Here is a 56920-nt window from a genome sequence, read left to right on the forward strand (position 1 = left end):
AGAGTCCGACCCGCGACGAGGCGAGGTCGAACACCGCCGCGACGAGAATCCCGAACCCGAGGCCGGTGAGTGCCGCGTCTTCGGCGGTCCGAACCGCCGCCGTCGCGACCGACGCCTCCGGATGGTACGTCCAGCCGAGGAGCGCGGCGAGCGAGGCGTCGAATCCGACCGCAAAGAGGACGCTCGCCGCGATGACGGCGAGCGCGGGAGCGAGAGCCGTCGCCGCCGCGTCGCCGAGTCGGGAGCGCTCGGGAGGCCCGAACGAGAGCGAAACGCCGCGGTAGCGCGCGTAGACGAGCGTCGGAACCGCGAGGCCGGCGACGTTCGGCGACGCGAGCGTGCCGACTATCGGGACGCCGCGGAGCCTGAGCGCGACCCAGTAGCTGGCCGCGCTCGCCACCGTGAGACAGGCGAGAAAGAGCCCGAGTCGACCGAGTTCGGTCGCTTCGCTCGGGAGCGAATCGTCGGGGCGGAGTTCGCGGACGACGGTCGTGACTCTCGACACGGGTGGAGCGACCGGTCGGCGGGACAAATCGCTGTCGGCCTCTCGGCTCGGACGGGGGCGGAAACGGCGTACCCGTCGGTCACGGGTGCGACGCGTCGAAAGAAATGTTCGGGATAGCGCCTTAGATGACGCGGTTCTGCAGGTAGTCGAGGTGCTTCGCGTTGTAGACGATCTTGACCTCGTCCTCGACCGGCGAACCGATGCAGGTGAGACGGACGTTCTTGTCGTTGACTTCCTCGTCGGAGAGGATCTGCTGCATGTCCATCTCGATTTCGCCCTCCTTCAGGATGGACGCACAGTTCGCACAGGCACCTGCGCGGCAGCTGAAGGGCCAGTCGTAGCCCTGGGCCTCGGCGGCTTCCAGGATGTACTCGCCCTGGTTGACTTCCATCTCACCGTAGTCTTCGGCGTCGAGACCGGCGTCAGCGGCCTGCTCGAAGAGGTCGTCGTCGTCGAGGTCCCAGCCGTTGTCGTCGAGAACTTCGTAGTTGAGGTAGGTTACCGTGGGCATCGACAGAGGATTCGAAGGCCACCCCATTAGACTTTGCTGTTCCGTGCGCCGAATTCGACCCGCGCCGCGGCGGCGGCCGCCCGTTTGTCACATTGTTGACCGTGATAGTTCCGGGTTGACAGATGCGGCGATTGAACGCTTCAGATAACGCCAGCGGAGAACAGCGCGTACGACGCGAGGGCCGAAAGCGAGGGCGTGAGCATCCAGAAGAAGATGACCCGCCCGGTCGTGCCGGGGTCGAACAGATCCTGCGCGGAGAGTTCGTCGGGGGCTTCCTCGCCCATCTTCGGCACCTCGTCCTCGCGTTCGACGGTGAGGGCATTGACCGATACCTGCGGGGCCTCGCCGCCGCTCAGGGCCTCGCCGAGAGTGACGGTTCGGGTCGCCCGTCCCCAGCCGAGGCCGACGATGCACATCGTCGCGCTCACGGCGAGGCTGGCGGGGATACCGATGGCCGACAGGAAGGAGATGAGCGACGCGCTCACCGTCTCGACGATGAGCGCCGCGAGGATGGGCAACTGCGTGAGGTCGTTGCCGACGGTGTCGAGCGTCCGACGGGCGATGGTGAACGCGCCGAGACCGATGGCGCCGCCGGCGATGAGGATGCCCGTGTTCATCTCGACCGCGCCGTTGCCGACGAGCGGGGCGACCGCGTTGGCGACGTTCGACGCGCCCGCGGAGAACGCCATGTAACAGGCGACGACGACGACGAGGACGGTGCTCCCGAACTCGCGGTACGTCGTGTTCGGCCCGAGTCGCGGTCGCGGAACGCCGCCGTCGCGGTCGAGCCTGACGAGGGCACCGGGGCTCTGGTCGAGTTTGAGCCACGCATCGAGGTAAGGGTAGATGTACCGACCGATGACCGCGCAGATCCAGAAGGCGATGACGGGCGCGACGATCCACCACGAGATGATTTCGAGCATCACGCGGGAGTCGAGCGACCCGTTGGCGAGGCCGAGACCCGCGATGGCCCCGACCGCCGTCATCGACGTGGAGGCGGGGACGCCGAAGGGGTTAGAGACCAACAGCGCGAGGCCGACGAAAAAGAGGACGGCGACGCTCGCCGCGAGGGTGAACTCGCTTTGCGGGACGATTTCGCCGCCCATCTTGGCGACGACCTCCCTCCCGAGCGTCCACCCACCGAGGAGCGCGAACCCCGTCATCAGGGCCGCTGCGGCGAGTTTCCCGAGTACACCGCTCCCGACCGCGGGACCGAAGGCGACCCCCGTGGACGAGCCGCCGATGTTGAACCCGACGAACACTGCCACCAGGAGACCGACGAAGAGGAGTGCTTCTACCACGGAGCTACCTACTGGCGCGGGAATAAAAGGAACGGCGGTCGGTGGCCGGTCAGTCCGCCGACGCGGCGGCCGGGAACGACTCGCCCGAGGCGAGCGCGCTCAGTTCAGTTCGACGCGGCGCGAATGGCCTGGTCGAGGTCGTCGATGATGTCGTCGACGTCCTCGATGCCGACCGACAGGCGGACCATGTCGGGCGTGACGCCCGCGGCGGCCTGTTCGTCTTCCGTGAGCTGCTGGTGCGTCGTGGACGACGGGTGGATGACGAGCGTCTTCGCGTCGCCGACGTTGGCGAGGAGCGACGCGAGTTCGACGTTGTTGACGGTGCCCTTGGCGGCCTCGTAGCCGTCGGTGAGGCCGAAGGTAATCATGCCGCCGTAGCCGCCTTCCAGGTACTTCGAGGCCTCCTCGTGGGTCTCGTGGGATTCGAGGCCGGGGTAGTTCACCCACGACACCTTCTCGTGGTCGTCGAGGAACTCCGCGACGGCCTGCGCGTTCTCGCAGTGCGCGCGCATCCGAAGCGGGAGCGATTCGAGCTTTTCGAGCGTCTGCCACGCGTCGAACGGCGACTGGGCGTTGCCGAGGTCGCGCAGGCCGCGGGCGATGCCGGCGTAGGTGAAGCCGGCGGGACCGAACGTCTCGTCGAAGTTGACGCCGTGGTACGCCGGGTTCGGCTTCGCGATTTCGGGGTAGTCGTCGGCGTACTCGTCCCACGGGAAGGTGCCGCCGTCGATGAGGATGCCGCCGATGGTCGTGCCGGCCCCGTGAATCCACTTCGTCGTGGACTGCCAGACGAGGTCCGCGCCGTGCTCGATGGGGTTACAGAGGTACGGCGTGGCGAACGTGTTGTCCACGAACAGCGGCGTCCCGTGGTCGTGGGCGACCTCGGCGATGGCCTCGATGTCCGGCGTCACGAGCGCCGGGTTGCCGATGGTTTCGAGGTGGACGAACGCGGTGTCGTCGTCGATGGCTTCCTCGTAGGCGTCAACGTCGAGCGTGTCCACGAACCGGGTCGTGACGCCGCGGCGCTCGACGGTGTGGGTGAGGTAGGTGTAGGTCCCGCCGTACAGCGACGACGCGGAGACGATGTTGTCGCCGGCCGAGGCGAGCAGGAAGGTAGCGAGGTCGAACGCGGCCATCCCGGACGAGGTCGCGACCGCGCCCACGCCGCCTTCGAGCGACGCGAGGCGCTCCTGCAGCATCCCGACGGTGGGGTTCATCAGCCGCGAGTAGATGTGCCCCGGTTTTTCGAGGGCGAACTGCGCGGCGGCGTCGGCGGCGTCTTCGAAGACGTACGAGGTGGTCTGGTACAGCGGCGGGGCGCGCGCGCCCGTCGCGGAATCGGGACTCTGTCCGGCGTGGAGGCTCCGAGTGTGGAAGCCCGGGCTGTCGTCGTCGCTCATACCCGAACGTCGAATCGAACGGGGGTAAAGCGGGGTGTCGGTCGCAATTCCCGCCGGCTTCTGCGACGTGGGACCGACGCGAAAGAGGAAAACCGCCGGGGAGAAGCAGGAACGACGGAGAGACCGTCAGCGCGAGAACAGCGAGGAGTGGACCGGTGCGAAGTCCTCCTCCTCGTCGGGTTCACCGCCGTCGGTCGCGGTGTCGGTCACGGCGCGGCCCGCGACGCCCTCGTCGACGAAGTCGCCGAGCGGCGGCCCGACCTTCTCTGGTTCGACGAGGAAGGCGTCGTGGCCGTGGTCGGACTCGACGACGTGGTGGGCGACCGGCACGTCGACGCGGCGGAACGCGCCCGCCAGCGACTCCGACTGCTCGGTCGTGAAGTGCCAGTCGCCGGTGAAGGAGACGAGGAGCGACTCGCCCTCGAAGGCGGCGAGGGCAGCCGCGTCGGACTCGTAGCCCTCCGAGAGGTCGAAGTCGTCCATGGCGCGCGTGAGGTACAGGTACGAGTTGGCGTCGAAGCGCTCGGCGAACTTCTCGGCCTGGTAGTCGAGGTAGGACTCGACCTCGCGGTACGGGAAGAACGCGGCCGCGGGGTCCGACGGGAAGGCGTCGCCGCGGTCCCCGCGGCCCGCGGAGCGCCGGCCGAACTTGCGCTCCATCGAGTCCTTCGAGAGGTACATCAGGTGGCCGAGTTGGCGGGCGAGTCCGAGGCCCGCGTCGGGCGTGGCGCGATCCTCGCCGTAGTAGTCGCCGCCGTTCCAGTTCGGGTCCGAGGTGATGGCGCGGCGAGCGACGGCGTCGATGCCGAGACACTGCGAATCGAGGCGGGCCGCCGAGGCGACGACGGCGAGGCGCTCCACGTCGTCGGGGAACTGCACGGCCCAGTCGAGGGCGTTCATGCCGCCGACGGAGCCGCCGACGACGGCGTGGAGGCGGCCGACGCCGAGGTGGTCGAGCAGGCGGCGCTGGGCGCGGGTCCAGTCGTGGACGGTGACCGGCGGGAAGTCGGTCCCCCACGGCTCGCCGTCGGGTCCCTCGCTCGCCGGGCCGCTCGTGCCGTAACACGACCCCGGGACGTTCACGCAGATGACGTAGTAGTCGTTCGTATCGAGCGCCTTGCCCGGCCCGACGATGTCGCCCCACCACGCGCGGGCCTGCCCGGAGACGCCCGACTCGGTGCCGTGGCCGGCGACGTGCTGGCTCCCGGTGAGACCGTGACAGACGAGGACCGCGTTCTGTCCGTCGAACTCGCCGTAGGCCTCGTAGGCGACCTTCAGGTCGGGCAGTATCTCGCCCGACTCGAACTCGTGTTCGCCGATGTCGACCACGTCGGATTCGACCCGGCGACCGGGCGTGGTTCGCGTGCGGCTCATGGCTCCTCCGGGCCCCCGTCGGCCTGCTGACGCAGGGCGTGTTCGATTGCCTGGTCGAGGTCGGCGATGATGTCGTCGGCGTCCTCGATGCCGACAGACAGTCGAAGCATGTCGGGCGCGACGCCCGCGGCGCGCTGTTCGTCCATCGAGAGTTGGGCGTGCGTGGTCGACGCGGGGTGGATGAGGAGCGTCTTCGCGTCGCCGATGTTGGCGAGGAAGCTCACGAGGTCGACCGACTCGCAGACGGTCTTGGCGGCCCCGTAGGCCGCCTCGTCGTCCGCGCCGTCGAGGCCGAAGGTGACCATGCCGGCGTAGCCGCCCTGCAGGTACTCCGAGGCGAGGTCGTGGGTCTCGTGGTCCTCGAAGCCGGGGTAGGTGACCCACGCGACGCCGTCGCGGTCGCGGAGGAACTCGGCGACCTGCCGGGCGTTCTCGCAGTGGGCGCGCATCCGGAGCGCGAGCGTCTCGACGCCCTGAAGCGTCTGCCAGGCGTCGAACGGCGACTGGCAACTGCCGGTGCTCCTGACGGCGCGCTGGCGGACGGCCTCGGCGAAGGCGCGCTCGCCGAACCGCTCGACGAAATCGACGCCGAAGGCGGGGTTCTCGCCGGAGAGTTCGTCGTAGTCGGCCGCGTCCCACGGGAAGGTGCCGCCGTCGACGACGACCCCGCCGACGGTCGTGCCGGAGCCGTGGAGCCACTTCGTCGTGGACTCCCAGACGATGTCCGCGCCGTGTTCGATGGGCCGACAGAGTGCTGGTGTGGCGAACGTGTTGTCCACGACGAGCGGGACGCGGTTCTCGTGGGCGACCTCGGCGATGGCCTCGAAGTCCGGCGTCTTCAGCGAGGGGTTCGCCACCGTCTCGACGTGGACGAAGGCGGTGTCCTCGTCGATGGCGTCCTCGTAAGCGTCCACGTCGAGCGTCTCGACGGTCCGGGATTCGATACCGCGCCTGACGGCGGTCTTCGAGAAGTACGAGGCCGTGCCGCCGTACATATCCTCCGAGAGGACGACGTTGTCGCCGACCGACGCGAGAACGGTCGTGAGCGCGTCGAGCGCGCCCATCCCGGAGGCGGTGGCAACCGCGTCGACGCCCGATTCGAGGGCGGCGAGGCGGCGTTCGAGGATGCGGGTCGTCGGGTTGGAGATGCGGGAGTAGACGTCGCCGTCGGCTTCGAGGGCGTACAGGTCCGCGGCGTGGTCCGCGTCGTCGAAGACGTACGACGTGGTCTGATAGAGTGGCGGGGCGCGGGCCCCTGTCGCCGGGTCCGGGTCCTGTCCGGCGTGGAGGCCGAGCGTGCGGAAGCCTCGGTTCATGTATGAGGTGCATAATCTTCGACAGAGGAATAACCGTCAGTTACGGCAAGCGTTGCCCGTGGTTAGGGGTGAAAAGCGGCGGCCAGTTCGGAGGGGAGCCCGGGAGAAACGAGACGCCCCGCGCCGGAGAGTAACTTGCATACCTCGGCGGCGCGAGGGAGGATATAACGCATGAAGTGTCTCCGGGCCCACTTCGACGCCGACGAGAACCCGTTCGGGAGCCCGTACGACGTGTTCGCGGTCGACGGCCGACACCCGTGCGGGGAGCTTCGCGACCTACGGCTCCGGCCCGACGGAACCGTGGTCGAACTCTGCGTCCTCGAAGACGCGCCGCCGGACGTCGAGGCGCGGCTGGCCGACCACCCCGATATCGTCGATTTCGACGCGGGCGAGACGGCCGACGGCGGTGTCGTCTGCCACGTTCATCTCGTCCCCGACGACGACGTGCGCCGCCTCCTCGAACTCGTGGACGAACACGACCTGCTTCTCGACACGCCGATTCGGCTCACCCGCGAGGGCGTCGTCGTCAACGTCCTCGGGAGCCACGCGCAGCTCTCGGGCGCGGTCACGTCGCTGCCCGACTCGCTCACCGACGCGTTCTGCGTGGACGGCCTCTCGGACTACGAACCGGTCCGCGGCGGCGTCCGCGCGGACCTCACCGCCCGCCAGCGCGAAGTCCTCGACACCGCCGTCGAGCGCGGCTACTACGACATCCCGCGTCGGGTGTCGGTCGAGGAACTCGCCGGCGAACTCGGCTGCTCGCAGAGCACCGTCTCGGAACACCTCCGGAAGGTCGAATCGCGCGTGATGAATCGACTCGGGTGACGGCCGCCGGCGTCGCGTCGCCGACTTGGTGGACCACCATATAAAGGGCCGGCCGGCATCGGCAGTAGCGCCATCCCGGTTCCGCCCGTAGCTTCATCCATGTCAGAAGCGACGCAAGGCGGTCGAGAACGACCGCCGAGTCCCCCGTCGAAGCCCGTGGTCCACCACACCCTTCGGTACGCGGACGACCCGCTCGCGTTCGTCACCGGGGTCGCCCGCGAGTACGGTCCGGTCGCCGAGTACGACATCGGCGGCATCTCGTTTTACCAGCTGAGCGACCCCGAACTCGTCGAGCACGTCCTCGTACAGGAGAACCAGCGGTATATCAAAGGCGAGCTGTTTCAGGAATCGCTCGGGACGGTCCTCGGTGACGGCCTGCTCACGAGCGAAGGCGAGTTCTGGCGACAGCAGCGCCACCTGATGCAGCCTGCGTTCCTCCCGCAGATGCTCCGGCGCTACAGCGAGGTAATGGTCGACTACACGGAGCGCATGCTGTCGTCGTGGGAAGACGGCGAGACGCGCGACATCCACGAAGACATGATGAGCCTCACCGTCGAAATCGCCGCGAAGACGCTGTTCGACGTGGACATCCGCGAGGAGGAGTCCGCCGTCGGCGACGCCCTCGAAACCGTCATGGACTACTCGTCGACCTCGCTGAAGCGCCCGGTGGACGTGCCCCGGTGGGTCCCCACCCCGCGCAACCGTCGGTATCAGCAGGCGCTGGACGACCTCACCGAGGTCGTCGGCCGAATCGTGACCGAGCACCGCGACGACGACCCCGACCCCGAGGCCAACGACGTCGTCTCACTCCTGTTGACGTTCCGCGACGACGACGGCGAACCCCTGCCGGACGAGCAGATACGCGACGAACTCGTGACCATCCTCCTCGCCGGCCACGAGACGACCGCGCTGGCGCTCACCTACACGCTCCACCTCCTCGGGACGAACCCCGAGCAGGCGGCGACGCTCCGCGAGGAACTCGACACTGTCCTCGACGGCGAGCGCCCCGGCTTCGGCGACCTCGACGACCTGACCTACACCGAGCAGGTCGTCAAGGAGGGGATGCGGGTCTACCCGCCGGTGTGGGAACTCATCCGCGAGGCCGCCGAACTCGACACAGTCGGCGGCTATCGCGTCGAACCCGGCCAGACCGTCTCGGTCCAGCAGTGGGTGCTCCACCGCGACCCGCGGTTCTACGACGACCCCCTCGACTTCCGGCCGAGTCGGTGGACGAAGGCGTTCGAACGCGACCTCCCGAAGTACGCCTACTTCCCGTTCGGCGGCGGCCCGCGGCGGTGTATCGGCGACCGCTTCGCCATGCTGGAAGCGCGTCTCGCGCTGGCAACGATTGCCCGGTCGTGGACGGTCGACCCGACCCACGACCTGTCGTTCGACCCCTCGATTACGCTCCGACCCGAGGGGTCGGTCGAGATGGTCGTGAACCGCAGGTGAGCGGTCGGCGGGAGTCGAGTCGTCGGCGCACAGTCTCATCCCCGGCTTCGCCCGCCGTCGTCGCCAACACGCTTATTCCCCGAGACCGAAGACCGGTTTCATGGCCGGAGACTTCCTCCTCGTCGCCGCCGTCTTTCTCGCAGTCGGCCTCCCGGCGGCGGCGTTCCCCTCCCGCGTGTCGAAACTCGGCGAGCGGGTCGACGCCATCGGGAGCAAGACTTCCAAAGACGAGGTCGAACCCGCCGAGTGGAACGTGACGCTCACGCGGTTCGTCGGCGTCTTCACGTCCGCGCTCGGAGTCGCCTACCTGTTCGCGTGACGCGGCGCGGTTCGGGCGGGAGTCGTCGCGGCCGGAACGTCGCCGTTCGCCGCCACCCCGGAGCGTTTACCCGCCGTCCGGCCGACACCCGAACCAATGAGCGACGCCGACGTCAACGCCGAGTCGAACCCGTACCTCCGCGACCCGCCGACCGAGTTCGAACCCGCCGAGTCGCTCTCGCGCGAAGCGGCCGAAGAACAGGCCGCGCTCCTCCGCGAAGCCGTCCGCGAACACGACCACCGGTACTACGTCGAGGCCGACCCGCTCGTCTCCGACGCGGCCTACGACGCGCTGTTCTCCCGACTCGTCGCGCTCGAAGGCGCGTTCGACCTCGACACGACCAACAGCCCGACGAACCGCGTCGGCGGCGAGCCAATCGACGCGCTGGAGACGGTCGAACACGTCGCGCCCATGCTCTCTATCGACCAGAGCACCGACGCCGACGACCTCCGGGAGTTCGACGAGCGCGTCCGCCGCGAGGTCGGTGAGGTCGACTACGTCTGCGAACCCAAGTTCGACGGCCTCTCGGTCGAAGTCGTCTACGAGGGCGGCGAGTTCGCCCGCGCGGCCACCCGCGGTGACGGCCGACGCGGCGACGACGTGAGCGCGCAGGTGAAGACGATTCCGACCGTGCCGCTGTCGCTCCGCGGCGACCACCCCGACCGACTGGCCGTCCGCGGCGAGATTCACATGCCGAAGTCCGACTTCAGCGACCTCAACGCCCGGCGCGTCGAGGCCGGCGAGGACGCCTTCGCCAACCCCCGGAACGCGGCCGCCGGGACGCTCCGCAACCTCGACCCCTCGGTCGTCGCCGACAGACCGCTCGCGGTCTTCTTCTACGACATCCTCGACGCGAGCGCGCGACCCGACAGCCAGTGGGCGGCGCTGGACCGCCTACGCGAGTGGGGCCTCCGCGTCGCCGACCGGGTCGAGCGCGCCGAGGACGTAGCGGGGGCCATCGAATACCGGAACCGGATGCAGGCGGCCCGCGACGACCTCGACTACGAAATCGACGGGACGGTCATCAAGGTGGACTCGCGGGAGGCCCGCGAGCGCTTGGGCGAAAAGAGTCGCTCGGTCCGCTGGGCGTTCGCCTACAAGTTCCCCGCCCGCCACGAGGTGACGACCGTCCGCGACATCGTCGTGCAGGTCGGGCGGACAGGCCGGCTCACGCCGGTCGCCATCCTCGACCCCGTCGACGTGGGCGGCGTCACCGTCTCGCGGGCGACGCTCCACAACCCCGACGAGATAGCCGCCCTCGGCGTCGCGGTCGGCGACCGCGTCCGCGTCAAACGCGCCGGCGACGTGATTCCGCAGGTTGTCGAAGTCACGGAGGACGGCGGCGGAAGCTACGAGTTCCCCGACGAGTGCCCGGTCTGCGGGAGCGCGGTTGACCGCGACGGCCCGCTGGCGTTCTGCTCGGGCGGGCTTTCGTGTCCGGCCCAGCGGGAGGCCTCTATCGGCCACTTCGCGGTCAAGGGCGCGATGGACATCGACGGCCTCGGCGGGGAGCGCGTCTCCCAGCTCGTTGACGCCGGCCTCGTCGAGACGGTCGCCGACCTGTACGGCCTGACGGTCGACGACCTCGCCGAGTTAGAAGGGTGGGGCGAGACGAGCGCCGAGAACCTCGTGACCGCCGTCGAGAACTCGACGAACCCCTCTCTCGACTCGTTCCTCGTCGGCCTGAGCATCCCCGAGGTCGGAGAAGCGACCGCCCGCGGTCTCGCCCGCGAGTTCGGGTCGATCGAGGCGTTTCCCATCGAATCCGACGCCGACGAAAGCGAGTTCGACGCGTTCGAAGAACGTCTGACGACGGTGCCCGACGTGGGCGAGACGGTCGCGCGCCGCGTCCGCGACTTCTTCGAGAACGCGGACAACCGCGCCGTGATTCGCGCGCTCCTCGACCGCGGCGTCGACCCCGACCCCGTCGAATCGGGCGGCGACGAACTCGACGGCCTGACGTTCGTCGTGACCGGGACGCTCGCCGCGAGCCGGGGCGACGTGAAGGACCTCGTCGAATCTCACGGTGGCAGCGTTACCGGCTCCGTCTCGGGCAACACCGACTACCTCGTCGTCGGCGAGAACCCCGGCCAGTCGAAGCGCGACGACGCCGAGGCGAACGACGTGCCGACGCTCACGGAAGCCGACTTCGAAGAACTGCTCGCGGAGCGCGGCGTGGCGTACCCGCCAGAATAGTCGGCAGTCGGTGGGGAGTCGCGAAAGCGGTCGTTACCGCCTCGGCGGTCCGCGTCTCCGCTTCAGAGGTCCGCCTTCTGGAACGCGCGGTAGCCGAGCAGCGGCGGGACGACGATCCACGCGAGGAGGATAGCGAGGATGAACGGCCCGGTGAAGTAGAACGGAAGCGCCTCGCTGAAGGTCGCCTCGATGGCGAGTCGCTCGCCGAGTCCGGCCTTGAACAGGCGGGCGGCGACCGCGGGGCCGTACAGCTCCGCGACAAGCGTCTCGTAGGCCCGAAGCGGGTTCAGGTACTTGATGAAAAGGCGCATCTGGACGACTTGGGGCGCGGTCAGCGCGGTGAGACCGAGCTGCTCGATGACCCAGTTGACGAGCCGCGGGACGCCCGTCGCGACCGTCGACCAGAGGACGGCGAAGATGAAGTACAGCCCGACAGTGCCGAACAGCGCCTGTCGCTGGGACGCCGAGGTCGCGGAGAGCCAGACGCCGATGGAGACGAACGCCGTGGCGAGAAGTCCCGAGAGTGCGACCTGTCCCGCGTAGGAGACGAACATGACCTGCCCACCGGTGAACAGCATCGCGAAGAGGGCGACGACGAAGCCGACGAGCATCGAGATGATGACGACGAGCGTGCGGCCGACGAGCTTTCCGAACACCACGTCGCGCCGGGAGTTCGGCAGCGACAGCAGGAGCTTGATGGTGCCCGACTCGCGCTCGTCGATGAGCGAGCCGTGGGCCGTTACGAGCGCGATAAGCGCGAGGACGAACCCGAGCATGCCCGCGTAGGAGAAGTTGAACAGCCCGCCCGGCGCGGTGGTGAGGCCGAACAGCGTCTCGGAGTTCGCGCCCGCGCCAGAGAGCAGGACGCCGTAGAACAGCGCCGTCGACCCGCCGATGAGGAGGGCGAAAAACAGCGTCAGGCCGAGGAGCCACCGCGACCGGAGGGCGTCGCGGAAGTCCTTGCGCGCGACCGATTCGAGCGTCATGCTGTCACCTCCGGTTCGCCGGCCGAGTCGTCACCCTCGGTGTACGCGAGGAAGATGTCCTCCAGCGACGCGGAGTCAGTCTCGAAGTCGGCCACCNCCTCCGGTTCGCCGGCCGAGTCGTCACCCTCGGTGTACGCGAGGAAGATGTCCTCCAGCGACGCGGAGTCAGTCTCGAAGTCGGCCACCGTGGCACCGTTCGATTCAACCGCTTCGATGACGCGCGTCTTCGCGTCGTCGGTACAGCCGACGACGAGGCGGTCGCCGTCCGATTCGACCGACGAGACGCCGTCGAGGGCGCGGACAGCGTCGAGGTCTGCGTCGCCGTCGACGTCGAGTCGGAGAACCGAGTCGGTCTCGATTCGGCTACGGAGCCCCTCGATGGTGTCCTCGGCGATGAGCTCGCCGTCGCGCATGATGCCGACGCGGTCGCAGACCGCCTCGACCTGTCCGAGGACGTGGCTGGAGAAGAACACCGTCGCGCCGCGGTCGGCCTCGGTGCGGACGATTTCGCGCATCTCGCGTGCGCCTGCGGGGTCGAGACCGGAGGATGGCTCGTCGAGGACGAGGAGGTCGGGACTTCCGGCGAGCGCCATCGCGAGCGCGAGGCGCTGGGACATCCCCTTGGAGTAGCCGCCGGCGCGGCGGTCCGCCTCGTCGGGGTCGAGGCCGACGCGGGAGAGCAGTTCGTCGGGGTCGTCGTCGGCTTCCTTGGACTCGATGGCGAACTCGACGTGTTCGCGCCCGGTCAGCCGGTCGTACACCTCGTAACCTTCGGGGAGCACGCCGGTCCGACGCCGGACGGCCACGCTCTCGGCCTGCGCGTCGTGTCCGAGCACGCGGACGGACCCGCTCGTCGGGCGCACGAAGTCGAGAAGCATGTTGATAGTCGTCGATTTTCCGGCACCGTTGGGACCGAGGAACCCGAAGACCTCACCCTCCGCGACGGAAAACGTGAGGTCGTCGACGGCGGTGACGCCGTCGGCGTCGGACGACGGGAGGAGAGAATCGAACAGTCCCTCGTCGTCTTCGAACCGTTTCGTCACCCCGTTCAGTTCGATGGCGGCCATGGGCGGGCCTGCGTCGTACTGGGTTAAAGGGTTTTAGGTGCAAAAATCACGGGCGATAACATTCCCGCGCGGAGCGGGGGGTCAGACGGAGGGGGTTACATCGCCGCAGTCGTGCGATTCGGTCGGCTTCGACGGCCGGTATCGACGGTCGATGTCGACGGTCGGCGGGGCCGCCTCAGACCTCTTCGTCGGGTTCGTGGGAGTCAGCCATCTTCGTGGCCTCCGTCGCGTACCGCTCGCGCAGGTCGTCGTCACTTACTGGTTCGAGGTTCTCGGTCGGCGCGTCGATGGCGGCGGTCACGGTCATCCGGCGCTGGTGCATCACGGCCGCGGCGAGCTCCTTCCGGAGTTCGTACTCGCCGTCCGGCGTCGCGTAGATGAGGATGATGAGGTCCCGGTCGTCGTAGGACCGCTCGACCAACCAGAGCCGCGTCGTGTCGTCGTCGCTCATGGCCCGTGGTTCGGACGGGGTTCCCTTACGCGTGCCGGCATCGACGCCGGCCGTTCGGAACCCGACTCAGGAGCTATTGCCCGTCAGCTCCTCGACTTCCATGGCGAGCGACGACAGCGCCTGCGTGCTCTCGTCGGTCGCGCTGACGATGCTGTCGACCGCGCCCTCGGTCTCGACGGTCCGGTCGCGCACGTCCTCGATGGTCGCGGTCAGTTCCTCGACCGCCTCGGCCTGCTCGTCGGTCGCGCGGGAGACCTCCGCGACGCCGTCGGCGGCGGTGTCGATGGAGGTGGCGATTTCCTCGAACGCCGCCAGCATCTCGGAGATGCGGTCGTCGGCGTGCTCGATGCGGTCGTTCGACTCCGTCGCCGCGTGGACCGCCTCGCCGGTCTGCGACTGGATGTCCTCTATCTGCGCGGTGATGTCTTCGGTGTGCTGGCGCGTCTCGTCGGCGAGCGACTTGACCTCCTCCGCGACGACGGCGAACCCGTCGCCGTCCTCGCCGGCGCGAGCGGCCTCGATGTTCGCGTTGAGCGCGAGCAGGTTCGTCTGTTCGGCCACCTCGGAGATGACCTCAACGACCGCCTCGATGTCGTCCATGCGGCCGCCGAGTTCGGTCACGCGGTCGACGAGTTCGTCGCCCATCGTGACGACGCTCTCGGTCGCCTCTCGCGCCTCGCTGTTGGCCTCGCGGCCCTCGGCGGTCGCCTGCCGCGCCTCCGTAGCCGCCGTGTCGACCTCGTCGGCGGTCGCGGCGACCTCCTCCATCGTCGCGCTGAACTGCTGCATCTGGGTCGCGCCCTCGTCGAGGAGGTCGCGCTGTTCCTCGACGTTGTCGACGATGGCGTCGGCCGCCGAGGCGGCCCGCGTGACCGCCGCGGTCGCCGTCTCCGTCTCGTCTTCGACGTTCGACGCCAGCGTCGAGAGATTGCGCGCCGTCTCGTTGACCGCGTCGACGACGAGGTAGAGCTGGTCGTCGACGGCCCCGCTCTCGTCTATCGTCGCCCGCGCGTCCAGGTTGCCCCCGCTCAACTGGGTCAGCGTCGATTCGACCTCGGAGACGAGCGCGGCAACCTCGCGGTGGCGCTCGACTTCCGTCGTCCGGTTGCGGACGGTCTGGAGGACGCCGACGAGCTCGTCGTCCTCGTAGAGCGGCATCGCCGTGTGCCGGGCGTGGCAGTCGTCGCCGTTCACGTCCGCAAACGTCTCCTCTACGGCGTAGAGCAGGCGGTCGGGGTCGTCGAGTTCCACGCCGTCGAGCGCCGCCGCGTCGCGGGGGTTGTCGAGGACCTGCCCCGCGAGCACGCTGGCCGCGGAGTCGCCGTAGAAGGCATCACCGAGGTCGCGTCGGCCCAGCGCGGCGTCCGCGGACGTGCCGGTCAACGACTCGACGCCGGCGTTCCACGCCGCGATGCGACCCTGCTCGTCGAGGACGAACGCCGGGAGGCCGACGCCGTCGAGCAGTACGTCGTCGTCGACGTTCAAGTCCGGCGCGTCCGTGGCGGAACCGGCGACGATTCCGCCGTCCGGTAACGGAGTCTCCTCACCGAACCACGAGCGGACGCGTGAGAGTATACCAAGTGACATTAGAGGCCACGTTTCAGAGCATCACAGGAGTATCTTTCGAGCATATTATCAAATTAGATAACTTCCGAGGCGGCGAGACGACCGAATCGACCGTCCCGCTCGCTCGACGCGTCAGCCTCAAGCCCTTCGCGCGGTAAGCCACCCCAGATGGACCCTGCCGCGGTCAGCGAACGAGCCAGCGCGCTTCCGTCGGACCCCGGCGTGTACCAGTTCATCGCCGGCGACGCGGTGCTCTACGTCGGGAAAGCGGTCGACATCCGCGCCCGCGTCCGGTCGTACGCCGACCCGCGGTCGGAGCGCATCTCCCGGATGGTCGACCGCGCGGAGCACATCGACTTCGCCGTTACCGACACTGAAACGCAGGCGCTCCTCCTCGAAGCCAACCTCATCAAGCGCCACCAGCCGCGCTACAACGTCCGCCTGAAGGACGACAAGTCCTACCCGCTCGTCCAACTGACGGCCCACGCGGTCCCGCGCATCGAGGTCACTCGCGACCCCGAGGACTCCGCGACCGTCTTCGGACCGTACACCGACAAGGGCCGCGTCGAGACGGTCGTGAAGGCGATTCGGGAGACCTACGGCCTTCGCGGCTGTTCGGACCACAAGTACTCGAATCGCTCGCGGCCGTGTCTCGACTACGAGATGGGCCTGTGTACGGCTCCCTGTACCGGCGAAATCGCAGAGCGCGACTACCGCGAGGACGTGGAGTCGGCAGTTCGATTCTTCGAGGGCGAGACGGGCGCCCTCGCCGACCCGCTCCGGCGAGAGATGGAAGCCGCCGCACAGGACGCGGAGTTCGAGCGCGCCGCCAACCTCCGCGACCGGTTGGAAGTCGTCGAGTCGTTCCACGGCGCGGGCGAAGACGCCGTCTCGGCGCAGACCGACGAGCGCGCCATCGACGTGCTCGGCGTCTCGCTCCGCGGCGACTCGGCGACGGTCGCGCGACTCCACGCCGAGCGCGGCCAGTTGGTCGACCGGACCCGCCACCACCTCGACGCGCCCGAGGGCGAAGACCGCACGGCCGCCGTCCTCTCGGCGTTCCTCGCGCAGTTCTACGCCGAGCGCGAACTCCCCGACGCGGTCGTCCTCTCGGAGCATCCGGACGACGAGGACGTGGTCGCGTGGCTCGAATCGGAGGGCGTGGGCGTCCGCGTCCCCGGCGCGGGCCGCGAGGCGAAACTGGTCGAACTCGCCCTGAAGAACGCCCGCCGACGCGCCGGCCGCGACGATGGACTCGCCACGCTCGCCCGCGAACTCGACCTCGACGTGCGCCGCGCCTCCCGCATCGAGGGCTTCGACGTGAGCCACGCGCAGGGCAAGGCCGTCGTCGGCAGCGACGTGTGCTTCGTCGAGGGGAGCGCCGAAACCTCGGACTACCGCCGGCGGCGACTCCCCGAGCGCAACGACGACTACGCGAACATGCGAGAACTCGTCCGCTGGCGGGCGACCCGCGCGCTGGAGGGCCGCGACGACCGCCCGGACCCCGACTTACTCCTCATCGACGGCGGGAAGGGACAGTTGAACGCCGCGCTCGACGCCCTCGACGAGACCGGCTGGGACGTGCCCGCCGTCGGCATCGCCAAGGACCGCGAACTGGTGGTCACGCCCGACCGGACGTTCGACTGGCCGGACGACGCGCCGCACCTGCACGTCCTCCAGCGCGTCCGCGACGAGGCCCACCGCTTCGCCGTCCAGTACCACCAGACGCTCCGCGACGAGGTGAAGACCGTCCTCGACGACGTACCCGGCGTCGGCGAGAAGACCCGCCGGGCGCTGCTCACGCGGTTCGGCAGCGTCGAAGGCGTCCGCGAGGCGTCGCTCGAGGACCTGACGGACGTGCCCGGCGTCGGCGAGAAGACGGCCGATGAACTGAAGCGACGGCTCTGAGGGGAGTCGAGCGCGTCGGGTGAAAAAGACGGATTGGATTCGTCGCGCGAGCGAGCCGGAGCGGCTTACGCGATTTTGTTGTACTGGTCGCGGAGCTTCTCGGCCGCGTCGTCCATGAGGTCGGCCTCGTAGTCGTCGAGGTCCCACTCGACGACTTCCTCGATGCCGTTCGAGCCGAGCTTGACGGGGACGCCGAAGGCGGTGTCCTCGTAGCCGAACTCGCCGTCGAGGACGAGCGAGCCAGGGAGCACTTCGCCGGTGTCGTGCAGGACGGCCTCGACCATGTGGGCGACGCCGGTCGCCGGGCCCCACTGGGTCGCGCCCTTGCGCTCGATGACGTCCATGGCGGACTCCTGGAGGTCGCCGAGAATCTCGTCTTTCTCGTCGCCGGAGAAGGCAGGGTCGTTGCCGTCGACGCGGACCTTCGAGAAGACGGGCACCTGTGCGTCGCCGTGCTCGCCGAGGATGGTCGCTTCGACGTTCTTGACCGGCACGTCGAAGCGCTGGCTCAGCACGTAACGGAAGCGGGCGGAGTCGAGGCGGCCGCCGAAGCCGATGACTTTGTGGCGGTCGCGGTCGCCCGTCTCGTAGAGGTGGCGGTTGAGCAGGTCGACGGGGTTCGACGTGGTGATGGAAACGAAGTCGTCGTTGTGCTCCGCGAGCGAGGAGCCGATGTCGTCCATGATGGGGGCGTTGTCGCCCGCGAGGTCGATGCGGGTCTGTCCCGGCTGCCGCGGGATGCCCGCCGTGATGACGACCACGTCGGAGCCGGCGGTGTCCTCGTAGCCGCCCTGCGTCACGACCGTGTTGGAGTCGTACGCGATACCGTGGTTCGTGTCCGCCGCCTGTCCGACCGTCTTGTCTTCCATCTTCGGGATGTCGACGAACACGAGTTCGTCACAGACATCGCGAAGCGCGAGGTTGTACCCAGCCGCGGCGCCGACCGTCCCGGCCGCACCAATCACGCTAACTTTCGTCATACCACATTAACCAGGCTGTGGATTCCGAGTAAACGTTTCGAAACGGGCACCGAAGCGCCGTCTGTCGATTATCTGTTCGTCAGTCGTCGAATTTCGACCGACAGCGGCGGGGTGTGGTCGGCCGCGAGAGCCGGTGAGACCGTCGGTGACGGACCCACCCGAGCGACGCCGTGGGGTTTTTCGACGCACGTCGCGTCCACACGCACATGAGCGACTTCGATAAGGAAGCAGAGCGGCAGCGACTTCGGGAGAAGTACGAACGAGACGAAAAGAAGCGCCGTTCGACCCAGCGCATGAGCGAGTTGCTCCTCAAGGGCGCGACGATGACGAACAAGCACTGCGACAACTGCGGCGACCCGCTGTTCCGCTACGAGGGACAGGTGTTCTGTCCGACCTGTCAGGCCGAGGGGCAGGTCGCGGCGGACGCGGACCAAGACGCGGAGCGGGCCGCCGAGGCGGCCGTCGAAGCCGACGTGTCCGAGGCTGGGGTCGAGGCCTCGTCCGGCGGAGCGACCGAGTCCGTAGAGAGCGCCGATGCGGCGGCCGACTCTGCGGCGGTCACCTCCGAGGCGTCGGACTCCGAGCGACCACAGGCCGGAACGCGACAGCCGGCGCAGGGCCAAGGAACCCGCGTCGCCGACGAGGCGCGCCGCGACCCCACCGGCGTGAACGGGCGTGCTGCGACCCCGCCGGCGCGAACCGCAGGCGACCAGAGGGCGACCGGGCAGCGTGCACGCCGCGAGGTCGCCGGCGACGTCACCGACGCGCGCGAGTCGCTCGTGCGGACGCTGACGTGGGCCGCCGAGCGCGCCGAGTCGACCGACGACCCGCGGCGGGCGACCGAGTACCTGGCCGCCGCGCGCGAGGCCGCCGAGGCCATCTCCGCGCTCGACCGATAACCGACCCGCGAACCGCGATCTCTCTCGGCGGTTGAAATCAACACACTGCGGTCCCTCTGTTTCGGAGAAGCACACTCATCCACACCGGCGGCACCGACGCGAGCAAACGCGCTCGACGTCGCCATTGAGACGGCGGTCGGGCTGGCGGGAACGTTCACCTCGTGGCGGCAACGAAGACCGAGTCGTCGAACGAGCCGACTTCGAAAGCGCCACCGAACGGTGCTTCGGACCGAGCCCGTCCCGGTGACCCTCGTCTCCTGACGCGCCTACGGGCAGGAAAACCGCTCAGCGATACTCCGCCCCGACGACCTCGCGGATTCGCTCGGCGGTAACTTGGCCGACGCCACGGACCTCTTTGAGGTCGTCCTCGTTGGCGGTCATGACCGCCTCGACGCTCCCGAACGCTTCGAGCAGCGTCCGCGCCGTGACCGGGCCGATGTCGGCGATGGCGGAGACGACGTACTCCTGTTGCTCGTCGAGCGTCTTCGCGCTCTTGCCGCCGTGGACGCTCACGGTGCGCTCGCGGTCCGTCTGCTCGCGGGTGGCGATGGTCGCCAGCATCTCCGCGGTGTCGTCTTCGTCCTCCGTGAACAGCACGCTCACGTTGAAGTCGACCGCGACCGACGACAGCGCCCCCCGAATCGCGCCGGGGTGGATGTTCCGCTCCTCGTAGAGACCACGACCCTCGATGATGAGAAGTGGCCGGGCGTAGTGACGCGTGAGGTCCGCTATCTGTTCGAATATCGAGCGGTCGCCGCCAGTGAGCGTGTCGAGGAAGTCCGAGACGCTCTTTCGTTCGACCGCGACGCGGTCCGAGAGGACGTAATCGCCGACCGCGAGCGTCTCCAACCGGGTCGTCAGGTCCTCGCGCTTCGAGAGAGTGCGGGCGATGTTGGAGTCGAGTTCGCGCTGGTCAACGACGATTTCGACGGTCTCCTCGTCGTCCGTTCCTGCCGCGGCGACGGTGGCCAGTTCGCCCGACTCGTCGCCTTCGGTCTCTGACGACGGGTTGGCATTGGAATCGTTCGAGTCCTCGTCTCGGACGGGCGCGTCGTCGCTGTCGTCGCCGTCATCACCATCTTCCGCCCGCGCCAGTTCCTCGTCGGAGGGACCGAAGTCGGCGAGGCCGGACTGTCCGTCCGAGTCGGTCGCCGCGGCGGCCGCGGTCTGTCCGTTCGAGGCGGTCGGTGCGGCGTCCGACGCTCCGTTTGCACCGTTCTCGGTCGCGGCGTCAACCCCCCCGTTTCCGGTGGAACCCTCCGAATTCTGGGTGGATTTTCCGTCGTCTCCCGCGAACGCCGAGAGGTCGCGCTGGGAGGGGTCGAGTTCGGCTTCGAGGTCGTCGGCCGCACCCTTGAGGTCGCGAAGCTCGTTTTGCATCGTCTTCTCGCGACGGCGCGATATCCAGAAGTACGCCTCGTCGCGGGTGTCCTCGGCGAGGAGGACGACCACGCGACCGTCGGCCTGACGACCGGTCCGACCCTTCCGCTGGATGGACCGGATGGCCGTCGGCACGGGTTCGAAAAAGAGCACGAGGTCGACCTCGGGCACGTCGAGGCCCTCCTCCGCGACGGAGGTCGAGACCAGCACCTCGAACTCGCCGCTTCGGAACTTGTCGAGGGTCTCCTGCTGTTCGTTCTGGGTCATCCCGTCGGAGCCCTCGCGGTCGCCCTGCCCGACGAACCGCCGGACGGAAAAGCTCTCCGAGAGGAACTCCGTGAGCGCCTCGGCCGTGTCGCGGGACTCGGTGAAGACGATGACGCGCTCGCCGTCCTGAATGCCGAGCGTCTCCGCGAGGAGGATGCGCGTCTTCCTGAACTTCGGGTGGAGGCCGTCGAACGACTCGGCTTTCCGCATCGCCTCGCGGACCTTCGGTTCGGCGACGAGTCGCTGGCTGGCCTTCGACGCGCCCGACGACCGGGCGGCGTTGCGCTGGCGCTCGAAGTACCGCCGGACCGACTCGACCGATTGGGTCTCCACGAGTTCGACAGCCCGGCGGAGCTTCATCACCTCCGCGTGCGTGGACATACCCTTGTAGCCCTCCGACTTGTCCGCGTTCATCAGCCGCTGTAGCTCCGCGCGCATCCGGTTGAGCTTCTTCTGCGAGATATCGGGCTTCGTCGACTTGGTGACGCCCAACTGCTTGAGTTTCTCCAGGCGGTCGGTGATGACCTCGTTGAGGGCGTCGCGTATCTCCAGAATCTCGTCGGGGAGTTGGATGCGGTTCCACTCCACGTCCGTGTCGTGGGTGTACTCCGACACGTCGGCGTCCTCCTCGGTCATCACCTCCACGTCGACGATGCCGAGGTTCTCACAGACTTCGAGGATGGCCTCCTCGTCGCCGCCCGGCGAGGCGCTCATCCCCGTGACGAGCGGGTCTTCGGCGTCGGCGTGGTAGCGCTCTGCGATGTAGACGTAGGCGTAGTCGCCGCTCGCGCGGTGGCACTCGTCGAAGGTGAGGTGCGTCACGTCCCGAAGCGAGATGCGGTTGCCGATGAGGTCGTTTTCGATGACCTGCGGCGTGGCGATGACAATCTGGGCCTCCTGCCAGAGTTCAGCCCGGTCGTCGGGCCGAACGTCGCCGGTGAAGACGACGATTTCGTCGTCCGGGACGTTCAGCGCCTCGCGGTAGAAGTCGGCGTGCTGTTGGACGAGCGGCTTCGTCGGCGCGAGAAACAGCGACTTCCCGCCGACGTCGTAGAGCCGCTGGGCCGTGACGAGTAGGCTGACGGTCGTCTTCCCGAGGCCGGTGGGGAGACAGACTAGTGTGTGGCCGTTGCGCGCGGTACCGGCGAGGCGAATCTGATAGAGCCGTCGCTCGATGAACGACGGCGCGAGTAGCGGGTGGTCCACGTACGCAACGTCCTCGGAGGCCGACATCGGTGACGATTACGCGTCCTCGCCGATAAGGGTTCGCAGAGCGGGGTGAAAGTAAAGCGGTCCGCCGGTGGAAACCGCGGCGGTCGTTACCCCGCGCTGTCGGCGGTGTCGAGGTCGAGGTCGTCTGGTCGCGCGGACGGGAGCGACGCTCCGAGGAGCGACGCCCACTCGGCGACTTTTTCGTTGTGCGGATTGGACATAGCGCTTCCCCAAGGAGATATACTCTCAACTATCGTATATAACGATTGTGCCGATTCGACGGACGGACTCGTCCGCGAGACCGAACGGCCGGCGTTCCACCGGAAACAACGGGGTCGGAAAATCAGTTCGACGCGAGGAACGCGCTCAGTCTTCGCGGTTGCCGGGGCCCCACGAATCCGGGACTTCGATGACGTAGCGGCCGTCCTCGCGGAGCGAGATGATGTACTCGTCGCGGTCGTACAGTTCCATGAGATTGAGTTCGTACTGACCGGGATTGACGATTTTGATGCTCTCGAACTGGTCGTTGAGTTCCTCGCGGAGCTGGTCCAGGTTGGGTCGGTCGTCGGACGACGGCTCGATGACCGTGCCGTCCGCGTCCGTGGGCGCGGCGTCGGTGGACTGACCGGCAGCCGCGTCGGGGTCGGGGCCGGAAGGCGCTTCGGACGGCGTCTCGGCCGGCGAGCCGCGCCGGTTCGCGTCGGCAGCGGCGAGTTCCTCGGGGGTGACGACGTCGCTCCGCGCGCTCTTCTGGGAGTTGTCTTCGTCCGTCTCGCGCGCGTTGATTTTGCCCGGCTCGCGGTTCGGGGGCGAATCCGGTCCCCGCGAGCGACTGGCCTGCTCCGAGGCCGATTGGACCCGCGATTCGTTCCGCGACGCTTCCGGGTCCTGCGGGTCTGCGCCCGGGGACTCGCCGGGCGCAGACGGCCATTCACCCCAACCGCGGGGTTTGGTTTCGGGGTCGTCGACCGCGTCACTTGCGTCGGCCGCGTCGGTCGACGACGGCTCGTTCTGGGTCGAGCCGGCGGCATCGGCAGTCTCGGTTCGCTGTGAGGCGTCCGCGTCCGCATTCGCGTTCGCCCAGTCGCTGACGGTCATCGACTCCTCGTCGGTCGAATCGAGATGGGACTGACGCTGCCCGCGGTCTCGGACGGCGTCGGCCGCCGAGGAGGTCAGGTCCCGCGTTCCGGCGCCGCCCGTCGACGTCGCGTCGTCGCTCGCGCTCGCGGGAGCGCTCCCGCTCGACGCGGGCTTGAACTGAAACTTGTTGCCGCCGCAGCTCGGGCACCCCGAGAGCATCTCCTTCGAGCCGTCGGGGAACACCTTACCGCACGTGGTGCATTGATGTGGCATTGATAGATGTTGACGCCGGATGGCGCGTGAGGGCGTTCGTGGGACCCCCTACTTTCGCGAGACGAGCGCGCTGATGAGATTCTCGTCCTTGTGTAGCGTCTGAATCTGGTTCGCGGGACCGATGACGGTGAGCTTCTGGGTCGACTGTCGGCCCATGAGCCGGTCGAGGAAGCTCTGGTCTGCGGTCTGCGAACGCGGGTACGTCTCGATTTCGATTCCGTTGAACTCGTCGGGGCTTATCTCGGCCATCGTGACCTCGATGAGCTTCGACTCCTCGTCGGGCGAAAGGCCCTCCTCGAGGATGACGATGTTGCCGTCGCGAACGCCGTCGAGGATGAGCCGAATCTTCTCCATGCTGGTGAGGTTTGCCATCCGATTCCCGCTGAAGAGGTCTATCTGGACCCCGTCGGAGCCGTTGTCGGAGGCGGTTGCTTCAGGCATGGTGAATCACGCGAAGTACTCCGCGATTTTGGCGTACACTTCGTCCATGTTCTCCCCTTCGAGCGCCGACAACTCGACTGTTTCGTGCTGTGGGTACGCGTTCGCGATGCGCTCGACGTTCGAGTCTTCGAGGTCGATCTTGTTCGCGAAGATGAGCACGGGCAGGTCCTGGCTCTCGATGATGCCGATGAGCATCGTGTTGACCTGCGATATCGGGTCCTTCGTGCTGTCGAGCACGTAGATGACGCCGTCGACGTCCTCGCGGAGCCAGTGCATGGCCTCGGCGACGCCCTCGGTCGCCTCGCGGGACCGGCGGACGGCGTCGTCTTTCTCCATGTCGTGTTCGAGAAATTCCTTGTAATCGACCTTCGTCGTGACACCCGGCGTGTCGACGATGTCGATGGTGACTTTCTTGCCGTTCCGCTCGATTTCGACGTTCTCTTTCCGCCTGGCGCGGCGAGTCTCGTGAGGGATGTGGCTCTCGGGACCGATGGCGTCACCGGTCCAGTCACGGGCGATACGGTTTGCGAGAGTCGTCTTCCCGGCGTTGGGCGGGCCATATATACCGATCCGCTTCGGCTCGCTCTCCGAAAAGAGCCGGTCGACGACTCGTGAGATGCTGTCTCTTAAATCTGTGAGCAGTCCCATCCTGGGCCTCCCGCACCTCCCGAACGCGTCGTGGAGGGCGTATGGAGGTATCACCCAACCGGACTCACTTAAGCACTACGTCAGACACCAGTCACGTGGGAGACAGGACGACAGAAAAGAACGTCGTGGACAGCGGTCGCGACGGACCGACGCGAGCGAGAAAAAGACGAGAGAGAACTGGGAGATTGCACGTGAAACGAAGGGGCAGGGAGGGGCAGCGGAAAGACGCCACTGGCCGCACCCTTCGAAAAGAGACTCGACGGAGTGACCCCGTCCCGCATCCCTCCGCTGGTGTCTCACTCGGCGATTTGTGTTACTTCGGGCGTGCGTGCGCGCGAGCCGATTAGCCAAGACACAGACAAGCGTGAGGGTATTCGACCCTCGGCGAAAGCGCGAGCGAGTAACTCATCGGCCGGCTCGGATGGCATATTCACCCCCGCCAAATTAGTTAGCTAGTTTGAAATTAATTTCTGATGACGTTTGGAATGCAGATATTTGTCAATTCGAAAGGTAGTTAGAACGGGTTCCTGTAACCATGAGGGAACCAGACCCTCCCGAACAAAGTGTGCAAGCCGACGGCGCGGGCATCGTAGCCCCCGACGACGAGACGCCTACTTGGAGCGAGCGCAAGACTCGTGAGACGGCCCACTTCCGACTCACTTACGGCGTATTGGCGAACGTCGTCGGTGCTATCGCCGTCGTACCGTTCCTCAACAAGGGGTCGCCGGGGCGGCCTCTTACGCGGTGCTGAAGACGATGCGCAAGGGGTACATGTACAACCTCAACCGCCGCTACTACCGACTTCGTCCGCCGAAGTGAGTAGGAGGGGACGGGACCGAAACGATATCGGTGCCGGAAGTCCGGCCCCGTACCGGTAGTGGCTCTCTCGTCGAGGCGGGCCACTCCACGGACGTGAACTCGTCGCAGGGGTAACACCCCCACCCCTTCGTTTCGGGTGGAACGGCCCGAAGGGGTGGGTGGGGGGAGACCGCTAGACGGCGGTGGGACGTTAATTCTATTCTAGGGGAGTACAATAATATCTCTTTTTGCCCCAGTACGGTTACGGTATGATAATATAGTTAATAAAACTATCTGTATCTAAAGACCGCCGAGACCCCCTCCCTACTCTCTCACGGCTCCACCCGAAACGAAGGGGTGTGGGGGCTCCGAGCCCCAAGGGTTTCCCGTCGAACTGGAAAACACCCACTTAATTGCAGAGGAAACCAAGGGGTTAGAACAGTCGCTGAACTCCTCAGTTCCTCGATTTCTCCGGAAGCGTGTTTTTCCCGTTTCCACACGAAACAGAGGGGTTGCGGGGACCAATTTTTCTCGTCGGACACCCACTCAACTCCGAGTTCCACTCCACCCGCGCGGACCGGTGGGTTTCGCGTCAACCGGGAGTCCGGTGTGGTGCCGCCCGGATGTCCGGTGTGCAACTGCCGTTCGTCGAAATCTACCACTATCGCTTGGAGTCTCGACGCGTCCCGCGGTTCGACTCGGTAGAGTGCGATTGTTCGAACCGACCCGTTTCACCTCGACGCCACTGTGCCCAATTCCCTCCGTCCCAGCCGGTCGACTCTATCAGACCCCACGTCGACTACGTTCTCCAATCGACTCGAACTACTCGCCTCATCCGAACCCTTCCTCACCCATCCCTGACTCCCGGCCATGGTTTCGACTCCGAGACGCTCCGCTCTCGGTGTCGATACGACCTGCCGACCTCCATCGACTGACCCCCGGTTGACCCTCGACTGACTCCCGACTTCCAACTGACGACCTCAATCGATTGACGACTCCAACCGGCGCTTCCGAACAGTGGTCGCGAGGAGTCTCCGTCCTCCGAGCGAATCGAGCGCTCGTGTTGAAACGGTCCCGTCCGGCCGAGTTCCGGTCGGACGGCGGCAGACGAGTCGGAGAAGTAAGATTTTTGTACCGACTGTTCGTTTGGTTCCTTTGCATCATCTGGAATCGCCTTCTTCGGCGTGACGCGCAGATGCCGGCTACCACCGGCCTCACGCACCGTATGCGCCGCTGCGGGCGACTATTCCACTTGAAACAAAGGGGTATTCACGATGGACGAGGAAGAGAATCCGCGAGGCGGCGCACGAGGAGAAGTCGGGAACAGTACGTCGGACGACAGCGCCGTCGACGGCGACTCCGGCGATGCACCCAGTACCGACGCGTCCGCTGACGATGCGTCCTCCGGGGCACCGACATCCGCCGCCGAGGACGACGTCTCCCCCGAAGACATCGACATTCAGGCGAGCATCGGCCCCGACGCCGACGCGCCTGACGAGGACCTCGACCAGCACAAAGACCCCGACGTCGGTCTCGACAAGGTCGTCCTCAACGACGACGAGGGTTCGAAGGGGCTGTTCGACGACCTCCTCGCCGGCGAGCCGATTTTCGAGAACAAGGAAGTCCTTCGGCCGTCGTACACCCCGCACGAACTCCCTCACCGGACCGACCAGATAAACCAGATGGCGACGATTCTCGTCTCCGCCCTGCGCGGGGAGACGCCGTCGAACATCCTCATCTACGGGAAGACGGGGACCGGCAAGACCGCGAGCGCGAAGTTCGTCAGTCAGGAACTCGAATCCACCTCCCAGAAGTACGACGTGCCCTGCGAGGTCGAGTACATCAACTGCGAGGTGACAGACACGCAGTACCGCGTGCTCGCGCAGTTGGCGAACAAGTTCATCGAGAAGAACGTCGAGCGCATCGAGGCCGAACAGGAACGACTCGACGAGATGCGCACGCGGGCGACGGAAGACCCCAACGCCCTCGCGGACACGCCCTACGACTCCATCGCCGAGATAGACGAGCGCGCGGCGGAACTCGACGACGACGCCGACGAGATGGAGACGGTGCCGATGACCGGGTGGCCGACCGACCGGGTCTACACGACGTTCTTCGACGCCGTCGACTACAAGGAGCGCGTGGTCGTCATCATGCTCGACGAAATCGACAAGCTGGTGGAGAAGTCGGGCGACGATACCCTCTACAACCTCTCGCGGATGAACTCCGAACTCGACAACTCCCGCATCTCCATCATGGGTATCTCGAACGACCTGAAGTTCACCGACTTCCTCGACCCCCGGGTCAAGTCGAGCCTCGGCGAGGAGGAAATCGTCTTCCCGCCGTACGACGCGAATCAGCTCCGCGACATCCTCCAGCACCGCGCCGACGTGGCGTTCAAGCCCGGCGCGCTCACGGACGACGTGATTCCGTTGTGTGCCGCCTTCGCCGCGCAGGAACACGGTGACGCCCGGCGCGCACTCGACCTGCTCCGCACGGCCGGCGAGCTCGCAGAGCGCGGGCAGGCCGACACTGTCGAGGAGGCACACGTCCGGCAGGCGCAGGACAAAATCGAACTCGACCGGGTGGTCGAGGTCGTCCGTACCCTCCCCACGCAGTCGAAAATCGTCCTCTTCGCCATCATCCTCCTGGAGAAAAACGGCGTCCGCAACATCAACACCGGCGAGGTGTTCAACATCTACAAGCGCCTCTGCGAGGAGATCGACGCCGATGTCCTCACCCAACGCCGCGTCACCGACCTCATCTCGGAACTCGACATGCTCGGCATCGTCAACGCCGTCGTCGTCTCGAAGGGTCGTTACGGCCGAACCAAGGAAATCAGCCTTTCTGTCCCCATTGACGAGACCGAGGCCGTCCTGCTGACGGACTCCCGACTCGGCGACATCGAGAGCGCACAGCCGTTCGTGCAGGCGCGGTTCGATAACTAAACGACAATCACTAAACGACAATCGTCGCTCTCTGGTTGGTGCCGTCGTAGAAGTTCCGCTCTGCTTAGTCCTGCTTACCGAACCCGGATCACGCCGCGACCGCGTCGCCGTGCACTGCTGTCTTCGACGTCTCGACCGGAAGCGGTGCCGTCGTCGGTATGTTGGTGGCTGTCGCCTCAATCATGGTCACGTCCTCGGTCGCCACGTCGACGGATTCGACGGACTCAACGGACACGGGTGCGACCGGCGTCGTCGTCGCCATCGAGTTGGCGAGCGTCAGGCGAACCCACCCGAGAAGCGGGATGCGGACCCGCGCGACGCCTTGGACCCACTCGGGTCGGATCGGGTCGGCGATGCCGCTCACCTGGTCGTACCGCGGGTTGTTGTCTCCTTTCGTGATGAAGCCGGCGTACTCCGCGGGGCAGTTGGCGAGTTCTCGACAGTTGTCGGCCGACATATATTCGGGGTTCGCCCGGTCGTACCAGTTCTCTCCTTCGTCGACCCAGAACATCGCCCGGTGGATAATCGGTGGCCCTGCCGACCCGGGGTCGTCGTAGACGATGACGCTGCCGGGGCCGCCGAACTTCCGATAGTCGACATCCGCGCCCGTCTCGGCCGTGACGACGGCGGTTCCCTCGACGGATGCGTCCGGGGCGTACCGGTCCGGTCCCGTGATGAACACGAGGTCGCCTTTGTGCATGTGCGGTTCCATGCTCCCGCTTTCGACGGCGACCATCGGTGGCCACACGCCGCTCACCGCGAACAGGAACAACCCGACGGCCAACACGGCGAGCGCGCTCGTCAGAACTTCGCGGACGAACAGCAGCGGCCCCTCCTCTGCCGTCCGGAGTCGAGTTAGTACGCCTTCGTCGGAGGCGGGACCGCGCCGCGGTTCGGGGGAGGGCGGGCGACCGTCGTCGTCACTCATCACTCCCAGTTTACCCGGACTGGGTTTCAACGTTCTGGGTTTCGGCATCCTTTTTGCCGCGTGTCGCACACTCCGGGTGTGCCACTGGAGACGCCGGCGCGCATCGTCCGGGCGCTCGTCGGTCGCGGCTACAACGCGGAACGCGAGGCCGTGACCCTCATCGCCGGCTCCGACGACCCCGGCCGCACCCTCGCCCGCGTCGTCGAAGCCGTCCCGGACGACGCGCTTCGCATCACCGCCGACCACGTCCGCGAGGTGCTCGCGTCCGCCCCCGCCGCGGACCCGCCGGGAACGGAATCGACCGGCCCGGCCGCCGCGCAGGTTACGGACGCCGACGCGTCTGCCACCGCCGCGTCAGACCCCCCTGTTTCCGCTGCAACATCGCACGACAACGCGGACCACACTGCTCAATCGACTCCAGCCGAAGCCGAGGGAGAGCCGACCGGGCGGAACGTCGACCCGGCGCTTCGGTCCCTCGAAATCGCCAACGACATGACCGGCCAGTCGACGGGCACCGGCGAGTACGACGACTTCGTGAAGGTGTTCCGCGACCGCTACGAGAAGCTCTCGAAGATGCTCCGCGGGCGCGTCAACCACCGTCCCGCGAAGGCCATCTCGAACATGTCCGGCGGCGAGGACGCGGAACTCATCGGCCTCGTCGACGACGTTCGCTCCACCAAGAGCGGCCACTGGATTATCGAACTCGAAGACACGACGGGGACGTTCCCCTGTCTCGTGATGAAGGACAAGGACATCGCGGGCTACGTCGACGAACTCCTCATGGACGAGTGCATCGCGGTGCAGGGGACGCTCTCGGGCGACGCGGGCATCCTCTTCGTCGACTCGATGCACTTCCCCGACGTGCCGCGGAGCCACCGACCCAACACCGCCGACAGGGACGTGCAGGCGGCGCTCATCTCGGACGTGCACGTCGGCAGCCAGGAATTCATGGCCGGCGCGTGGAATCGCTTCGCCGACTGGCTCCACACCGAGGAGGCAGAGCGCATCGAGTACCTCCTCATCGCCGGCGACATGGTCGAGGGCGTCGGCGTCTACCCGAATCAAGACGAGGAACTCGACGTCATCGACATCTACGAGCAGTACGAGGCGTTCTCGGAGCACCTCAAATCGGTGCCCGGCGACCTCGACATCGTGATGATTCCGGGCAACCACGACGCGGTCCGACTCGCGGAGCCACAACCCGGTTTCGACGACGAACTCCGCGATATCATGTCGGCCCACGACGCTCGAATCACGAGCAATCCCTCGATGATCACGCTCGAAGGGGTCAACGTTCTCATGTACCACGGCGTCTCGCTCGACGAGGTCATCGCCGAGCTGCCGGCCGATAAGGCGAGCTACGACGAGCCGCACAAGGCGATGTATCAGCTCCTGAAAAAGCGCCACGTCGCGCCGCAGTTCGGGGGCCACACCCGCCTCGCGCCCGAGGAACTCGACTACCTCGTCATGGAGGACGTGCCCGACATCTTCCACACCGGCCACGTCCACAAGCTCGGCTGGGGCAAGTACCACAACGTCCTCGCGGTCAACTCCGGCTGCTGGCAGGCCCAGACCGACTTCCAGAAGTCCGTCAACATCGACCCCGACGCCGGCTACGCCCCCATTGTCGACCTCGACACGCTGAACATGACGGTTCGGAAGTTCTCCTGAGTCGGCGGCCGTTCTCCTGCTCAGCGTGCCCCCTGATAGCACGCCGGATGTGCGGGGGTCGGGACCATTCCGCCGTCGCTTTTTATCCGCGACGCGCGCAGAATCGGTGATGACTGACGACGCGCTGTTCGACGCGACGATCCTGAACGACCTGTCGCTCGCTAACCGGGCCGGGTTGGCACCGATGACGCGTATCAGCGCCACCGACGAGGGGTTGGCGACGAACGAGATGGCCCACTACTACCGGAAGTTCGCCGACGGCGGGTTCGGATTCCTCGTCACCGAGGGCGTCTACACGGACGACGCGTACAGCCAAGGCTATCTGAACCAGCCGGGGCTCGTCACCGACGACCACGTCGAGGCGTGGACGAACGTCACGGACGCCGTCCACGAGGTCGACACGCCGATTTTCGCGCAGTTAATGCACGCCGGGGCGCAGTCGCAGGGGAACCCGCACCTCGACGGCGACCGGACGCTCGCGCCCTCCGCGGTCCAGCCCGACGGCCAGAAGGCGGAAGCCTACGGCGGGAGCGGCGAGTTTGCCGTCCCGAAGGCGGCTGACGAGGTGGACCTCGAAACCGCTCGTGAGGGCTTCGTACAGGCGGCGAGGAACGCGGTCGAAGCCGGCTTCGACGGCGTGGAACTCCACGGCGCGAACGGCTATCTGCTCAACGAGTTCCTCGCGGCGGACGCGAACCAGCGCGACGACGAGTACGGCGGGGGCCCCGAGTCTCGCGTTAAGTTCCCCGCCGAGGTCCTTTCTGCGGTCGCCGACGCGGTCCCCGAGGAGTTCGTCGTCGGCATCCGCGTCTCCCAAGAGAAAGTGACCGACGGCGACTACGAGTGGCCAGAAGGCGAGGACGCGGCCGCGGTCTTCTTCGAGGCGCTCTCGGCCGCCGGAGCCGACTACGTCCACACGACCGAGACCGACGCGACGAGTCCGACCTTCGGCGCGGACGGGTCCTCGCTCGCCGAGGCGGCCGCCGAACACGTCGCGGACGACACGGTCGTCATCGCCAACGGCGGTCTCGGTGACCCCGACGCGGCGGGGGCCGCCGTCGACGCCGGCGCGGACCTGTTCACGCTGGGAACGAGCGCGCTCGCCAATCCGGATTGGCCGGCGCGCGTGGCCGCCGACGACGGCCTCGACGCCTTCGACCCGGCGAAGTTCCTCGCGCCGACCGCCGGTCTCTCCAACCACGAGGTTCCGTCCGACCCACCGGCCGCGGACGACTGACGCGCGCTCGACGCCGGGTCCCCTGACGGCGGACCGACGACCGAACCCCTTCGCTTCCACTCGAACTCTCGTTTTTGCGGCGTTTTCCGGGGCGTTCTGTTTTCGGGTTCCGCGACCCCGACTCGACTACCCGAGCGTCACGTCGAGGTAGAGCATCACGACGACGCCGACCATCGTCCCGAAGGTCGCCACGCGCTCGTGACCGTTCGAGTGCGTCTCGGGGACGATTTCGTCGGAGATGACGAACAGCATCGCGCCGGCGGCGAAGCCCATTGCGTAGGGGAGCAGCGCCGAGGCGTACTGGATGGCCCACGCGCCGAAGACGGCGAGCGGAATCTCCACGAGGCCGGCTCGGATGCCCGTGAACGTCGCGTAGGTCGTGTTCCGGAGGCCGGCGTTGACGGCGGCGATGGAGACCGCCAGCCCCTCGGGGATGTTCTGGATGCCGATGGCGAGCATCAGCGGGATTGCCGTCCCGAGGTCGCCGGAGCCGAAGCCGACCCCGACGGCGAGGCCCTCGGGCATGTTGTGGATGGTGATGGCGACGATAAAGAGGACGACCGAGGCCATCTTCTTCTCCGTCTCAGGGGCGTCCGTCCGGGTCTTGCCGGTCACGAGGATGTGGACGTGCGGAATCCACAGGTCCGCTTGGTCGAGGACGACGACGCCGATGACGAAGCCGGCGAGGACCGGAATCGGATTCCCGCCCGCCGCCTCGATGCCGGGGAGGATGAGACTCGTGAAACTCGCGGCGAGCATGACGCCGGCGGCGAAGCCGAGGAGCGTGTCGAGCGAGCGCTTCGAGGGGTCGCGCCAGACGAGAATGAGAAGCGCGCCCACCATGTTCATGCCGGCGATGACGATGCCGCCGAGGAGGCCCTGCATCACCGGGTCCGAGCCGGCGAGCGAGACGAACAACTCTTCGACCGTGGTCACAGTCGTCTCACTCCCGGCCGCCGGTTCGCACGTCGTTCAGTCATGGGCCACCAAACGAGAGGGAGGTATGTATTCCCACCGTCGGTTCTCGCCGACCGCGCCCTCGTTGCGCGCGACGGGAGCGAACTGGGCGGTCGCGCCCCGCGGGCTGGACTACCCCGTCTCGTCGAGGACGTACCGGACGGTCGGCGACCCCTCGAACCGCGGGCCGTGGCCGACGCGGTCGAACCCGGCGTGCTCGACCGCGTCACACAGCGGCCGCTCGGATTCGAGGACGAGCACCTCGACCGGCAGGCTCTCGGCGCTGGCGAAGCGGAGCGGCTCTTCGAGCAGCCGCCGTACCGCCGGCTCGGTCCCGCCGAGCCGAGTGACGTGGAGGACGCCGTCGCGGACGTCGAAGCCGACGAACCCGAGTACTGGTTCGTCGTCGGCCGGCGCGTCGGCGTTCGGGTCGGAGCCCGTGTCGGCGGTGGCGAGACGGACCGTGCGGTCGCGTATCAGCCGCCGCATCGCCCGTATCGGCGCGTCGGCGACGGCGGCGAGCGCCTCGGCGTCGGTGTCCACGGCGTCTCTGACATCCATACCCGAACGTACCGCGCCTTCGGTGATAAATCTCCGCACGCGAGGCGGCGGTACGGGCCGTCTCGACGCCGGATTCGAGGGTGACGGCAACGGTTGAATCGGAGGACATAGTTATACGTCCCCCCGCGTTAGCCCCTCGCATGTTTACCAACGAAGCCCCGAAGCGACGCGACGCACCGGAGGGACGATGCGCGTAGTCGCGAAGTTCGGCGGCACCTCGCTCGGTAGCGGTGACCGAATCAACCGCGCCGCGGACTCCATCGCCGCGGCCGTCGAACACGGCCACGAAATCGCCGTCGTCGCCTCCGCGATGGGCTCGACGACCGACGACCTCCTCGACGAAATCAAGTTCGAGGCCGACGACCGCGACCGCGCCGAAATCGTCTCGATGGGCGAGCGGACCAGCGTGCGCATGCTCAAGGCGGCGCTGGCCGCCCGCGGCGTCAACGCCCTGTTCGTCGAACCCGGCACCGACGAGTGGCCGGTCATCACGAACGACCTCGGCGAGGTCGACGTCGAGGCGACCCGAGAGCGGGCCGCGAAGCTCGCCGCCGAACTCGACGGCGTCGTTCCGGTCATCACCGGCTTCCTCGCGCAGAACCACGACGGCGAAATCACGACGCTCGGCCGCGGCGGCTCCGACACCTCCGCCGTGATGCTCGGTAACTACATGGACGCCGACGAGGTCGTCATCGTCACCGACGTGGAGGGTGTCATGACCGGCGACCCGCGCGTGGTCGAAGGCGCGCGCAACGTCGGCCGCATCACCGTCGACGAGCTTCGGAACCTCTCGTTCCGCGGGGCCGAGGTCGTCGCGCCGTCTGCGCTCTCGTACAAGGACGCGGGGCTCGACGTTCGGGTCGTCCACTACCAGCACGGCGACCTGCTCACCGGCGGGACGCTCATCGAAGGCGAGTTCCACAACCTCATCGACATGCAGGAAGAACCCCTCGCGTGTCTCACCGTGGCCGGGCGAGCGATTCGCAACCGACCGGGAATCCTCGCGGACCTCTCGGCAGCCCTCCGAGAAGAGGACATCAACGTCGACTCGGTCGCCTCCGGGATGGACTCTATCACGTTCTACGTCCTCGAAGACGACTCCGACCGGGCCGAGGCCGTCCTCCACGACCGCGTCGTCGCCGACGACGCGCTGTCTTCCGTCACCGTCGAAGACGACATCGCCGTCGTCCGCGTCACCGGCGGCGAACTCCCGAACCGCCCCGGCGTCATCCTCGACATCGTTCAGCCGCTGTCCGACGCCGGCATCAACATCCACGACGCCATCACCTCCGCGACCTCCGTCGCAATCTTCGTGGCGTGGGACGACCGCGAGGAGACGCTCGGCATCATCCAAGACAAGTTCTGAGCCCGCTCCTCGGCTCGATTCCGTTTTTACGCAGTCGTTTCCGCCAGCGACGCCGAACAGCCGGCAGCATCCGACGGTCGGCGTGGGCGGTTCGTGGCGATAGCGGAACAGCCGGCGACACCGATGCACAGTCCCGTCCACGAGCGCCGAAAACCGGGCGTCGTCCCTCGATTTTCCGCCTGCCGATTACTTCACGTTCGCGGGTCTATTGCGGGCATGAAATCGTACAAGGCGAAGATGGTCGAGCCCATCGAACTCCCCTCGCGCGAGGAGCGCGAGGCCGCCCTCGAACGGGCCGGCTACAACGCGTTCAACCTCGACGCCCGCGACGTGTACATCGACCTCTTGACCGACTCGGGGACGGGAACTATGTCCGCAGAGCAGTGGGCGGCGATGATTCGCGGCGACGAGGCCTACGCGGGCAGCGAGTCGTTCGCCCGACTCGCGGAGTCGGTCCGCGACGTGATGGGCTTCGAGCACGTCGTACCGACCCATCAGGGTCGCGGGGCGGAGAACGTCCTCTACGGCGTCCTCTTGGAGGACGGCGACGTGGTTCCGAACAACTCGCACTTCGATACGACCCGCGCCCACATCGTCAATCAGGGCGCGGAGCCGGTCGACTGTCCGTCGCCCGCCGCGCGCGACCCGAACTCCACGGAGTCGTTCAAGGGTAACTTCGACATCGACGCGGGCTACGCGCTCGTCGAGGAGGTCGGCGCCGACGCGGTTCCCGTCGTCGTCCTCACCATCACGAACAACTCCGTCGCCGGCCAGCCGGTCTCGATGGCGAACATTCGCGCCACCGCCGAGTTCGCCCGCGACATCGACGCCATGTTCGTCATCGACGCCTGCCGATTCGCGGAGAACGCCCACTTCATCAAGACCCACGAGGCGGGTTACGAGAACCGCTCGGTCGCCGAAATCGCCCGCGCGCAGTTCGAACACGCCGACGCGATTACGATGTCCGGCAAGAAAGACGCGCTCGTCAACATCGGCGGCTTCGCCGCGATGCGCGACGAGACGGTGTTCGAACACGCGAAGCAGCGCGCCATCCTCTACGAGGGCTTTCCGACCTACGGCGGCCTCTCGGGCCGCGACATCGAGGCGATGGCCGTCGGCCTCCGCGAGGCCGTCACGCCGCCCTACGTGTCCGACCGCGTCGAACAGGTGGCCGAACTGGGCGACCTCCTCGTCGAGGCGGGCGTCCCCGTCTACCAGCCGACCGGCGGCCATGCGGTCTATCTCGACGCCGGCGAGGTGTTCCCGCACATCCCGAAAGACGAGTTCCCCGGACAGGAACTCGTTTGCGCGCTCTATCTCGAAGGCGGCGTCCGCGGCGTCGAACTCGGCGGCTTCGCGTTCCCCGGCACCGACCGGCCGGACCTCGTGCGCCTCGCGCTCCCGCGGCGCACCTACAGCCGCGAACATCTCGAACACGTCGCCGAGACGGCCGCGAAGGTGATGGACTCCGCCGGCGAGTACGGCGGTCTCGAAATCGTCGAGGAGCCGCCGATGAAGGAGCTTCGGCACTTCTCGGCGCGGCTCGAACCGGTGTCGAACTGACGGCTTCAGGATAGCTACTCGATTTCGTCCCTATTTTCCCTCGTACAGCCGGCTCGCCAGTCGCTCCGGCAGGCCGACCTCGCGCACGCGCTCGGCGACGCGGTCGATGTCGTAGTTGACGCGCTCCGCCTCGATTTCCATCGCGTCGAGGTCGGCGACCGCGTAGGCCGCCCGCGGGTCGCCGTCGCGGGGCTGGCCGACGCTTCCGGGGTTCAGGACGATTCCGTCGTCGTAGATTCGGTGGCCCTGCACGTGGGTGTGACCCAACACCAGCAGGTCCTCGCCGTCGAGGAGCGACGGCGAGAAGTCGTCGGGGTAGGTGTAGCGGTCGGGGTGGTCGGGGTGGCCGTGGGCGAGTTTGACCCGGCCGTCGGCGACGTGTCGGGTTTTCGGAAGTGACGATAGCCACTCCATCGACGCCGGGGAGAGCGCGTCGCGGGCGTAGTCGACGCCCGCGGCCGCCATGCTGTTGAAGCGGAAGCCGGTCCCCGACGTGACTGCGCGGTCGTGGTTCCCCGAGACCGTTGGCACGTCCCGGTCGGCGAGTTCGGACACGCACTCCTCGGGCCACGGGTTGTAGCCGACCACGTCGCCGGCGCAGACCAGTCGGTCGACCGGCGGCATCGATTCGAGCACCGCGTCGAGTGCCGGGAGGTTCCCGTGCACGTCCGAGATGACGCCCAGTCGCATGGCTCGGTGTACGGGTGCGCGGCTGAAAAGTTCCGGGCCGGTCGCGAGTCGAGTACGACAGCGCACCTGACCCGGCGGGACGCCGACAGTCGCGTTACTCGCCGTTGTAGAAGGCGGTCTCGACCGAGTCACCGACGGTCGCGGCGGCGGCACAGACGGCGTGTTCGAACTCGTGGTCGTAGAGTTCGCGGGCCGCGTCGGCCGCGGTCTCCGCGTCGAGGTCGAACGCGCGCGGTTCGTCTTCCTCGTAGGTCGCCACGAGCGTGGGTTCGGAGACGGCTTCCACCACGAGCGCGTCCTTTCGGACGATGCCGATGAACGCCTCGTCGTCGCCGACGACGCCCGCGATTCGGGGCGTGTCGTAGTCGTCTTTCTCGTAGTCGAGCGCGAGCAGAATCTCGGCGAGGGCGTCGCGCGGCGGGTAGCCGAGGTCGAGTTTCTCCGCGATGGGGTCGACCTGCGAGCCGTTGCCGACGACGACGTAGTCGCCGCCCTCGCGGACGCAGTTGTAGGCGATGTAGGGGTTATCGGTCTCGGGGGCGTCGGGCGTCGGCCCGACGGTCAGGGCTCCGTCCCGGTCGACGACCTGTCGGTTCGGGAAGGACCGAGAGGAGACGCGATACGCACCGATTCCGGGGCCAACGACGACGAAACGTCCGACGTACATACACGAGAGTGGATAGAATAGGGGCAAATAGTTGGCGGTTTATGCACGTCTGTCCGTCACCGTGCCATAAAATCGCACGGCGGAATCGACACGCAACGTTTACAAATACCCGCGAAGTACGAATTGATGCGAAGTCCCATGGGGTAGTGGCCAATCCTGTTGCCTTCTGGGGGCAACGACCCAGGTTCGAATCCTGGTGGGACTATTTCTCCGATTCTCACGCTCTTTGAGGCCGCGCTGTCCCCTGTTCTCCAGTTGAAACGAAGGGGTAGGTTTCAGAAACCCAAGGGGTGTGTTTCGAGTGGAGTTTTTGATGACGGATTCTCAGACCGTCCGAATACGGGCGATACGGGTCGTGAAAACCGCTTAGCGTTCGACCGCGAGCAGCGCGACTCGTTCTTTGACCAGTGCGGGGAGGTCGCCGTCGGCGACGCGCAACTCCGTCTCGCCCACGTCGAACACCTCGCGGACGAGCGCTTCGTCGTAGTCACCGAGGGTCTCCGCGGGTTCGAGGTCGAGTCGGTCGAACAGCGCGGCCTCGGCGCCTTCTTCGTCGCCGCCGTCGACGAGAATCACGACGGGGAGCGTCCCCTCCGAGACGCCGATTTCGAACGCGCGGTTAATCTGCCGGCGGCCGCTGGCGTAGAGGAGGATTTCGACGGCCCGGTCGCGGGCGATTTCGTTGCCGCGGCCGATGGCCCGGTCGGCGAGTTCGGTCGCCCGTTCGAGGTGCTCGCGGTCCACGACGTACCGGGCGTCGAACGCCTGCACCGTCGCGCCCGTCTCGTCGGCCACGTCGCCGACGACCGCGATGAACGAATCGAGGTCCGAGACGGTCGCCTCGGCTTCGACGAGTCTCATTCGAAATCACCCAGACTCGCCTGTTGGTCGGCGCGGTCTTTTGCCGTCTCGAAGCCGGTGTCGTCGGGGACGGCGTCTTCCGGCGCGTCGTCTTCGTCCACCTCGTCCATCGAGGGGTCCTTCCGACCCGCGGCTTCGAGGATGTTCTGAGCCGTCTTCCTGCGACCCCGGAGCGCGGCGAGGATGCGCGATTTCTCGGTCTCGCGGAGGTCGGCCCGACTCTCGACGCCGGCTTCGAACAGCCGTCGGGCGCGCTTTCGGCCGACGCCGCGGACGCCGGCGAGGTCGAGCAGTTCCTCGCGGACGCCGTACTCGACGCGCTTTTTCCCCTCGCGGACCGCGTACACGGAATCGAGGTCGAGTTCGGAGGCGAGTCGCTCGGCTGCACCGAGGAGCCACTCGGCCGTCTCGACCTTCCCGCGGATGTCGCCGGGGCCGACGCCGTAGCGCTCGGTGATTCGGTCCTCGTCGACCTCGCCGACCCAGTCTTCGAGGAGCTTCGCGGTCTTCAGCGCCGACAACCAGTCTTCGAACGCCACGTCCTCGTACTCCGAGGGGACGCGCCCGAGGAACTCCGGTTCGCGCTCGTAGCACAGTTCGGTGTAGGTCTCGCGGTCGCCGGACTTCAGGTAGAGCTGATACATGTCCGGCGTCCGGCAGACGAGGTGGTAGAGGCCGAGCGGCGTCGGATACGTCCGGTCCGTCTCGAACTCGTCGGCGTCGTCGTCTCCGGAACCACCGGCGTCAACGTCTCCCCCGTCGCCGCTCTCTGTCGCGACCATCTCGCTGGCCCGCTGGAAGCCGCCGGGTTCGTCGTCGGATTCGCCCCGCGCTTGTTTCGGCTTCTCGGGCGTCTCGCCCGCGAGCGCCCGGAGCTTCTCGGTTCGGTGGTCCGCCGCCCATTCGAGGCCGTCGATGATTTCGGCGGCGCTCATCGGGTCGAGATAGAGCCGCGAGACGGTGTGGCCGACGGGCGTCGCCCGTATCGTCTCTCCTTCGAACTCGACGAACCCGTTTACTTCGAGATAGTCGAGCACGCGGTCGGTCACCTGTCCGAGTCGCTCGGGGTCGTCGGTCTGGGTCGCATAGAGCGTCTGGTCGAGGAATTCGAGCAGTCCCTCGCGGGTGTGGGCGAAGCCGGAGGCGACGGTGGCGAGCAGGTGCGTCCGCAGCGCGGGCTCGGCCGCGAGCTTCGACCGCACGTCTTCTGCGTCGGCCCAGATGTACCGCTCGAACAGTTCGTCGCGGGCGTCGGCGTCCTTCGCGAGCAGTACCGCCTCGCCGTAGGGGTCGAGGCCGGGCCGACCGGCGCGACCCATCATCTGGTGAACTTCGAGCACGTCAAGCGGCTTCATTCCGCCGTAGTCGCCGTCGTAGCGCTGCCAGTCGCGGACGACGACGCGGCGGCTCGGGGTGTTGACGCCGGCGGCGAGCGTCGGCGTGGCGCAGATGCACTTGATGAGTCGGTCGCGGAAGGCGTCCTCGACGAGGGTTCGGTGCTCCGCGGCGAGCCCCGCGTGGTGGAACGCCGCGCCCTTGGCGACCGCCGCGGCGAGGTCCTCGGAGGTCTCGGTGTCGGACACGTCGCGTATCTCGGCGGCGAGTTCCGCGAGGTCGCCGCGCTCGTCGCCGGTGATGTACCGCTCCGTCACGTCGGCCATGCGGCGGGCCGCGGACTCGGCGTTTCGCCGCGAGTTCACGAAGACGAGCGAGGAGCCCTGGTCGCCGTCGCCGTCGCCCTCCAACGCGTCGGCGACGAGCGCGGGCGTCTGCCGTTCCCCGCGGCCGACCGGCACCTCGCGTTGGCTCCCGTCGGCGAAGGAGATGGCGTTGCCGTAGTGGACGCCCATCTTGAGGTCGATGGGTCGCCAGTCGGACTTGACGAGTTCCGCGTCGAGCCAGTCGGCGACGACGCCCGCGTTGCCGACGGTCGCCGAGAGCGCGACGACCTGCAGGTTCGGGTTGAGCCGGCGGAGCTTCGCCAGCGTGACCTCCAGCGTCGGCCCGCGGTGTCTGTCGTCGACGAGGTGGACCTCGTCGGCGACGACGCAGGTGAGTTGGTCCATCCACGCCGCGTTGTTCCGGACGAGCGAGTCGACCTTCTCGGAGGTGGCGACGATGATGTCGCGCGAGGAGAGCCACTCGCCGTCGGACTCGTAGTTGCCGGTCGAAACGCCCACGTCGATGCCGTACTCCTCCCAGCGTTCGAACTCGGCTTTCTTCTCGGAGGCGAGCGCCCGGAGCGGGACGATGTACAGCGCCTTCCCGCCGCGCGCGACGCTCGACAGCATCGCCAGTTCGGCGATGAGCGTCTTTCCGCTCGCCGTCGGGACGGCGGCCACGAGGCTCTCGCCGTCCGTCAGGCCGGCCTCGACGGCCTCGGCCTGCGGCGGGTACAGCTCCTCGATACCCTCGTCGCGGAGGGCCTCGGGAATCCCCGTCGGCAGGCCCGTCAGGTCCGCAGTTCGCATTGCATCTCCCTTGGACCGTCCCCCGGTTTAAGCCATCGGGTCGGTTCGGTCGCCGACCCACGTCCCCGCGTCGGCAGGGCTTTGTACGGCCCGGCGGTACGATGGCGCATGAGAGTCGAGTACGACCGCGACACCTGCATCGGCATGTTCCAGTGTGTCGACGAGTGGGAGGGCTTCGAGAAGAACGTCGACGACGGCAAGGCCGACCTCGTCGACGGCGAGGAGACCGACGACGGCGTCTTCGTCCGCGAGGTCCCCGAGGACGCCGAGTTCGACGCGAAGTTCGCCGCCCGCGTCTGCCCCGTCGAGGCCATCCGCATCCTCGACGACGACGGCGAACAGCTCGTTCCCTGACCGCGACGCCGACGAGCCTGCTGTTTTCTCTCGCGTCCGCGACGCGACCGAACCGTGTGACCGACGACCGTGGGGTACGTCCCCGAACCCCTCCGTTTCGACTGGAGATTCGGCCGACGATAGAGTGTAACAGTTAAGCGGCGGGCCCCTAATCGTGCCACTATGAGCCAAGCGACGAAAATCGTGCTCGGTACCGTCGGCGTGTCGGCCCTGCTGGCCGTCGTGTTCGTCGGGATGAGCATCGCCTGAGCGGATGTTCGAGACGCGCACCCTGCCGTCGGACCTCGAATCGGTCCGCGACGAGTACGCCTCCGGCGCGCTCGTCTTGGACGTGGCCGGTGACTTCGACACCATCCCACCCGAGGCCGCGGAGAACCTCGGGTTGGTGGTCGAGTCGCTCTCCCCGGCGGCGTACCCCGCGGAGTGGCTACCAGACGACTCGCCCCAACAGCTCCGGCGCTACGCGTCGTCGGACTTCACCATCGGGATGCCCGGCGACGGCACCGTGACGTGGTCCCGACAGACCGACCCGCCGGTCGTGCTGGTGAAGTACCGCGCGAAGGGGACGCCGGACGACTTTCTGGACTTCCTCATCGCCGAGGCGTTCGTGCAGGCCGGAAACGACGAGATTCCGGAGCACTTCCTCCCCTTCTTCGGTGAGCGGTACCGCGACCTCGCCGCGGCGACGCCGCTCGGCCCGAGCGAGACGTATCAGGTCGCCGCCGCCCTCTACGAGGGCTGGGTCGGTCTCCACACCCGCGAGGCGTTCGCGTCGTGGGAGGGGAGCCACGACCGCCTCCACGACGCGTGGGTCGATGCCGGCGGCCGACTCGACGACCGACTTGCGAACCTCCCGCGGCTCGTCGCGCTTGGCAGACTCTCGTTCGCCGAGGCGACCGAGTTCGCGTGTTCGGCCATCAAACACGGCCGCGACCTCCCCGCGCCGTTTTCGGCGCTGGACACCGCGGCGTACCGCGACCACGGGCCGAGCTACGCGGTCAAGTGGGCGGAAAAGACGTTCGAGCAACTCGCGGCCGACGACGCGGAACCGGTCGACGGCGCGGCCACCGACGATTCGGCCGACGACGACGCCGACTCGGCGTAGTCGGTCGCGTCCGAGCGCGTCGCGCGTCGCCTCAGAACTCGGTTTCGACGGTGCCGTCCTCGTCGAGGTCGACGACGCCGTCGAACAGTTCGCGGAATCGGTCCAGCGTCTCTTGGTCGTGGACCTCTTTCGAGAGGTGGAACAGCCCTACCGCGTCGAACTCGTCGAGGAGTTCGAGAATCTGTTTCGTCGCCTCGAAGGCGCGGTCCTCGTCGGCGTAGTAGGCCATCTCCGTGACTGAATCGACGCTGAGCCGGAGCTTTCCGTCGTGGCTTTCGAGGAACTGTCGGGTCTTCCCGACGATGGCGTCGAGGTCGTCGGGAGCCGCGACGTAGTGGATGTTGTCCGAACTGCGTCGGGAGTAGCCGCGCTCGATAGAGAGCGTGTCGAGGATGGTGGCGCTGGACTCGTCGACCTCGTAGTGTTCCAGCTTCTGTTCGACCTCGCGCGCGGTGGTCCGCGTCGAGATGACGAGGAAGCGGTCGGTGTCGACTTTGAAGAAGTCCGTGTCGATGCGGTCGGTCTCGCCGATGCTCGGATGAAGGAGCAAGATACCTGTGCCGCCCGGAATCGTCGCGGGCGCGTCTTCGATGGCGAGCTCGTAATCCATACCCCAAGCAGTTACCCTGCCGACTTAATCCTTCATGCCGCTTGGGCCGCGGCGTCCCCGAATCGTGTCGTGTGTTCACTCTCCGCGCGCTGGGCGGTCAGAACAGCGAGTCGGCCGTGGCGGCGCCGATGACGCTGAACACCGCGCCGACGCTCGTCGCCTTGAGCGTGATACGGAGCACCGCGAGGTCGAGGTCGTACCCCAGCACGGTGACGAGGACCTGTCCCGACACGTCCGAGAGGAACGTCCCCGGCGCGTCGAACGCGAGCGCGAGGATGAACACGGAGAGGTACGAGACGGTGATGAGCGAGATGAACCGGACGGGAATCCCGCCGACCTCGCGCTCCCTGTCGGGGTCGCGGTCGTCGGCCTTGTAGAGCGCGCCGTAGCCGACCGCGAGCACGATAAAGAGCGTGAGGAGCGCCTGCGCGAACGACATGCTCCGCGCGAGCACCCACACCTCCTCGGTGACGACGAACGGCCCCGCGAGGAGGAACCCGCCGACGACCTGCTGGGCGGTGTCGGCGAGCGCGAACCGGCGGCGGACTCCGACCATACACCGGTCGTCGGGACGGCGGCAATTAAAAGGCGCGACGGGAGACACGGCTGATTCGCCGCCGGATTCGCCGCCCCCGCGGGACCAGTTCGAACGCATTTTCACCCCGGCGCGCGAGGCTTCGGTATGAGCGTCCGCGACGAGTTCGACGCCTGGGCGGCCGACGGCCGCGACAAGGGCATGGAGGACCGACACTGGCACACCGCGAAGCACGCGCTCGCACGGATGCCGGTCGAGGAAGGCGACACCGTCGTCGACCTCGGGACCGGAAGCGGCTACGCCCTGCGCGCGCTTCACGACACGAAGGGCATCGGCCGCGGGTTCGGCCTCGACGGCTCGCCCGAGATGGTCCAGAACGCCCGCGAGTACACCGACACCGACGACCTCTCGTTTCTCGTCGGCGACTTCGACGACCTCCCGTTCGACGACGACAGCGTCGACCACGTCTGGTCGATGGAGGCGTTCTACTACGCCGCCGACCCGCACCACACCCTCGAAGAAATCGCCCGTATCCTCAGGCCCGGCGGGACGTTCTACTGCGCGGTCAATTATTACGACGAGAACGTCCACTCCCACGAGTGGCAGGAGCTCATCTCCATCGACATGACCCGGTGGTCCCACGCGGAGTACCGCGAGGCGTTCCGCGACGCCGGCCTCCACGTCGCCGAACAGGACTCCATCGCCGACCTCGACATCGACATCCCGGCGGCCGCCGAGTTCCCGACCGACGATTGGGAGACCCGCGAGGAGATGGTCGAGCGCTACCGGACGTTCGGCACGCTCCTGACCGTCGGCGTCGCGCCCTGACGCGGAACGGGACCGCAGAACCGACCGACCCGCGCTTTCGACCTACTCGACGATGTGAGCCGACGCCGGGGCGAATCCGATATCAAGCGTCGTCCCGACCTCGAATCCGGCCGCTGATTCTTCGCCGCCGTCTTCGACCGCCACGACGAGTTCCGTCTCGCCCCAGTCGAGTCGCACCCGCGTCGTCGCCCCCTGAAACTCGGTGTCGACGACGGTCCCGCGAACCCGGTTCGTCTCCGCGCCGACCCGGAGCTGTTCGGGTCGGACGCAGAAGGTGAGTTCGTCGCCGGGCGCGGGACGTGCGGGTCGGCCGCCGTCTCTCCCGTCGCTTTCAGCGCGGTCGCCGGACGCCGAACCACCTTGGCCGAGGACGCGCCGCCCCTCGGCCAGCGTGAACACCGCGTCGCCGACGCCGACGCGAATCCCCCCCGTTTCCGGTCGAGACTCGACGACTGCGTCGAGGACGTTGTTCTCGCCGAGGAACTCCGCGACGAACCGCGTCCGCGGTCGGTGGTAGAGTTCGCGGGGCCGGCCGACCTGTTCGACGCGGCCGCGGTTGAGGACGGCCACCCGGTCGGACACCGCCAGCGCCTCCGACTGGTCGTGGGTGACGTAGACGGTCGTCACGCCGAGTTCCGACTGGATTCGCTTTACCTGTCGGCGGAGGCGGTCGCGGAGTCGGGCGTCGAGCGCCGACATCGGCTCGTCGAGGAGCAGCAGGTTCGGGCCGGGCGCGAGGGCGCGGGCGAGCGCGACCCGCTGTTGTTGCCCGCCCGAGAGAGAGTCCGGGTCGCGGTCTTCGAACCCCGCGAGGTCGACGAGGTCCAGCAGTTCCGCGATGCGCTCGTCGCGGGTGCCGCCGCCCGGCGGGTCGGTAAAGCGGAGGCCGTAGGCGACGTTCTCGCCGACGCTGAGGTGCGGGAACAGCGCGTAGTTCTGGAACACGACGCCGACGCCCCGAGACTCGGGCGCGACGCCGGCCATCGACTCGCCGTCGAAGCGCACGGTCCCCTCGGTCGGGGACTCGAAGCCGGCGATACAGCGGAGCGTGGTCGTCTTGCCGCAGCCAGAGGGGCCGACGAGCGTGAAAAACTCGCCGTCGTCGACCGACAGCGAGACGGAATCGAGCGCCGTCGCCGACCCGTAGCGCTTGGACACCGCGTCGAGTTCGAGTCTCACGGGTTCGCCTCCGAAGTCACGTTCTCCCCTCGCCGGCGGACGGTCATAATTCTCACTTCCCGCGGCTCGCCCTCGTCTCGTTCTCCGGGCTCACTCATAGCTCGCCCCACCGACCGCCGAAGCGGTCCACGACGAGGAAGCTGGCGGACGTGACGAGAAGCAGGAGACAGCCCATCGCCGTCGCGGGGCCGAGACGTCGCCCGAGGAACCGCTCGACTGCGATGGGCATCGTGTAGCTCCCCGCGCCCTCCGCGAGGATGATTGTCGAGTCGAACTCGCCGATGCTGATGGCGACGGCGAACGCCGCGCCCGCGACGACGCCGGTCCAGACGAGCGGCAGTTCGATATCGACGAGCGCGCGGGTTCTGGTCGCACCGAGCGACCGCGCGGACTCCACGAGCCGGCCGTCGAGTCGGGCGAAAAGCGGCGCGACGTTTCGGGTGACGAAGGGGTACGCGCCGACGGCGTGGGCCGCGACGATAGCGAGCGCGCCGGTGACGCGGATTCGCGTCCCCAGCACGTCGACGCCGAAGACGAGGCCGCGGAGCAGGCCGAGGCCGACGACGATGCCCGAGACGGCGAAAGGTGCCATCGCGAGTACGTCGATGAGGCCGCGCCCACGGTACCGGCGGGTCGTGAGGACGGCCATCACCACGCCCATCGGGACGGCCACGACGAGCGTCCCCGCGGCGAAGGCCAGCGAGTTCAGGATGGCGGGGAGGGGTTTGACCTGAAAGCTCGCGCCGGTCGCCTGTCGCTCGGCGAGGAAGGCGTAGTTGGCGAGCGTGAAGCCGCCGTCGCCGCCGGTGACGCTCGCCAGCACCATGCTGGCGATGGGGACGACGAACACCAGTCCGACGATGAGGGCGTAGCCGGCGATGCCGGCGGTTCGGAGCGCCGATTTCGGCGTCCAGTCGGACGGGACGACAGACCGGCGAGGAAGCGGGTTCGCCGCGCCGCCGGCCGACCGCTGGCTGGCCTCGTACCGGAGGTAGACGGCGGTCAGCGTGATGGAGATGACCGTCTCGATGACCGCGAGGCTGGCGGCCTCGGCGTACGCGAGGTCTCGGACCCGCGAGTAGACGAACACCTCGATGGTCGCCAGTTGGAAGCCGCCGAGTGCGAGGACGATGGGGAACGACGCGAAGGTGAAGATGAACGTCAGGGTCGCGCCGACGCCGATGGACGGCAGGAGCTGTGGGAGGACAACGTCGCGGAAGGCCCGCCGCGGGTTCGCGCCGAGCGAGCGGGCGGTCTCGACGGTCCGGGCGTCCACGCTCTCCCACGCGGCGGTGACGACGCGGGCGACGAGCGGGGCGTTGTAGAACGCGTGGGCGACGATGATGGCTTCGAGCGTGAACAGCAGTTCGACCGGCGGGAGGCCGACGGCAGAGAGCGCGCGGTTCAGCGTCCCGTTGCGGCCGAACGTCGCCACGAAGCCGATGGCGACCATGATGGAGGGCATGACGAACGGGAGAATGGTAAGCGAACGGAGCGTCTCACGGCCGCGGAACTCGAAGCGCGAGAACAGCCACGCGGCGGGGAGGCCGAGCGCGAGGCTGGCGAGCGTCGAGTAGAACGCCTGTTTCGCCGTGAACCAGATGATGTCGACGAGGTAGAACTCGCTCGTCAGAATCGCCGCGATGGGTTCGACCGTGGGTCGGCCGTCCACGAGGACGGCGTCGGCGAAGACGGTGGCGACGGGGTAGTAAAACAGGACCAGGAGGACGACGGCGGTGAGCGCCGCGACGAGGGTGAGCAGTCGCTGTTCGAGGACGCGGACGACCCGGCGAACCGAGACGCGGCTCACCGGTTCACCTCACTTTCTGGCGAACTCGCGGGCCCAGGCGTCGGTCCAGTCACTCAGGTTGTTCTGAAGCCGGTCGTAGGAGAACGTGACGGCTTCCGGCGGCTCCTGTGCGTACTGCGCGAAGTCCTCGGGCAGCTCCGCGGTGGTCGTGGCCGGGAACTGGACGTTGCGGACGGCGATTTCGGCCTGCACCTCGGGTCGGAGCATGAAGTCCATGAACTCGGCCGCGAGGTCGGGGTTCGACGCGTCGGCGAAGTGGGCCATCCCCTCGGGGTTGGCGTAGCCCTCGTCGTTCAGGAAGCGAATCTGGTGTTTCGCCATGTCCTCGCCGGCCTCGGCGGCGAACACCTGGTCGGTCGAGTACGAGACGACCATCGGGGCCTCCCCGTTCGAGTAGGCGTTGTAGGAGTCCTCCCAGTTGCCGAGGACGCGGACGTCGTTTTCCTTCAGGCTCGCCCAGTAGTCGAGGTAGCCGTCTTCGCCCTTGGCGTCGATGGTGTGGAGTAAGAACGCCTGTCCCGTCGCCGACGACGTGGGGTTCTGCGCGAGGAGCGCGCCCGCGTACTCGGACTCCAGCAGGCCGTCGAACGTTTCGGGGGCGACGAAGTCGCCGTCGCCGTAGGTCTCGTTGTAGACGAGCGAGATGTAGCCCGTGTCGTAGGGGACCGCGCGGCCCTGCGGGTCGAAGTTCAGTTGCTCGTTCACGTCGCCCAGTCGGGACAGTCCCTCGGCGGGCGAGAACAGCGCCTCGTCGAGGTTCTGGTCGATGCGGACGAGCATCTGCGCGTCGAGGCCGACGTAGAGGTCCGCGCCGGACTCGACGCCGCGGAGGGCGCGTTCGATGTAGTAGTTCACGCCCGAATCGGGCGTCTGCCACTCCAGCGTCGCGTCGAACTCGGACTCGAACGTCTCTTTCAGCCACGGACCGGGGCTCGAACTCGGCGCGTCGACGAACGAGCCGTAGGTGCCGACGGTGAGCGTCGGCGACTCGCCGCCTGTGGTCGTCCCCTCGGTCGTCGTCGTGGTCGTCTCGGCCGTGTCGCCCGAGGCCTCGGTCGTCGTCTGCTCGCCGCCGGTCCCGGTGCAGCCGGCGAGGAGCGCGGAGACGCCTCCCGCACCGGCGGCCTTCAGGAAACTACGTCGTCTCATTACTCGGTTGTTGCACTCTGTGGTATTTAACGGGCGTGGTGTTCTCGGAGACGAATAAACGGCCGAATCTGTCGGATTCGAGGTCCGTATCGGGAGAACGACTTTATCCTCGGCGGGAGTATCACCGGAGGTGACTGCTTCTCGTCCGTACGTCCTCGGCGGTGTGCTCGCCCTCTTCGTGCTGCTCGCGGCGGTCATGCTCGCGGACGTGTTGGCGACGGTGTTTTTCGCCATCACGGTCGCCTACCTGCTCGTGCCGCTCAGGCGACGCCTCGAAGCGCGCGGGGTCTCCCGATGGGTCTCCAGCCTCGCCGCCACCGTCGTCGCGGCGGTCGGCGTCGGCGTCGTGCTCGCGCCGCTCGTCGTCATCGTCTTCCTCCGACTGAGCGACATCCTCGAGCTCGCGGCGCTCCTGCCCGACGTGGTGACCGTCGAGTTCCTCGGGATGGTCGAGACGGTGACGCTCGACGACGTGGTTGCGGTCGGCCTCGACCTGCTCCAGTCGCTCGGCCGCGTCGCCGCCACCGCCGCGCCCGTGGTCCTGATCAAACTCACGCTGTTCGGCTTCCTCGTGTTCTCGCTGCTCCTCAGCGGCGACGCCGTCGGGCGGACGCTCCTCGCGCTGGTCCCCGCCGACTACCGGGATGCGGCGACGGCCCTCAACGAGCGGGCCCGCGAGACACTGTTCGCCATCTACGTCCTGCAGGCGGCGACCGCCGTCGGCACGTTCGCCATCGGCCTCGTCGTCTTCTGGGCGCTCGGCTACGACTACGTCGTCACGCTCGCCACGGTCGCGGCCGTCCTCCAGTTCATCCCCATCGTCGGCCCGAGCGTCCTGCTCGCGGCGATGGCCGTCTACCACGTCGCGGTCGGCGACCTCGTCGCCGCCGCGCTCGTCGTCGCCGTCGGCGGATTCGCGGTCGCGTGGCTCCCGGATATCCTGATTCGCCCGCGACTCGCCAAGGAGACCGCCGACCTGCCGGGGAGCCTCTACTTCGTCGGCTTCGTCGGCGGCCTGCTCAGCCTCGGTCCGGTTGGTATCATCGCCGGCCCGCTCGTCGTCGCGCTCCTCGCGGAGTCCGTTGACCTGCTCGGTGCGGAGTTACGCGTCGACGACGGCGGAGGCGAGGAGGCCGCGGGCGACGACCCGGTCGAGACTCCCTGACTGCGCCGCTCGTCAGCCCTCGACGACCGCGCCGTCGCGTTCCTCCCACTCGGTGAGGCTGCCCTCGTAGAACGCCACGTCGTCGTAGCCGAGGTGCGAGAGGACGACGTAGGTGTGGCTGATGCGCCGGGCGGTGTTGCAGTAGAGGACGACCCGACGGTCCGGGGCGGCGCCCGCGGCGTCCAGAATCGAGTCGAGTTCGTCCCGCGGTTTCAGCCCGCGGGTCTCGTCGTCGACGAGTTCGCGCCAGTCGAGGTTGACCGCGCCGGGGAGGTGGCCTTCGTCGTACTCCGCGGGGTCGCGGGTGTCCACGATGACGGTCTCGGGGTCGTCCAGCGCGGCTTCGACCGCCTCGAAGTCCACGAGCGGCGTCTCGGTCGGGTCGGTTATCTCGTAGACCGTTCCCTCGACCTCGGTCGCCTCGGTCGTCGTCTCGCGCTCGCGGTTCCACGCGCTGAAGTCGCCGTCGAGGAGGTGGAGTTTCTCGGGGTCGTGTCCGTAGAGGAGGGCGGTCACGAGAAAGCGGGCGGCGAAGACGCCGTGGGTGTCGTCGTAGGCGACCACGTCGTCGTCGGCCGCGATGCCCGCGCCCGAAAGGAGGTCGGACCACGCGTCGCGGCCGGGGAGCATTCCCACGTCGCCGTCGGCGCTTCGGAACTCGTCGAAGGGTATCGACACCGCGCCGGGGAGGTGCCCGATGCCGTCGAACTCCCAGCCGTCCCGTACGTCCACCACGCGAACGTCGCCGAGTCGGTCCGCGAGCCACGTCGAAGAGACCACGTCTACCATGTCCCCACGTTTCCGGGCCGCGGATTTAGGTCCGCCCCTCCTCGCACCCCTCGCCACGTGTCCGGGGTAGCGGATGTTGTTGCTGGTTTCGTCGGATACCGGGCTGAGAATCCCCGAGACGGCCGTTCTCCGAGTCACTTTCGCCGTCTCCCCCGCCTTATCTGGGACAATATTGCCGCATCACCCGAGGTCAGGCCGTACATGCCGTCGCTGTGAGAGTTATGGGCCTTCCTGTTGTACGGTGAAACGCGATGTCAAACTCCGATTACGCGAAGGACGTGCTCGTCTCTGCGGACTGGGTGGAGAGCCACCTCGACGAGTTCCAGAGCGACGACCCGGCGTACCGACTCGTCGAAGTGGACGTGGACACCGAGGCGTACGACGAGAGTCACGCCCCCGGTGCCATCGGGTTCAACTGGGAGTCCCAGCTGCAGGACCAGACGACCCGCGACGTGCTGACCAAGGAGGACTTCGAGGACCTCCTCGGCTCCCACGGCATCTCCGAGGACTCTACGGTCGTCCTCTACGGCGACAACTCCAACTGGTTCGCCGCCTACACCTATTGGCAGTTCAAGTACTACGGCCACGAGAACGTTCACCTGATGAACGGCGGCCGCGACTACTGGGTCGACAACGACTATCCGACGACCGACGAAATCCCGTCCTTCCCGGAGCAAGACTACAGCGCCAAGGGTCCCTTCGAGGACATCCGCGCGTACCGCGACGACGTCGAGAAGGCGGTCGACAAGGGTCTTCCCCTCGTCGACGTTCGCTCGCCCGAAGAGTTCTCCGGCGAGATTCTCGCGCCCCCGGGACTGCAGGAGACCGCCCAGCGCGGCGGCCACATCCCCGGCGCGAGCAACATCTCGTGGGCCGCGACCGTCAACGACGACGGCACCTTCAAGTCTGCCGACGAACTCCGCGACCTCTACGCGGACCAGGGCATCGAAGGCGACGAGTCCACCATCGCCTACTGCCGCATCGGCGAGCGCTCGTCCATCGCGTGGTTCGCCCTTCACGAACTCCTCGGCTACGAGAACGTCACCAACTACGACGGCTCGTGGACGGAGTGGGGCAACCTCGTCGGCGCGCCCGTCGAGAAGGGTAACTGAGCCGCCTCGGCCTCAGTTCGTTTCGATACCGACCGACCGGTTCTTTTTGGGGTTCACATCGGCAGGACGCTGATGCCGACGGCGACGAGTACGCCCGCGCCGAGAAGCACCATCACGCAGTAGCCCATGATGTCGCGGACCGACAGGCCGCTGATGGAGAGCAGCGGGATGGCCCAGAAGGGCTGAATCATGTTGGTCCACGCGTCGCCCCACGAGGCGGCGACGGCGACCCGCGGGATGGACTCGCCGGACGCCTTCGCGGCCGTGACGAGCGTCTCACCGATGACGGCCCACTCGCCCCCGCCGGAGGGGACGAAGAAGTTCACGAGGCCGGCGGTGAAGAAGGCAAAGGCCGGGAGCGTCCCGTCGGGCGCGACGGCGACCATGCCCTGTGCGATTTGCGTGGCGAGGCTGACGGAGCCCTCCGGCGCGTAGGCCATGATGCCCATGATGCCCGCGTAGAAGGGGAACTGGAGGATGATTCCCCAGACGTTCTCGACGGCCTCGACGACGGCCTCGATGTACGCCTTGGGCGTCCCGTGGAACAGCAGGCCGAGAAAGAGGAAACCGAAGTTGACGATGTTCAGGTTGAGATTGTTCCACGGCATCGTCCCGTTCTGGACGCCCTCCCAGAAGTACAGGGCGACCGCGAGCAGGCCGACGACGCCGATTGCCACGCCGATGCCGAGCGAGTGCTCGATGCGCGTCGCGAGCGAGGCGTCGTCGGGGACGGCCGTGGAGGCCCACCCGCCGGTCGCCTGCTCGCCGCCGTCGGTCGCCGTCTCGAACGCCGCGGGGTCGATGGGCGTCTTCTTCGCGTCGTCGGTCGGGTACATGAGCGCGAACAGCGCCGGCAGGAAGAGGAAGCCGACCGCGACGACCAACACGAGGTTGGCGACCGTGAAGATGGTCCCGCCGGTGCCGAACGTCGTGTCGAGGATGCCCGCCTCGATGAGGAAGTTCCCCTCGGTGTTCAACAGGAGCGGAATCGACCCCGCGAGACCGCCGTGCCAGACGACGAACCCGGAGTACGCCCCGGCGACGACGATGGGGAAGTCGATGCCGCGCATCTCGGTCGCTATCTTCCGGGCGAACAGCGCCCCGACGACGAGGCCGAGGCCCCAGTGGACGAACGACGCCGCGGCGGCGACGACCGGCACCATCGCGGCCGCCCCTCGCTCCGTGTTCGGGACGCCCGCGAGGCGCGTCAGGAGCCAGTCCACGGGCTTCGTCTGCGCGAGCGCGTAGCCCGTCATCAGGATGAGCGTCATCTGCATCCCGAACGAAAGCAGGTTCCAGAAGCCGCCGTACCAGCCGTCGATGAGGAGGTTCCCGGCGTGTCCGACCACGCCGACCCCCTCGGCCGGCGCGACCGACACCAGCGCCAGCACGAACGCCACTCCGGTCAGGATGATGGCGAACAGGAACGCGTCGGGGAGGTACTGTTCGACCAGTTTCGAACTGCGCTCCGCCGCCTGCCTGATAGCGTTTGTCATAGCTCGGATAACCTCATGATAATACAATATATAATGTTTAATATTCCTGCTAGTTCGATTCGGTAGAATGTCACGAACCGGCCGACACGCCGGTCGTCGTCTGGGGTCGGGTCGGGTCGTCGCAGACCCGCGCCGGACTCGCCGCCGCCGATGGGTACAAACCCGAGACGGACATACGGGAGCGTATGTCCGAACTCCTCGACACCCTCCGCGACGACCACGAGACGCCGCTTTCCCGACTCGGCTCCTCGAAGGCGCTGTACGCCGTCACCGGCGGCGAGATGGACGGCGACGCGGTCCGCGCCGCGGCCGCCGCCGAGGCCGCCGCCGCCGCCGACCTGTTCGACTGGTGGGCAGACGACGAACCGAACGACGAGGCGGCCGCGCTCTTTTCGGACCTCGCCGACACCGCCCGGGAGCACGCCGAAACCGTCGGCGCGGAGTCCGACGGCTCGAAGCCGAACGTCTACGACGTGCTCGCCGAGTTCGAGACGACCGACGGCCGCCTCGGCGGCGCGCTCGCCCGCGCGCTCGTGTCGCTGAAGACCGTCGAGCAGATGGTCGGCTTCTTCGTCGGCGACGCGGACCCGATGGCCGCCAACGACTTCCGCACGCTCAAGTCCGACCTCAACGACCAACTCGACACGCTCGAAGCCGCCATCGACGGCCTCGTCGAGGACGACGCCGTCGCCCGCGAGGCCGCCGACGCGGTGGTCGAAGCCGCCTACGACGAGTACGTCGAGACGCTGGAAGGCATGGGCGTCAAGCCGAAGAACGTCTGCTAAGCCCCCTTTTCACTCACAGAGGGTCGCCGTTGGCGACCCACCCGGAGTAAACCGTCTCCGTGAACGGTAGCGGAACGACGGCTCGTGAGACGCAGCGCGCCTCACGGTGGGGAAAACAGCCGCGAGACTCGACTTCGGCCTGGCTCGCTGTGCGTTATGCTCGGAACTTGTATCTTCGTTCGCCCAGTGCTGACAGCGCCGACTCGCGGCGTAACGGGCGAGTTCCAGTAGAAACGAGGGGGTTTGTCAGCCGGTCGTCAGACGCCGGGGACGCCCTTGCGGTATTCGAGAACTTCGCTTCGAGCCTCGCGGACTGTCTCGGCGACGTCGCCGTCGAGGCCCTCGGCGAGTTCGTGGAGGACCGTCATGTGGCGGGCGAGTCGCCCGTGGTCCGGTCCCTGCTCGCGCGTCGCCAGCTTCGCGAGCTGGTCGGACTGTTCGTAGAGTCGCTCCTGCACGTCGCCCTCGGTCGCCTCGGCGGCTTCCTTGAGCAGGTTGCTCGCGCGTTCGAGTTCGGCTCGCGTCATACTGAACGGTTCGACAGCCCGACCCAAAACCGTTCCTCCGGCGACAAGCACCGCCTCGCTCAAGTACGCCGCGACCCAAGGACGGGCAATGAGCGAGTCCGGTCCCCTGTCCGCCGACAGACCCGACGCAGACCGCGAATTCCGCGTCGACGCCCCCTTCGACCCCGCGGGCGACCAGCCCGAGGCAATCGAGGCGCTGGCCCGCGGCTTCCGCGAGGGTGCCGACGTGCAGACCCTGCTCGGTGTCACCGGTTCCGGCAAGACAAACACCGTCTCGTGGGTGGTCGAGGAGATTCAGAAGCCGACGCTCGTCCTCGCGCACAACAAGACGCTCGCCGCCCAGTTGTACGAGGAGTTCAAGAGTCTCTTTCCCGACAACGCGGTCGAGTACTTCGTCTCCTACTACGACTACTACCAGCCCGAGGCGTACATCGAACAGACCGACACCTACATCGACAAGGACATGTCGATAAACGAGGAAATCGACCGGCTCCGCCACTCCGCGACCCGGTCGCTTCTCACCCGCGACGACGTCATCGTCGTCGCCTCGGTGTCCGCCATCTACGGCCTCGGCGACCCGACGAACTACACCGACATGTCTCTCCGGTTGGAGGTCGGCCAGCAGATGGACCGCGACGAACTGCTCGGCGCGCTCGTCGACCTCAACTACGAGCGAAACGACGTGGACTTCCGACAGGGCACGTTCCGCGTCCGCGGCGACACCGTCGAGGTGTTCCCGATGTACGGTCGCTACGCCGTCCGCATCGAGTTCTGGGGCGACGAAATCGACCGGATGCTGAAGCTCGACCCGCTGGAGGGCGAGGTCAAGTCGTCGGAGCCGGCGGTGCTCGTCCACCCGGCGGAGCACTACTCCATCCCCGAAGAGCAGCTCGAAGGAGCCATCTCGGAAATCGAGGAGCTGATGGAACAGCGGGTGAAGCACTTCCAGCGACAGGGCGACCTCGTGGCCGCCCAGCGCATCGAAGAGCGCACCACCTTCGACATCGAGATGCTCCGCGAGACGGGCCACTGCTCCGGCATCGAGAACTACTCGGTCCACCTCTCTGACCGCGAGCCGGGCGACGCGCCCTACACGCTCCTCGACTACTTCCCCGACGACTTCCTCACCGTCATCGACGAGTCGCACGTCACGCTCCCGCAGATTAAGGGCCAGTACGCCGGCGACAAGTCCCGAAAGGACTCGCTCGTCGAAAACGGCTTCCGCCTGCCGACGGCCTACGACAACCGCCCGCTCACCTTCGAGGAGTTCGAAGAGACCGTCGGACAGGCGCTGTTCGTCTCCGCGACCCCCGGCGACTACGAGCGCGAGCACTCCGACCAAATCGTCGAGCAAATCGTTCGGCCAACCCACCTCGTGGACCCGAAAGTCGAGGTGACGGAGGCGACCGGACAGGTCGACGACCTCATGGCCCGCATCGACGAGCGCATCGACCGCGACGAGCGCGTGCTCGTCACGACGCTCACGAAGCGGATGGCCGAAGACCTCACCGAGTACCTCGAAGAGGCCGGCGTCGACGTGGCCTACATGCACGACGAGACCGACACGCTCGAACGCCACGAACTCATCCGGTCGCTCCGCCTCGGCGACATCGACGTGCTCGTCGGCATCAACCTCCTCCGGGAGGGCCTCGACATCCCGGAGGTCTCGCTCGTCGCCATCCTCGACGCCGACCAGCAGGGCTTCCTGCGCTCCGAGACCACGCTCGTCCAGACGATGGGTCGCGCCGCCCGCAACGTCAACGGCGAGGTCGTGCTCTACGCCGACGAGATGACGGACGCGATGGAGGCAGCCATTTCCGAGACGCAGCGCCGCCGCCGCATCCAACAGGAGTTCAACGAGGAACACGGCTACACGCCGACGACCATCGCAAAGGAGGTCGGCGAGACGAACCTGCCGGGGAGCAAGACCGACACCCGCGGCGTCTCCGGCGACGAACCCGCCGACGCCGACGAGGCGGTGGAACAGATAGCCTTCCTCGAAGACCGGATGCAGGAGGCCGCCGACAACCTCGAGTTCGAACTCGCCGCCGACATCCGCGACCGCATCCAGAACCTCCGCCGCGAGTTCGACGTGGACGCGCTCGAAGACGGCGTCGCGCCCGAGTACCCCGACGAACACGACGGCGAGGCCGACGACGGCCTGACGCCCCCGGACGAGTTCTGACCGGTCGTGTCCTCACCACCGACCCTGACGTTCGCGGCCGGCGGACTCCTCCGCCGCGACGACGGCCGACTCTGTCTCGTCCACCGGCCGCGCTACGACGACTGGTCGCTCCCGAAGGGGAAGCTCGAACCGGGCGAGACGCTGATCGAGACCGCCGTCAGAGAGGTCCGCGAGGAGACGAGATGCGAGGTCGACTGCGGCCGGTTCGCCGGGCGC

General features: G+C 67.4%; 50 protein-coding genes, 1 tRNA gene and 1 pseudogene (2 of these 52 only partly in view). 22 read left to right on the forward strand and 30 right to left on the reverse strand.

Annotated features, from left to right (window positions below; translation table 11 throughout):
• From C457_RS00320 to C457_RS00345, 6 genes are all read right to left on the reverse strand, one after another.
• Positions 1-505, reverse strand: the 5' portion of a protein-coding gene (locus tag C457_RS00320) for a hypothetical protein (RefSeq protein WP_008090910.1). It extends 437 nt beyond the left edge of the window; only the first 505 of its 942 coding nucleotides appear in the window; its start codon is at positions 503-505; the stop codon falls past the left edge of the window.
• Between the two features lie 121 nt (positions 506-626).
• The gene (gene fer, locus C457_RS00325; protein WP_004974109.1) at positions 627-1016 is read right to left on the reverse strand and encodes a ferredoxin Fer; all 390 of its coding nucleotides are present in this window, start codon (positions 1014-1016) and stop codon (positions 627-629) included.
• A gap of 140 nt (positions 1017-1156) precedes the next feature.
• Positions 1157-2278 carry an inorganic phosphate transporter gene (locus tag C457_RS00330; RefSeq protein WP_008090912.1) on the reverse strand — a complete coding sequence of 374 codons (1122 nt, stop codon included), beginning with the start codon at positions 2276-2278 and terminating at the stop codon, positions 1157-1159.
• A gap of 143 nt (positions 2279-2421) precedes the next feature.
• Positions 2422-3717, reverse strand: a complete 1296-nt coding sequence (locus tag C457_RS00335) for an O-acetylhomoserine aminocarboxypropyltransferase/cysteine synthase family protein (protein WP_008090914.1) — start codon at positions 3715-3717, stop codon at positions 2422-2424.
• A 126-nt stretch (positions 3718-3843) separates the two neighbouring features.
• Positions 3844-5091 carry a homoserine O-acetyltransferase MetX gene (gene metX / locus C457_RS00340; RefSeq protein ID WP_008090915.1) on the reverse strand — a complete coding sequence of 416 codons (1248 nt, stop codon included), beginning with the start codon at positions 5089-5091 and terminating at the stop codon, positions 3844-3846.
• Positions 5088-6407: an O-acetylhomoserine aminocarboxypropyltransferase/cysteine synthase family protein gene (locus tag C457_RS00345; RefSeq protein ID WP_008090917.1), complete on the reverse strand. Its 1320-nt coding sequence runs from the start codon at positions 6405-6407 to the stop codon at positions 5088-5090. Before C457_RS00345 ends, metX begins: the two co-directional genes overlap by 4 nt.
• A gap of 171 nt (positions 6408-6578) precedes the next feature.
• Between C457_RS00345 and C457_RS00350 the strand changes: the two genes are divergently transcribed.
• From C457_RS00350 to ligA, 4 genes are all read left to right on the forward strand, one after another.
• Positions 6579-7232, forward strand: a complete 654-nt coding sequence (locus C457_RS00350; protein WP_008090918.1) for a helix-turn-helix domain-containing protein — start codon at positions 6579-6581, stop codon at positions 7230-7232.
• A 99-nt stretch (positions 7233-7331) separates the two neighbouring features.
• Positions 7332-8684 carry a cytochrome P450 gene (locus C457_RS00355; RefSeq protein WP_049913331.1) on the forward strand — a complete coding sequence of 451 codons (1353 nt, stop codon included), beginning with the start codon at positions 7332-7334 and terminating at the stop codon, positions 8682-8684.
• 100 nt (positions 8685-8784) lie between these two features.
• Positions 8785-9003 carry a hypothetical protein gene (locus C457_RS00360; protein ID WP_008090920.1) on the forward strand — a complete coding sequence of 73 codons (219 nt, stop codon included), beginning with the start codon at positions 8785-8787 and terminating at the stop codon, positions 9001-9003.
• A 96-nt stretch (positions 9004-9099) separates the two neighbouring features.
• Positions 9100-11199, forward strand: a complete 2100-nt coding sequence (gene ligA, locus C457_RS00365) for an NAD-dependent DNA ligase LigA (RefSeq protein ID WP_008090921.1) — start codon at positions 9100-9102, stop codon at positions 11197-11199.
• A 62-nt stretch (positions 11200-11261) separates the two neighbouring features.
• Here the strand turns inward: ligA and C457_RS00370 are convergent, their stop codons facing one another.
• The 4 genes from C457_RS00370 to C457_RS00385 all read right to left on the reverse strand — a co-directional run bounded on the left by C457_RS00370 (position 11262) and on the right by C457_RS00385 (position 15290).
• Entirely contained in the window at positions 11262-12185 is a 924-nt protein-coding gene (locus C457_RS00370) for an ABC transporter permease (RefSeq protein WP_008090922.1), read from the reverse strand.
• Positions 12182-13252 (reverse strand): ABC transporter ATP-binding protein, encoded by a 1071-nt coding sequence (locus C457_RS00375; RefSeq protein WP_008090923.1) that lies wholly within the window; start codon positions 13250-13252, stop codon positions 12182-12184. The genes C457_RS00370 and C457_RS00375 overlap by 4 nt, the downstream gene beginning before the upstream one ends.
• 175 nt (positions 13253-13427) lie before the next feature.
• A complete protein-coding gene (locus C457_RS00380) occupies positions 13428-13703 on the reverse strand; it encodes a hypothetical protein (protein ID WP_004974087.1) in 276 nt (91 codons plus the stop codon).
• 66 nt (positions 13704-13769) lie between these two features.
• A complete protein-coding gene (locus C457_RS00385) occupies positions 13770-15290 on the reverse strand; it encodes a methyl-accepting chemotaxis protein (RefSeq protein ID WP_008090926.1) in 1521 nt (506 codons plus the stop codon).
• Between the two features lie 147 nt (positions 15291-15437).
• Here C457_RS00385 and C457_RS00390 point away from each other — a divergent pair, with 147 nt between their 5' ends.
• Complete coding sequence (locus tag C457_RS00390) at positions 15438-17177, forward strand: excinuclease ABC subunit C (RefSeq protein ID WP_008090927.1); 1740 nt, start codon at positions 15438-15440, stop codon at positions 17175-17177.
• Positions 17178-17242: 65 nt separating this feature from the next.
• Here C457_RS00390 and mdh read toward each other — a convergent pair whose 3' ends face one another.
• A complete protein-coding gene (mdh, locus tag C457_RS00395) occupies positions 17243-18157 on the reverse strand; it encodes a malate dehydrogenase (protein WP_049905028.1) in 915 nt (304 codons plus the stop codon).
• Positions 18158-18363: 206 nt separating this feature from the next.
• Between mdh and C457_RS00400 the strand changes: the two genes are divergently transcribed.
• On the forward strand, positions 18364-19056 hold the full coding sequence (locus C457_RS00400) for an Sjogren's syndrome/scleroderma autoantigen 1 family protein (RefSeq protein ID WP_008090928.1): 693 nt from the start codon (positions 18364-18366) through the stop codon (positions 19054-19056).
• Between the two features lie 285 nt (positions 19057-19341).
• On the opposite strand, the gene C457_RS00405 is transcribed toward C457_RS00400, so the two are convergent.
• From C457_RS00405 to C457_RS00420, 4 genes are all read right to left on the reverse strand, one after another.
• The gene (locus C457_RS00405) at positions 19342-21936 is read right to left on the reverse strand and encodes a DEAD/DEAH box helicase (protein ID WP_008090929.1); all 2595 of its coding nucleotides are present in this window, start codon (positions 21934-21936) and stop codon (positions 19342-19344) included.
• Positions 21937-22281: 345 nt separating this feature from the next.
• The gene (locus C457_RS00410) at positions 22282-23268 is read right to left on the reverse strand and encodes an OapC/ArvC family zinc-ribbon domain-containing protein (protein WP_083864259.1); all 987 of its coding nucleotides are present in this window, start codon (positions 23266-23268) and stop codon (positions 22282-22284) included.
• Positions 23269-23316: 48 nt separating this feature from the next.
• Positions 23317-23709, reverse strand: a complete 393-nt coding sequence (locus tag C457_RS00415; RefSeq protein ID WP_004044951.1) for a DUF2073 domain-containing protein — start codon at positions 23707-23709, stop codon at positions 23317-23319.
• A 6-nt stretch (positions 23710-23715) separates the two neighbouring features.
• A complete protein-coding gene (locus tag C457_RS00420; protein WP_004974066.1) occupies positions 23716-24357 on the reverse strand; it encodes an Era-like GTP-binding protein in 642 nt (213 codons plus the stop codon).
• A gap of 658 nt (positions 24358-25015) precedes the next feature.
• Between C457_RS00420 and C457_RS21200 the strand changes: the two are divergent.
• A pseudogene (locus C457_RS21200) lies at positions 25016-25176 on the forward strand (cytochrome bc complex cytochrome b subunit); the annotation flags it as partial.
• Positions 25177-26429: 1253 nt separating this feature from the next.
• Complete coding sequence (locus C457_RS00425; protein WP_008090936.1) at positions 26430-28103, forward strand: Cdc6/Cdc18 family protein; 1674 nt, start codon at positions 26430-26432, stop codon at positions 28101-28103.
• A gap of 88 nt (positions 28104-28191) precedes the next feature.
• Here the strand turns inward: C457_RS00425 and C457_RS00430 are convergent, their stop codons facing one another.
• Positions 28192-29031 carry a S26 family signal peptidase gene (locus C457_RS00430; RefSeq protein ID WP_008090937.1) on the reverse strand — a complete coding sequence of 280 codons (840 nt, stop codon included), beginning with the start codon at positions 29029-29031 and terminating at the stop codon, positions 28192-28194.
• Between the two features lie 78 nt (positions 29032-29109).
• Here C457_RS00430 and C457_RS00435 point away from each other — a divergent pair, with 78 nt between their 5' ends.
• Positions 29110-30702, forward strand: coding sequence for a DNA-directed DNA polymerase II small subunit (locus C457_RS00435; RefSeq protein ID WP_008090938.1), 1593 nt, complete (start codon positions 29110-29112; stop codon positions 30700-30702).
• 109 nt (positions 30703-30811) lie between these two features.
• Positions 30812-31939, forward strand: coding sequence for an oxidoreductase (locus C457_RS00440; RefSeq protein WP_008090939.1), 1128 nt, complete (start codon positions 30812-30814; stop codon positions 31937-31939).
• A gap of 126 nt (positions 31940-32065) precedes the next feature.
• On the opposite strand, the gene C457_RS00445 is transcribed toward C457_RS00440, so the two are convergent.
• Both C457_RS00445 and C457_RS00450 read right to left on the reverse strand, forming a co-directional pair.
• Positions 32066-32875: a ZIP family metal transporter gene (locus C457_RS00445; RefSeq protein ID WP_008090940.1), complete on the reverse strand. Its 810-nt coding sequence runs from the start codon at positions 32873-32875 to the stop codon at positions 32066-32068.
• Between the two features lie 153 nt (positions 32876-33028).
• A complete protein-coding gene (locus tag C457_RS00450; RefSeq protein ID WP_008090941.1) occupies positions 33029-33457 on the reverse strand; it encodes a hypothetical protein in 429 nt (142 codons plus the stop codon).
• Positions 33458-33644: 187 nt separating this feature from the next.
• On the opposite strand from C457_RS00450, the gene C457_RS00455 reads away from it, so the two are divergent.
• Positions 33645-34823: an aspartate kinase gene (locus C457_RS00455; RefSeq protein WP_008090944.1), complete on the forward strand. Its 1179-nt coding sequence runs from the start codon at positions 33645-33647 to the stop codon at positions 34821-34823.
• A 216-nt stretch (positions 34824-35039) separates the two neighbouring features.
• Positions 35040-36386 (forward strand): tryptophanase, encoded by a 1347-nt coding sequence (locus C457_RS00460; RefSeq protein ID WP_008090946.1) that lies wholly within the window; start codon positions 35040-35042, stop codon positions 36384-36386.
• A gap of 30 nt (positions 36387-36416) precedes the next feature.
• On the opposite strand, the gene C457_RS00465 is transcribed toward C457_RS00460, so the two are convergent.
• On the reverse strand, positions 36417-37076 hold the full coding sequence (locus C457_RS00465) for a metallophosphoesterase family protein (protein WP_008090948.1): 660 nt from the start codon (positions 37074-37076) through the stop codon (positions 36417-36419).
• Positions 37077-37170: 94 nt separating this feature from the next.
• Positions 37171-37743, reverse strand: a complete 573-nt coding sequence (locus tag C457_RS00470; RefSeq protein WP_008090950.1) for an IMP cyclohydrolase — start codon at positions 37741-37743, stop codon at positions 37171-37173.
• Positions 37744-37875: 132 nt separating this feature from the next.
• Between C457_RS00470 and C457_RS00475 the strand changes: the two genes are divergently transcribed.
• Positions 37876-37948 (forward strand) — tRNA-Gln (locus tag C457_RS00475).
• A gap of 161 nt (positions 37949-38109) precedes the next feature.
• On the opposite strand, the gene cgi121 is transcribed toward C457_RS00475, so the two are convergent.
• Both cgi121 and C457_RS00485 read right to left on the reverse strand, forming a co-directional pair.
• Complete coding sequence (gene cgi121, locus C457_RS00480) at positions 38110-38604, reverse strand: KEOPS complex subunit Cgi121 (protein WP_008090952.1); 495 nt, start codon at positions 38602-38604, stop codon at positions 38110-38112.
• Positions 38601-41075 carry an ATP-dependent DNA helicase gene (locus C457_RS00485; RefSeq protein ID WP_008090954.1) on the reverse strand — a complete coding sequence of 825 codons (2475 nt, stop codon included), beginning with the start codon at positions 41073-41075 and terminating at the stop codon, positions 38601-38603. The genes cgi121 and C457_RS00485 overlap by 4 nt, the downstream gene beginning before the upstream one ends.
• A 108-nt stretch (positions 41076-41183) precedes the next feature.
• Here C457_RS00485 and C457_RS00490 point away from each other — a divergent pair, with 108 nt between their 5' ends.
• The 3 genes from C457_RS00490 (at position 41184) to C457_RS00495 (ending at position 42534) form a co-directional block, all read left to right on the forward strand.
• On the forward strand, positions 41184-41429 hold the full coding sequence (locus C457_RS00490; RefSeq protein ID WP_004044976.1) for a ferredoxin: 246 nt from the start codon (positions 41184-41186) through the stop codon (positions 41427-41429).
• Positions 41430-41591: 162 nt separating this feature from the next.
• Positions 41592-41678, forward strand: coding sequence for a hypothetical protein (locus tag C457_RS21205; protein WP_422653684.1), 87 nt, complete (start codon positions 41592-41594; stop codon positions 41676-41678).
• A gap of 4 nt (positions 41679-41682) precedes the next feature.
• On the forward strand, positions 41683-42534 hold the full coding sequence (locus C457_RS00495; protein ID WP_008090959.1) for a DUF7089 family protein: 852 nt from the start codon (positions 41683-41685) through the stop codon (positions 42532-42534).
• A gap of 31 nt (positions 42535-42565) precedes the next feature.
• Here the strand turns inward: C457_RS00495 and C457_RS00500 are convergent, their stop codons facing one another.
• Both C457_RS00500 and C457_RS00505 read right to left on the reverse strand, forming a co-directional pair.
• Positions 42566-43144 carry a DUF7090 family protein gene (locus C457_RS00500; protein WP_008090962.1) on the reverse strand — a complete coding sequence of 193 codons (579 nt, stop codon included), beginning with the start codon at positions 43142-43144 and terminating at the stop codon, positions 42566-42568.
• A gap of 97 nt (positions 43145-43241) precedes the next feature.
• Positions 43242-43700, reverse strand: a complete 459-nt coding sequence (locus C457_RS00505; RefSeq protein ID WP_008090964.1) for a DUF2391 family protein — start codon at positions 43698-43700, stop codon at positions 43242-43244.
• 126 nt (positions 43701-43826) lie between these two features.
• Between C457_RS00505 and C457_RS00510 the strand changes: the two genes are divergently transcribed.
• Complete coding sequence (locus C457_RS00510; protein ID WP_008090965.1) at positions 43827-44507, forward strand: class I SAM-dependent methyltransferase; 681 nt, start codon at positions 43827-43829, stop codon at positions 44505-44507.
• A gap of 42 nt (positions 44508-44549) precedes the next feature.
• Here the strand turns inward: C457_RS00510 and C457_RS00515 are convergent, their stop codons facing one another.
• From C457_RS00515 to C457_RS00525, 3 genes are all read right to left on the reverse strand, one after another.
• Positions 44550-45686, reverse strand: coding sequence for an ABC transporter ATP-binding protein (locus C457_RS00515; protein WP_008090967.1), 1137 nt, complete (start codon positions 45684-45686; stop codon positions 44550-44552).
• Between the two features lie 94 nt (positions 45687-45780).
• Positions 45781-47496: an ABC transporter permease gene (locus C457_RS00520; protein WP_008090968.1), complete on the reverse strand. Its 1716-nt coding sequence runs from the start codon at positions 47494-47496 to the stop codon at positions 45781-45783.
• Between the two features lie 9 nt (positions 47497-47505).
• The gene (locus C457_RS00525; protein WP_008090969.1) at positions 47506-48645 is read right to left on the reverse strand and encodes a thiamine ABC transporter substrate-binding protein; all 1140 of its coding nucleotides are present in this window, start codon (positions 48643-48645) and stop codon (positions 47506-47508) included.
• A 130-nt stretch (positions 48646-48775) separates the two neighbouring features.
• On the opposite strand from C457_RS00525, the gene C457_RS00530 reads away from it, so the two are divergent.
• On the forward strand, positions 48776-49810 hold the full coding sequence (locus C457_RS00530) for an AI-2E family transporter (RefSeq protein ID WP_049913332.1): 1035 nt from the start codon (positions 48776-48778) through the stop codon (positions 49808-49810).
• 12 nt (positions 49811-49822) lie between these two features.
• On the opposite strand, the gene C457_RS00535 is transcribed toward C457_RS00530, so the two are convergent.
• Complete coding sequence (locus C457_RS00535; protein WP_008090971.1) at positions 49823-50599, reverse strand: sulfurtransferase; 777 nt, start codon at positions 50597-50599, stop codon at positions 49823-49825.
• Between the two features lie 251 nt (positions 50600-50850).
• Here C457_RS00535 and C457_RS00540 point away from each other — a divergent pair, with 251 nt between their 5' ends.
• The gene (locus C457_RS00540; protein ID WP_004045008.1) at positions 50851-51711 is read left to right on the forward strand and encodes a sulfurtransferase; all 861 of its coding nucleotides are present in this window, start codon (positions 50851-50853) and stop codon (positions 51709-51711) included.
• A 53-nt stretch (positions 51712-51764) separates the two neighbouring features.
• On the opposite strand, the gene C457_RS00545 is transcribed toward C457_RS00540, so the two are convergent.
• On the reverse strand, positions 51765-53207 hold the full coding sequence (locus C457_RS00545) for a short-chain fatty acid transporter (RefSeq protein ID WP_008090973.1): 1443 nt from the start codon (positions 53205-53207) through the stop codon (positions 51765-51767).
• Between the two features lie 185 nt (positions 53208-53392).
• On the opposite strand from C457_RS00545, the gene C457_RS00550 reads away from it, so the two are divergent.
• Complete coding sequence (locus C457_RS00550; protein WP_008090975.1) at positions 53393-53992, forward strand: hypothetical protein; 600 nt, start codon at positions 53393-53395, stop codon at positions 53990-53992.
• Between the two features lie 257 nt (positions 53993-54249).
• On the opposite strand, the gene C457_RS00555 is transcribed toward C457_RS00550, so the two are convergent.
• On the reverse strand, positions 54250-54519 hold the full coding sequence (locus C457_RS00555; protein ID WP_008090978.1) for a DUF7553 family protein: 270 nt from the start codon (positions 54517-54519) through the stop codon (positions 54250-54252).
• Between the two features lie 88 nt (positions 54520-54607).
• On the opposite strand from C457_RS00555, the gene uvrB reads away from it, so the two are divergent.
• Together uvrB and C457_RS00565 are read left to right on the forward strand one after the other, a co-directional pair.
• A complete protein-coding gene (gene uvrB, locus C457_RS00560; protein WP_008090979.1) occupies positions 54608-56704 on the forward strand; it encodes an excinuclease ABC subunit UvrB in 2097 nt (698 codons plus the stop codon).
• Positions 56705-56710: 6 nt separating this feature from the next.
• Positions 56711-56920, forward strand: partial view of an NUDIX hydrolase gene (locus C457_RS00565; RefSeq protein WP_008090980.1) — the beginning only. Its footprint extends 210 nt past the window's final position; only the first 210 of its 420 coding nucleotides appear in the window; its start codon is at positions 56711-56713; its stop codon lies beyond the right edge, outside the window.

The organism is Haloferax prahovense DSM 18310 (assembly GCF_000336815.1).
Lineage (GTDB): Archaea > Halobacteriota > Halobacteria > Halobacteriales > Haloferacaceae > Haloferax > Haloferax prahovense.

What these genes read in the sequence shown, in the direction of transcription:
- fer (WP_004974109.1), bottom strand. Translation starts at nt 1,016, where the DNA reads ATGCCCACGGTAACCTACCTCAACTACGAAGTTCTCGACGACAACGGC.
- C457_RS00335 (WP_008090914.1), bottom strand. Translation starts at nt 3,717, where the DNA reads ATGAGCGACGACGACAGCCCGGGCTTCCACACTCGGAGCCTCCACGCC.
- metX (WP_008090915.1), bottom strand. Translation starts at nt 5,091, where the DNA reads ATGAGCCGCACGCGAACCACGCCCGGTCGCCGGGTCGAATCCGACGTG.
- C457_RS00345 (WP_008090917.1), bottom strand. Translation starts at nt 6,407, where the DNA reads ATGAACCGAGGCTTCCGCACGCTCGGCCTCCACGCCGGACAGGACCCG.
- C457_RS00350 (WP_008090918.1), top strand. Translation starts at nt 6,579, where the DNA reads ATGAAGTGTCTCCGGGCCCACTTCGACGCCGACGAGAACCCGTTCGGG.
- C457_RS00355 (WP_049913331.1), top strand. Translation starts at nt 7,332, where the DNA reads ATGTCAGAAGCGACGCAAGGCGGTCGAGAACGACCGCCGAGTCCCCCG.
- C457_RS00360 (WP_008090920.1), top strand. Translation starts at nt 8,785, where the DNA reads ATGGCCGGAGACTTCCTCCTCGTCGCCGCCGTCTTTCTCGCAGTCGGC.
- ligA (WP_008090921.1), top strand. Translation starts at nt 9,100, where the DNA reads ATGAGCGACGCCGACGTCAACGCCGAGTCGAACCCGTACCTCCGCGAC.
- C457_RS00370 (WP_008090922.1), bottom strand. Translation starts at nt 12,185, where the DNA reads ATGACGCTCGAATCGGTCGCGCGCAAGGACTTCCGCGACGCCCTCCGG.
- C457_RS00380 (WP_004974087.1), bottom strand. Translation starts at nt 13,703, where the DNA reads ATGAGCGACGACGACACGACGCGGCTCTGGTTGGTCGAGCGGTCCTAC.
- C457_RS00385 (WP_008090926.1), bottom strand. Translation starts at nt 15,290, where the DNA reads ATGTCACTTGGTATACTCTCACGCGTCCGCTCGTGGTTCGGTGAGGAG.
- C457_RS00390 (WP_008090927.1), top strand. Translation starts at nt 15,438, where the DNA reads ATGGACCCTGCCGCGGTCAGCGAACGAGCCAGCGCGCTTCCGTCGGAC.
- mdh (WP_049905028.1), bottom strand. Translation starts at nt 18,157, where the DNA reads ATGACGAAAGTTAGCGTGATTGGTGCGGCCGGGACGGTCGGCGCCGCG.
- C457_RS00400 (WP_008090928.1), top strand. Translation starts at nt 18,364, where the DNA reads ATGAGCGACTTCGATAAGGAAGCAGAGCGGCAGCGACTTCGGGAGAAG.
- C457_RS00405 (WP_008090929.1), bottom strand. Translation starts at nt 21,936, where the DNA reads ATGTCGGCCTCCGAGGACGTTGCGTACGTGGACCACCCGCTACTCGCG.
- C457_RS00410 (WP_083864259.1), bottom strand. Translation starts at nt 23,268, where the DNA reads ATGCCACATCAATGCACCACGTGCGGTAAGGTGTTCCCCGACGGCTCG.
- C457_RS00415 (WP_004044951.1), bottom strand. Translation starts at nt 23,709, where the DNA reads ATGCCTGAAGCAACCGCCTCCGACAACGGCTCCGACGGGGTCCAGATA.
- C457_RS00420 (WP_004974066.1), bottom strand. Translation starts at nt 24,357, where the DNA reads ATGGGACTGCTCACAGATTTAAGAGACAGCATCTCACGAGTCGTCGAC.
- C457_RS00425 (WP_008090936.1), top strand. Translation starts at nt 26,430, where the DNA reads ATGGACGAGGAAGAGAATCCGCGAGGCGGCGCACGAGGAGAAGTCGGG.
- C457_RS00430 (WP_008090937.1), bottom strand. Translation starts at nt 29,031, where the DNA reads ATGAGTGACGACGACGGTCGCCCGCCCTCCCCCGAACCGCGGCGCGGT.
- C457_RS00440 (WP_008090939.1), top strand. Translation starts at nt 30,812, where the DNA reads ATGACTGACGACGCGCTGTTCGACGCGACGATCCTGAACGACCTGTCG.
- C457_RS00450 (WP_008090941.1), bottom strand. Translation starts at nt 33,457, where the DNA reads ATGGATGTCAGAGACGCCGTGGACACCGACGCCGAGGCGCTCGCCGCC.
- C457_RS00455 (WP_008090944.1), top strand. Translation starts at nt 33,645, where the DNA reads ATGCGCGTAGTCGCGAAGTTCGGCGGCACCTCGCTCGGTAGCGGTGAC.
- C457_RS00460 (WP_008090946.1), top strand. Translation starts at nt 35,040, where the DNA reads ATGAAATCGTACAAGGCGAAGATGGTCGAGCCCATCGAACTCCCCTCG.
- C457_RS00465 (WP_008090948.1), bottom strand. Translation starts at nt 37,076, where the DNA reads ATGCGACTGGGCGTCATCTCGGACGTGCACGGGAACCTCCCGGCACTC.
- C457_RS00470 (WP_008090950.1), bottom strand. Translation starts at nt 37,743, where the DNA reads ATGTACGTCGGACGTTTCGTCGTCGTTGGCCCCGGAATCGGTGCGTAT.
- cgi121 (WP_008090952.1), bottom strand. Translation starts at nt 38,604, where the DNA reads ATGAGACTCGTCGAAGCCGAGGCGACCGTCTCGGACCTCGATTCGTTC.
- C457_RS00485 (WP_008090954.1), bottom strand. Translation starts at nt 41,075, where the DNA reads ATGCGAACTGCGGACCTGACGGGCCTGCCGACGGGGATTCCCGAGGCC.
- C457_RS00490 (WP_004044976.1), top strand. Translation starts at nt 41,184, where the DNA reads ATGAGAGTCGAGTACGACCGCGACACCTGCATCGGCATGTTCCAGTGT.
- C457_RS21205 (WP_422653684.1), top strand. Translation starts at nt 41,592, where the DNA reads ATGAGCCAAGCGACGAAAATCGTGCTCGGTACCGTCGGCGTGTCGGCC.
- C457_RS00495 (WP_008090959.1), top strand. Translation starts at nt 41,683, where the DNA reads ATGTTCGAGACGCGCACCCTGCCGTCGGACCTCGAATCGGTCCGCGAC.
- C457_RS00500 (WP_008090962.1), bottom strand. Translation starts at nt 43,144, where the DNA reads ATGGATTACGAGCTCGCCATCGAAGACGCGCCCGCGACGATTCCGGGC.
- C457_RS00505 (WP_008090964.1), bottom strand. Translation starts at nt 43,700, where the DNA reads ATGGTCGGAGTCCGCCGCCGGTTCGCGCTCGCCGACACCGCCCAGCAG.
- C457_RS00510 (WP_008090965.1), top strand. Translation starts at nt 43,827, where the DNA reads ATGAGCGTCCGCGACGAGTTCGACGCCTGGGCGGCCGACGGCCGCGAC.
- C457_RS00525 (WP_008090969.1), bottom strand. Translation starts at nt 48,645, where the DNA reads ATGAGACGACGTAGTTTCCTGAAGGCCGCCGGTGCGGGAGGCGTCTCC.
- C457_RS00535 (WP_008090971.1), bottom strand. Translation starts at nt 50,599, where the DNA reads ATGGTAGACGTGGTCTCTTCGACGTGGCTCGCGGACCGACTCGGCGAC.
- C457_RS00540 (WP_004045008.1), top strand. Translation starts at nt 50,851, where the DNA reads ATGTCAAACTCCGATTACGCGAAGGACGTGCTCGTCTCTGCGGACTGG.
- C457_RS00545 (WP_008090973.1), bottom strand. Translation starts at nt 53,207, where the DNA reads ATGACAAACGCTATCAGGCAGGCGGCGGAGCGCAGTTCGAAACTGGTC.
- C457_RS00550 (WP_008090975.1), top strand. Translation starts at nt 53,393, where the DNA reads ATGTCCGAACTCCTCGACACCCTCCGCGACGACCACGAGACGCCGCTT.
- C457_RS00555 (WP_008090978.1), bottom strand. Translation starts at nt 54,519, where the DNA reads ATGACGCGAGCCGAACTCGAACGCGCGAGCAACCTGCTCAAGGAAGCC.
- uvrB (WP_008090979.1), top strand. Translation starts at nt 54,608, where the DNA reads ATGAGCGAGTCCGGTCCCCTGTCCGCCGACAGACCCGACGCAGACCGC.